Raw genomic sequence first — 57671 nt, 5'->3', positions numbered from 1 at the left:
AAAAAAGATCGAACAGGAAACGGTCATTACCTATATGATGTACGAGACCTCTGGAGATCCTGCCGCCATTTCTTCAGCGGTCGCTATCAACGTAAACTCGGACTGGATTGTGGACAACATCAATCAAATCAGCATGCTGAACGAGCATGAAGGCGAGGCCGCCTACATTTACAGCGATTCGAGCGGTTTCCTGGAAACGGGAGGCACGGACGCCGCCTTGCGGCAATCCGTGCTGGAGGATTACCTGAACGAACGGCGGGACCATAGCGCCGACTCGGGCTCCTGGGAGAAAAAAGTGAATCTCACATCTCATGTCGTCAGCTATATGAGAATTCCCGATCTTGGCCTGACCATCTTCAAGGTGCAGCCGTCCGAATCCGTTTATAGGTATTTACACGCGTTTCAATTATACCTGCTCGTCATCGTAGCGGTGTTCATTTTGCTTGCGTTGTTTTTTTCCATGAAAGTATCGGGTATTGTGTACAATCCGATCCGCAGACTGGTGAGCCAGGCCGCCGGCGGCCAAGGAAAAGGCATGGAGAAGGACGAGATCGCGTTCCTCAGCGACGTGTACAAGGATTCCTTCGACAGGCTGCAAAAGTACGACAGCCAGAAGCTCGATTACAATTTTGTCCTCCGGGATTACTTTATCAAATCCGTTCTGACTGGCGATGTTTCGCGAGAGCGTTTTGGCGGCCAGTGCCAGGAATACCGCCTGGATTTTCAATATGATGCTCCTTACTATGTGTTCGTCGCTGTGATCGACGATTTTATTGATTTGCAGACTCGCTATTCCTCAAGGGACATCAATTTGTTCAAATACGCCGCCATCAATATTTTTGAGGAAACGATGCAGGAGTACGGCGGAGCGGTCGGCGTCAGCCTGAACGATAACGACGTCGTGATGCTGTTACAGGCCGGAGGAGACGAAGAGGCGCTTCACGAGCAGGAGATGGAAACGATCATCGGGCGGTTTCAGGAAGCTGTCCGCCGGTACTACCCTGTTTCGCTTACAGTGTCCGTCAGCAAAAGAGTGAGCGGGGCGATGAATTTGCCCGCGGCATTCCGGCATACTTACAATTTGTCGGCATACCGCTTTCTGTTTGGCAAGGGCAGCCGGATCACGTCGGCAAGGGTGCTCAGGAACAAAGCCAATCCCCGGCAATCGCATTCGCCGAAGCTGGAGGCAATCTTGCTGGATAATCTTCGTCAGGGCAGCATCAAAGGGATGGAGCAAGCGTTCGAACAGCTCCGGGATGAGTTGGCCGCGATGAGCTATGAGCATGCCATCGCCTCAAACATGCATCTGATGACCGCCATTTACAACGAACTATTCGCTTCCGGCCGAATTGCGCCACAGGAGAACGGCTTTGCGGACGTCTGGAAATCGCTGTGGAACTATGAGACGCTGGACGATGTATTCGTGTCGACGCTGGCTTCCCTGAAGCGGACGTTCGCACAATCCGATTCGGAGTCGTCAACGGACAAAAACATTGTTGACGCCGTTATCGAGCTGATCAGGCTGAACTATGACGACAATTCCTTGTGCGCGGATCAAATTGCCGATAGCTTGGGGATGAAAACGCGGCGTTTGGCTCAGACATTCAGACAAGCGATGGGCATGTCCATCGCTGATTACCTGAACGGGGTGCGGATGGAGAAGGCGGCCGAGATGCTGCGAAATTCCAGCATGAGTGTGAATGAAATTCTGGTACGGGCAGGCTACGAAAACGAATCCTATTTTTACCGGATGTTCAAGAACAGGTACGGCATGACCCCCAAGGAATTTGCGCTCCGGACGGGCGACAAGGATCGGAACGCGTGATTTTCCTGCTGGATTCTGCGGGATCGCAGGCGGTGAACCGATTTTGCAATTCGTGTACCGATATTACAGTAGGCAGCGTCCCAATCCCCGTGACATAATCAGGGTGCCTTGTGCCATGATGTTTTTGAACAGGAGGGGTCAAGCATGCATTCGCTCAAGCCAAAGAGTAGTCCTTTTACAGGAGAAGCGATGTGGATTTGGGGGCAGGGAGGGTTTTGGCAAAACGACTTCAATCCCGGATCGCCTTTTCGCACCTGTTATTTCAGAAAGTCTTTCCATGTCCCTGCGGAGGGGGGCAAGCTGACCGTGCATATTTCCGCGGACAGCCGCTACACGTTGTTTATAAACGGCAGCAGGGTGTGCTCCGGACCAGCCAAAGGGGATATCGCCCATCAGTTTTACGATACTGTTGTCCTTGATCCCTGGCTGAAGCCTGGGGAAAACATCATCTCCGTGGTTGTCATTTGCTTTGCGACGGCCCATCCGAATTACAGCGAGTTCGGCGTCCCGCTCAGCATCATGACGGCAACGCCGGCGTTTATTCTCGATGGCAGTCTGACGGATCGTGAAGGAGTCCGCCAATTGGCCGCGCTGCACACGAACGGATCGTGGAGCAGCTTGCCGGACCGGGCCTATTCGCATCATCGCGCGGCGGATGTTCCGGGTATCGTTTCGGGACTCGGCGAAGATCTGGATTACGGGCAATACCCGGAAGGCTGGCAGTGCGACGCCGATGCCCGTACAGGCGACTGGCGGCCTTCCGTGGAGCTCGCTGTTGGCGTGACCGGAAAGTCCTTCACGGACACGCCGTTGCCTTACCGGCTTGTTCCCCGGATGATTCCGCTGCTGAGGGAAGAGAGCAGGCGGTTTGCCTCCGTTTACGAATCCAGTTCCTTGCAACGGGATGAAGCGGAGAGGTGGGTTCTGGACGGCTCAACTATCACCGTTGGCCCGGGACAAACGGTTTCGCTGATTGTGGATGCCGGCGAGCTGACTACGGGATATCCCGTCCTGACGTTCGGGGGCGGCAGCCGGGCGACGGTGATGCTCACTTATTCCGAAGCACTGCACAAGGACGGCCGCAAAAGGGTTGAAAAAGTGCCGCAAGGCGGTACTGTGGAAGGCTTGCATGACAGCTTTAGGTGCGACGGCAAGGACCACAGCTACGAACCGATGCATTGGAGGACGTTCCGGTATATCCAGATCGACATCTCATCCGGCGATGAGGCGTTATTGCTGCGGGATCTCGGCTACCGGTTTGTCGGCTATCCGCTGGAATTGAAGGCGAAGTTTGCTTCGTCGGACGAAAGACACAGCAAGCTGTGGGACATGACCTTCAGAACGCTCCAGCTCTGCTGTCACGATACTTTCGAGGATTGCCCGTACTATGAACAAAATCAGTATGCGGGTGATTCCCAGGTCGTTGCCCTGGTTGCCGGCTACATGACCGGGGACTGGCAGCTGACGCGGCAGGCTGTGCTGATGTTCAACTGGTCGGCAGACTACGAAGGAATTACGAAAAGCCGCTATCCGAACCGGGTACCGCAAATTATTCCTTCATGGTCATTGCTGTGGATTGTCATGGTGTATGAGTATTGGTGGCACACCGGCGATCTTGAGACCGCGGATGCCTGCAAAAAAGTTATGATATCCACGCTGGACTGGTTCCAATCCTATCTGAACGACAGGTATTTGCTAGAAAATCTCGATTACTGGACAGTTGTTGACTGGGTGAAGGAGTGGAACGATCCGCCGGGAGCCCCTCCCGGTTCCCGCAGTGGTGAAACCGGCCTGATTACCGCCCAATACTCCTATAGCCTCAAGCTTGCTGCAAGCCTGCTGGCGGTATTAGGTCATCCGGAGCTGGCGGAGCGCTACAGCCGCTTGCACAGCAAGACAACGGAGGGCATCAATCAACGTTGCTGGGACGAGGGCAAAGGGCTGTACAGGGATTGCCCGCAGCTGGAGACATACAGTGAACTGGGCAACGCCTGGCCGATTCTTGCGGGCTGCGCCACCGCGGAACGCGCCGCGGCAATTTGCGATCAGTTCAACCGGAACGAAGCCCTTGCCAAAGCAACATTGTACGGAAGATACTATGTATTCCGGGCGCTGGAAAGAGGAGAGCGCTACGGCAAGTTTGCAGAGTTGCTGGATTGGTGGTATCTCATGATGGATTCTGACCTGACGACATGGCCGGAAGAGCCGTGGCTCGCCCGAAGCTTCTGTCATGCCTGGTCGTGCAGTCCCGGATATGAGTTTCTCTCCGGCATTCTGGGTGTCAAGCCTGCAGCTCCCGGCTTCAGGGAGATACGGATCGAGCCGCAGGATTGCGGCCTTGCGTGGGCAAAAGGCTCGGTTCCCACTCCGTACGGAGCGGTGGAGGTCGCCTGGGAGATCGTACAAGGCAGGATGCAGGTTGAGGTGAAAGCGCCCGAAGAGGTAAAATACACCGTTGTATTGCCAAAGACTCGGCGTTAATAAAAAGGGATTTCGGGCATTCTTATCACAGGGTTCGGGGTATAAGCGCCAGTTCGGTCGCTAGCGGTATAAAACGCCAAGCGTATGTACCCCGAGTACCTATGGGGCCTCTAAGGGCCGCTAACGAACCTGAAAACCCTTATTCGGCTCAAAATGGGGCCTCGCGGGCTGTAACGAATCTACCGATCGTTATTCACCGAAAATCGGCTCCTTCCCCGCCTTTTTTTCAGCAATAGCGTGTCTCAGGTTCGTTAGCCCTAATCATCAGCATAGGAAGGATGTTCTTCATTCGGATCGCCTCCCACAGGCAACGAGTTATTACCTGCAGGTATTAGACAGTTGTTTCCAAAATGTTTTTGTGCCACTTATATAGAATGGAGTAATTAGGGTTTAAAAATTTGCTTTACGGAGCCTTTGCCGTCTCCTACTTCAATCTCAGCATATGCCCCGTTAATGAAAGTGATTTGTGGCGGAACATGCCCGCAATCTATATCGTAGATTACTGGAACCTGTAATTCCTCATATAATTCGCCGTAAATATCCTCCGCTGTATAATTATCGACAGGTTGATTTGCACCGCTTCTTCCAAAAAGAAGACCCGAGCAATTATCAAACCAGCCTGCTAATTTCATCTGCACCAACGATCGGCGCAAATCGGCAGTCGATAGTTCACAATTCTCTAGGTACCATAAGATAGGTTCATTATTTATGTGATTCTTTTGAAATTGTTGGACATCACCGAACGGTGTGCCTATTAAGTGTCTGATCACATCGATACATCCGCCAAGTAAACGACCATGTATTTTAACATTAGTGTTCTGAATCGCTTTCCAATACGTTTGTTCTGTTAAATGATAGACGCATGGCGAAGGGTCAGAGTGGTTCCATTCCTTTTGATATTTTTCCGATGAATATTGGATGATTGATTCGCCAGCTTTAGTTGACAAGACAGATTGCCACATTGCAGTGGTGCTGTCTGAAAAATCTCCTCGTAAATCAATGAGATTTGTACCATGAGCAGTTGCAATGCCTGTTTTTAATGTTAATGCCAACAATAAAAGACTTACATCTGAATAACCTAAAATCCACTTGCTTTTAAAATATTCAAAATCAAGGTATTCAAGAATTTCGATTAAAAGTTCGCCGCCCCAAGGTGGGATGATTATGCCGATTTGATCATCGCTCATCATTTTATTCAATTCAGCAGCACGTATTTGGGCTGGCGCAGACTTTGCCTTATCTTGAGTCCAAATCGTTTCTCCGCCAATAACATTGAATCCCTTCAGCTCCATACGATTGAAAGAGATTTTCAGCAAATCGTGCAATTCGGCTTTTACCCCTGACGAGGGTGCTGTTACACCTATTGTTGTCCCTTCTTTTAAAAACGGATATCTAATCATTTAGCGTCACCTTCCCAATTCGTATGATTTCATTGTCAAAATTTATGTGATGTTTATTTCAACAACATCTTATGAGGAGAACGGCGCCCTCGATGTCGGTAATTCAACTATCGTTCCCCGTTATTTCACTACCCCTTTATTAACTAACTATGCTTTGCAAAACTGAAGAATCCTCTTTCGATAGTTTTTTGTACAAATTAGTTGCGTCGATGTAAATTTGTGCAAACCCATTCGTAAACCAAACATCATACAAGATCGCTTTTGTTTTCCTTCCATCAGTTGGTTCAAAGTGTAATTTATAATCAGGTGGTCTTTCCTTACTAAATTTTACTTTTTCCCATTCCCCGCTTTTCAGTATGGCTTTGATGTTCAAAATTGACTCATTATCCGTAATTTCTTTGTGATCATCGTACTTATTCTCTGTCCCGACTCTCTTGAGCACAATTAGCTTTTCAGCAATTTTATCTGCAACGTTGCCTTCATCAGACCAGATCTTTAATTTCTCCATAGAATCAGTCTGAAATACCAGGCCGTCCTTATCAAATACGAGAATGACTGGCAGCTTTTCAAAACCAAATTCCTGTTTATAATCAACTACCGTTCCCTCTTCATCAGTCTTCCACCAAATGCCGCCTTTGAATGATATCGGCACGTGTTTTTCAAAATCCAGCTCATCAAATGGTGGCCTCGTGCCTTCCTCGTACATCACTACTGTGTGGAAACCATCCCCACTACTTAAGAATCCCTTCCATCTTTCCTGCTTGGACATGGTGGCTTTAAAAATTTTGTTTGCCTTGTAGGTGTGTCTTTCCCTTTTCGTCTCACTTGCTGGAGTCGGAGACACCACTAGTTTCTGTCCTTTTTTTAAATCCTGAGGATCGATCCGTCCGTTTTCGGAATCAAAAATGGTCGTTTCATCATAGGATACGGTTTGCGAGTGCCTGATGTCCACTCGTTTTCCAGTCGTATTATTTCGGTTCACCCAATCTCCAATATCTAAATGAATTTCACGTTTCTCCATATCCACACCGAGCACAAATGCAATCATTGTATCTTCACTTGATGCGGGCTTAATTTGAGCCTCACCACAACTTGTCAGAAAAAGCATGATAAAAGACATTCCAATAATAATTCTTGAAAGATAGCGAAAACTATGCATTGGTATTCTCTCCCTTCACCAAACAGACGAAAATGGAGATTATTTGTTGCAGTGAACTGCCCGAGAGCTAAGCGCCTTATATGTCATTAGATGTCATGTTTAAATGCTATCATTAATAGCAGTAAATTTAACACTCGCAAAGGAGATGAAGGGAATGAAGCGCCCTGTTGTATTATACATTGCAACATCTTTGGATGGATATATTGCGCGAGAAAATGGCGATATCGATTGGCTCTATGAGGCAGAAGGAGAGGGAGACAGCGGCTATAGCGAATTTTATGAGACGATTGATACTGTATTAATGGGGAACAAAACATACGAGCATACCTTTGAACTAGCTGACCAATTTCCCTATCCAGATAAGAAGTGCTATGTGTTCTCACGCTCCGAACATGAGCCAAGTCCGCATGTGACTTTTGTTACTGGAGATGTGCCGGAATTCTTTGAGGATCTGAAAGAGCAGGAAGGCTCTAAAATCTGGATCGTCGGTGGAGCCGAGATTTTTGACGTACTCTTGAAAAGCAACCTCGTGGACGAGTTTATCATTACGATAACACCAACGATTTTAGGTAATGGGATTCCGCTGTTCAAAAAAGACAATCCGGAATTAAAGCTTTTCCTGGTAGAGACGAAACGCTTTGGGCAGATGGTTCAACTGCATTATACTGTGAAATCCTAACGATTCTAATGATTGAATATTTCAATTGAAGCGTCTTCTGGGTACTGGGCGTGAGTTTGGTATTGCCATTCTCGCGTCCTTTACTTTGTGAAAGAGAAGAGACTGCTCCGCTTGTTACGGCAGAGCAGTCCTGGAAGCAGCGCAAGAGGCTAACCTACTTGTTTTGCTTTTTTGTTTTTTCTTAGGAAAAGAGATACAACCACCGCAATGATCGAAATGATGAAGCCAAGCATGAACGTATCACTGTAACCTGCAACAGATGCCGTTAATTGTTCTGTTGCATCATTAGGATTGGATGACTGGGCCAAATGTCTGCTGGAGAGGGCGGGCTTAATGCAGATGGATCAATATTTTCATAGATTGGTGAATGAAACTATTTTTGATTTTGGAGAAGAGAAAGAAATATAGCATGCACAGAACCTACAAATTGTGTAACCTACGAGTCTCAAGAATTTGCTTGATATGGTGTGAAGCATGTTGAATATCGTGTTTCAGGGCGTCACGGACTGTTGCTCTTCCGTGCTCATGGATAAGAACCCTGTCCAATGAATTTGGAAGGGAAGTACACAAGTATGCGATATATTCTCGCATCATGGTGAATAATTTCATTTCTAATTCAATTGAACGATTTTTATAGCCCATCTTGGAGTTCCAAACATTCCCATTAAATTCATTGAACAAATAGGTTGCTCCTGTGTCCGCTAAAGCGTACCGGTTGATCTGAAAGTAATTCATATCACAGTCTATGATGTGATGGACAATTTCTCTGATTGACCATTTGCCAGGTGCTCTTGTCTTATCCATATCAGAATCACTTAATCCTGTAATTGTCTTCATAAGTTCACTTGGTGCGCTTTTGTATGTTTCAATAAGCTCCTGATCGTCCGCTGATCTTAAAGACATCCCTCTGCCCCCATATAGTCGTTTTTGCCGTATCATTATCAGCATTATTCTCTATGCTTGTTCAACTATCCTGCTTTAATCAAAAAGCAGACTGCCGCGGCGGTCTGCTCGTTTGACCAGTCGTTCGCCTGAACAGATTCTGGCAATGTCGATTAGGTTATGTTCGTTTGATGATATACTTAAAAAACGCAGCCTCATTGGCTGCGATCAATTTTTGTTTGGTGGATAAATGGCACAAACCTTGCTTACAAAACATTCTACTTGTTGTTCATCACAAGCTTATATTTCTCAAAAATCCAAGAGTTAAGCATGTCGTTCACCGCATTTTTGCTAATACGAACAGGTGGCTTTTGCTCTTGCAAACCATCTGCTGCAGGTACTGAAAAGCGAAGCAGCTTTGTGATTTTCTTGATATCGTTCGCTACTTCATCAAAAAACGCATAAGTTAACGGCTGATGTTCCCGAATATCCTCATAAATATAATACTTCCCTTTTTCATCCTCCAAATCAATTTGAAAACCTTTGGGAAAGGAAAGCATTAGATAAGGCAATTCATCTTCTGCCCATTGTTGCTGATTTGGAAAGCTGATACCTTCATTTCTTACAAAAAAACCAGATCTTGCATTATCAAGAGTAAAAGAGATAGAATATACAAAAAATAGGCGGTAACCCTCCGGTTTTTCTTTTGCCGTGAAATACTGATAAAATTTTCTATACGCCTCATACACCTGATTTTGATCATGTCTGGTCTGGGCATAATTAGTAAGATGGAATTGTGCTTGTTTTTGCTCAAAGTGTTTCAAAACACCTTTAAATTCCTCTGGCGTTATGAAGAATTTAAGTTTATAAAATCCGCTGTGTTTCAATCTATCCATTTATCTCACCGCCAACTATAAACTCATTACACATTATCAAAATAACCGAACATCGGTGATTGGCTATCCCCGTAATTTCGACATCTGCGTCTCTCCGGACAACCACGTTCGGAATAAGTTCGGCCAATTCACGTAATTTCATGCGTCAACCTCCTCGAATCGCACACTGTATACCTTTATTGTACGCTACCTTCTTCAGGAAAAGGAAGATTTTTATTACCAGTAACTGCTTGTTAGTAGGACGAAGAAATGATCCGGATTTACAGCAAACGTTAGGATATTGAAGTTTTCTTCAAAATGACAAAGTCATATCTACGCTTGGCCATTGGGCCATCTGTTTTATGTATGCTGTGATGAAATGGAAGATATCAAATTCGCTTCTGCTATGATGTTGCTGATTGACCTATTCAAGTCGGCAGTTCAGGAGGTCCTCCTCCTGTCTGAAGAGAAGTTTCAAGGGCTTTTCGACAAGTTTACAGCCAGTTTGCCCAAGTACATTAAGGGATTATTGGGATTTTCGGTCTGCGAAAGTTGGGTTATTATAACGATTTCGCGCCCCTCTTACACTCTGAAAAAGCTCCTTGCGTATTTTCTGCCGCAAGGAGCTTGCACAAGCCAACATCAATTCGCAGGATACTCCGTGAACCGGTAATTAAACCGCGCATTCGGCGCTGCATTGCCATGCATGTAAAATTCCATCGCATCGCTGCCGCTGCTGATGTTATCCGCCCATTTGAAATCAAACTGCAACGGCTTGGTCAAATCGGCCAAATCGAGCAACTCCCGCCGGTGATGCCGCAGCGGCCCCATCGCGATCGTAAACTTCTCCTGGCTCGTCAAGTAAATAAGCGGTCCTCCCTATTCAAACACGGTATCCCAAATCCGTGAACAAGTGCATCTTGGTCGCCTCGCTTCGAAGCTGCAAGCTGAAATCCATCGTTTTGCCGTAACTGAGCAGTTTGACCGCCAGTTGGTTAATCCCTTCCTTCAGCTTTACAGTTTCTACGCGATTATAAGGCATCCACATGGTCGGCTCTCGGTCATCTGCCACTAACTCGCCGTTCAGCCATAGCTTGAATGGCGTCTCATGGCCGATCAGCAGCTGTACGTTGTCTCGAGCTTCCGGACAGTACAGCTCTTGAACGAGATAGACGCAGCACGGACCCTTGTAGCGGATATGCCGATGCGGGTCAAGCTTGTCTTCGTGAAAATTCACATACGAGCCGGGAAGCGCATCCAACGATTCGAACGATTCGTCCACGTACGGCCTGTCCAGGTTAACGAAGCTGTTGAACATCGCCCGCAAGGTCGTCGGCATTTTCTCCTCGAAGGGATCGTGGTCGAAACGGGTCGTGTCGTAATTGTCCCAAAAAGGACCGATCATCTTCATACGAGCCGCGCCGGATAGGCCAAAGGTTTTGACCGCAGCGGCCCGATTTTGCTGTACGAATGCGGCCCTCAAAATATTGCGCTGCGGCATCACACCAATATCAGGCTTCACCGTAATTTCAGCGCGACACCGTACCTCTCCGCCGGCTGGCACCGCAATCAGCGCTACATCAACAGCCACGATCAAATGATCCGGTCCTTCCACCTTCAGTTGACCCGTTTGCTCAGCTCCTGCGCGATTCGTCAGTGTTATCGTCACGATTGTCGTCTCGCCATAGCCGATGCTGGGCAGCCCCTCATAATCGACCGCGATTTCCAGCCATTCATAAGCGGCCGGGAGCGGCAGCGCGGGGCGAACGTCCTCCGGCGCATCGGTGAACGTTACCGCGATCACATCGTCGCGAGCCATTGCCAGGCCGACATGGCACGTGTCCTTGGCCAGATCGATGATCTTATCGGAGTATCGCTTGATGTCGACCGTTCCAATGACGACGTCCTCGCCGATGCGGCTCTTCCAGAAGTCCGGGATCGCATCGGCTCCGATCATGACTCCAAGTATCGCGCCGGCCGTCGCTGCCGTGCAGTCCGTGTCGTAGCCGCAGTTAACGGCCGTCAACATCGTCCGTGTATAATCCCCCTCGCCGAACAAAAGCGCGAGTATCGTAATTCCGATGTTGATGACAGCATAGGAAGCATCGGCGCTGCCATATTCGTTCACCAGCTCCTGCCGCGCTTCCCGCCAGTCGATTTCCGAGGCGTGCAGCTCCATCACGTAACGGACGCACTTCGCCGTCTCGCTGTCCCTCGGAATATGACGAAGACCGCTCTCGATCAACCGGTGAATATCCCGTTCGAAGAAACCGTTCGCCTCCATCGCGGCTAAAAACTGCTCTCCCCGAATACTCTCTTCCTTATGATCGACGGAACCGTCCATGGCAGCATAGCGGACCGCCGTCTCCGGATGCCCCGGAGCGATGAACCCCCAAATCTCAGAGCGGATCGGGCAGCCCATGGAATGGTGAAAATACGAATTGTTAAAGCTCCCGGAATAGGGGGCTTCAATTCCCAATTCATAGTTGCGGATCGCGATCGAATATTCGTTGGCCAGACACAGGTTATATGCGGCGAACGCGCTTCCGAGATCGCCCGGCGCGATTCGTGTCCCCTTCTTTTCGAGCACCTCCTGCAAATACAAAATCTGCAAATCCAGATCGTCGTTCGGCGGAATTCGATCCGGAAATACGTTATCTTCCGTATAGCTCAGCAGCCCCTTGTTATTTTCCTGAAGCGCTCCGATTGCCCCTCCGATGCATTTGCCTATCCACCCGCCATGCACCTTGTCTAAATAAGTGTCGTAACTCATCTGCAGCTTCGTCATCGGATTCATCTCCCTCCTGTTTCTTTCTTGATTTCCGGCAGCTTTCTCGCATACAAAGCGAGGTCCAACTCAGGCCACTCCGAATAGACGTAGTTGAACCGTTCGTTCGGCGCGGCGTCCCCATGCAAATAAAACTCGCTGGCATCGCCGGCCTCCGCGACGTTCTCTACCCATTTGAACTCGAATCTCACCGGGACTGCAGGGTCGATAAAACCGAGGCAATCGAGGTGGGATCGCTAGCTCCAGTTCATTTCCTCGCACGCGGTAAGACACGGAAGCTTCGACCGTCTCCCAGTCCCATCCTCCTTGGCTTGCCGATAAAGCAGTCGTCAGCACATCCCGAACGGATAACCCTCCCAATTTGGCATAACGCCATCCGTCTTAATAAATAGCATCATCCAATTCGGATCCGTATAGGGCGTGATGTCCCGGACCGTTTTCTTCAATCGTTTCTCCCCCTTCTCTAATTAAATTTTAATTGAATTCATTTAAATTTAACTGGTATATTGAGTACATAAGGGGTGTATTGTGCATTGAGATGGGAACATACAGGGAGGAAAGACGATGAAATATGCGAACAGTATAATCGATCCCTCCGAGCGGATCCTGATCCTTCACAGCTCAAACAACGACGGGTGCGTGCCGCACAGCCACGAATTCATTGAACTGGTTTATATTTCATCCGGGAAGGGCATACAAGTTACGAATGGCAAGTCGATGTTCGTATCAGCGGGGGATCTGCTCCTTCTGAGCACGCCGGACGAGCATTCTCTTCACCCCATGTCCGGAGAGACGGAGCCGTTCCGGTGGGTGAACTGTATTTTTTTGCCGGAATTCATAGACTTCGACTTCTCCGGCTTCTCCCCCGAGAACAAATACGTCGGAACCGAAGGGGCCGAGTTTCCAGCTATCTTCAAGGCGATGATCGCGGAGTATGATCGGAAAGAACTTGGATATTTGGAAGTGATGAGGGGGTACGTTCGAATCGTTCTGATTAAGCTGTCGAGGCTGCTGAGGCAGTCAGGAGAGGAGCAAATGTACCGCTCTCGGAAAATGTTTCAATGCGTCAAAAGCGCTGTCGCTTTCATTCACCGAAACTATTATGCATCGGAACTGAGCCTTCGGACAGTCACTGCCCACCTCTCGGTCAGTTCAAGCTATTTGTGCAAAGCTTTTAAGGAAGCCAAGGGGGTCAGCGTTGGACAATACATTGCCGCTTGCAGGATCGAGCAAAGCTGCAGGCTGCTGACCGATACTTCCGAGAGCATCCAGAACATCGCACATGCGTGCGGCATGCGCGACGCTAAGTTCTATCACGCTTTGTTCAAACGGCTGCAGGGCATGACACCGGGTGAATATCGGGGCAAGTATCGTCATAGCGAACCAGCAGCCGGCTTCCCTGAGCAGCGCTTCAGATCGAATCCGTAAGCTCGGTCTCTCGGCTCTTGAGATTTGCAGCTTCAAAAAACGATAACAACTCGTATAGTGCTCCCATCTCCGCTTAGTCGATGGTGAGGACAATCTTGCCGCGGCCGTGCCTCGTTTCTATCAGCCGGTGCGCATCCGCGGCCATTTCGAGTGGGAACGTCTGCCGGATATGGATGCGCAGCTTGCCCTTGCTGTGCAGATCGACGAGCTCGGCCAAGCGGGCGGCGGAGCGCTGGCTGCGGATGACGCGGAGGCCGAGCTCCTCGGTAAGCTCGTAAGCGACGAACGTGCAAATACGGTTCCTGTCCTGCACCAATTCAACCGAGGCCCGCACCGCTTCTGCTCCGGCCGTATCGAACGCGGCGTCGACGCCGTTCGGTGCTAGCGCCCGCACTCGCTCGACAAGCCCCTCCCCGTACGAAATCGGGACGGCCCCGAGTGAACGCAAGTAGTCGTGGTTACTCTCGCTGGCGGTGCCGATAATCGTTGCGGCCCCCCACTCCTTCGCCAACTGTACCGCAAAGGCACCGAGTGATCCGGCTGCGCCGTGGATCAGCACCGTATCGCCCGGTCCAACGCCGATCGCTTTCATGGCGATATACGCGCCCTGGCCGTTGCCGGTCAGCCCGCCTGCCTCTTCCCAGGTCATGCTGCCGGGCTTGCTAACGATTTGGTCAGCGCCCACGACCACGTATTCAGCGTAACAATTCAACAGCGCGAAGCCGAGCACCTCGCTGCCTACGTGAAAGCCGGTAACGCCTTCGCCAACTTGATCGATAATGCCCGCGAACTCATTGCCCGGAATTTGTGGATGCTGAATGGCCACGCCCTGCGGAGTCCAGCCGCTCCGCAGGCCGCAATCATAATGCTGTACCCCGGCCGTTTTCACCCGGACCCTGACCTGCCCCGGACCGGCCTGCGGATCGGGAAACGACATAACCTCCATGACCTCAGGTCCGCCGACCGAACGAAATGCTGCTGCTTTCATCGTGCAATCCTCCCCTATTTAACATATTTGTAACGTCATTTATCGTAACGTTTTTAATGCGCCGCTCCATGCGATAAGTTGATCTAACATTGCGTTTATTTTATCAACGTGCAGTTCGGCAGGTTTAAATGTTTTGAAGTTTTCAAAATCGGTAAATACCGAAAATGTTGGATGTGCGCGAACGTCCGCTACGAGCAGTTCTCCTAAAATTCCCCGTAAATGTTCGGCTGCGCGGGCTCCGCCCGTTGAACCATAGCTAACGATGCCCGCTGCCTTATTACTCCATTCACCGCGTGCTGAATCCAGTGCATTTTTTAAGACACCCGTAATGCTGTGATTGTATTCTTGGACAATAAATACGAATCCGTCCAGGCTGGAAAGCTTTTCTGCCCAAGCGATTAATCCAGGCTCGTTACCTGTCCCTTCTCCAAAAAAAGGCAAGTGAAAGTCTGCGATATCTACGATTTCATAATTCGCATCTCCACGTCCATCGGCAATTTCTTTAACCCAATTTCCTACTTGCGGACTTACGCGTCCTTGACGCGTACTTCCTAAAATAATACCGATGCTTAATTGATTCATTTGCACTCCTCCCATCGAGCAATGTTCGCTCGTTTCATATATGGTATTTTTTTGCCAAAGCGTATTGCTTTCCTTATATGCTTTATTTTACAATCACTAATAAATAAACAAAAATATATCTTAAACCATAATGGTTATATACTTGGGTATATGGGAAGGAAGACGCGTATGGAGCTGCTGCAGTTGCGGTATTTTCGAACGGTGGCCCGGATGGAGCACATGACGAAGGCGGCACAGGAGTTGTGCATCGCGCAGCCTGCGCTGAGCAAGACGATTTCAAGGCTGGAGGAAGACGTAGGGGTTCCGTTGTTCGACCGGCACGGAGGGCGGATTCGCCTTAATCCGTTCGGCAAGGCATTTCTGGACAAAGTCGAGAAGGCACTCGCCCTGTTGGAAGAAGGAAAGAAAGAAGTGTCTGAGCTGGCGGGACTCGAACAAGGTAGCATTCACCTTGCGACATCGACACTGGACCGATTATCGGATGCGCTGGGTGAATTTCTCGTACTTCATCCGGAAGTCAACTTTCGAATTACACAGGCATCGATGGAAGAAATGACGCATTTGGTGGAGACAGGCGAGGTCGACATGTGCTTTACGCCGCTGCCGATCGATCGGCCCGACATTAGCGCGGTGTCCGTCTTGAAGGAAGATGTTTATTTGGCTGTTCCTCAAGGACACCGGTTTGCCGGGCGAAAGAGCATCCGCTTGAGCGAGCTGGCGGAGGACCCGTTTATCGGGTACAAGGAGGGGTTTCCTTTTCAGCAAATGAACGATTTATTTTTTCAAGAAGCCGGGATAAAGCCTAACTTCGTCTGCCGGGTCGACGAGCCTGCCGCCATTGCAAGTCTTGTCCGAGCCGGGCTAGGCGTTGCGCTTGTAGGAAATTGTGGCGGCCCGAACTCTCCGCTGAGCTTGCTGAATATTGAGTTCCCCGTTTGCCAGCGCAATTTCCAAATCGTTTGGCACGATAAGCGGTACCTATCCCTCGCTGCGCGCAAGTTTCGCGACTTTCTCGTCGGGTACTTTGCCAAATCAGAGGAAGCAGGTTGAAAGGGAATGGGGCTGCGCCCGATATGGAATAGGCAGCCCACATCCTCCTTCGGGATAAATATAGTTTCATTCACTTTCTTGTATTTTCTCTATAATTTCACTTACACAATGTTCTATATCCTTATTTGAGCAATCAAGAGTTTTATCACTATATTTCATGTATAGAGGAACCCTTTCCTCGTAGACGTCCTTAAGACTACTTCCATTCTTTATTACAATGCCTCTGGTTGTTATGTTTGTTAGTCTCCTTTTAATGTCTTCGTACGGGACATGTAAATAAATAATCTGTCCACCCTGTTTAAGGACATCCATAGCTTTTTCTGAATATATAACACTTCCACCTGTAGATATAATGCAATTTTTTAGTTGCAGTTCAGACACAATTTTTTCTTCGACTTCCATAAATTTTTCAATACCATCATTATCAATTATTTCTTGCAATAACCTGCCCTCATGTTGTTGTATAACAATATCTGTATCCACATAATCCATTCCTAAAGCTTTTGCAAGCAGTACACCTAAAGTACTTTTACCAGCTCCAGACATACCTATCAGAACTATATTCATATTCTTCCTCACTTTTGTTATTGGTACTGGTTTATCAAAAATTAACAAAACCACTACATAATATGGCGATAGCGAACAGTGGGTTTATGATAATTACAACGACCGCCATACGTAAAAAAGAGTGAAATTCATGAGCAGTTCTTCATGAAAATTCGCTCTTTTTGCTGTGGCGAAAAATCCGCCGCGGTGCATAATTGCCCCTTTTTCTGCTCAATCCTGATATATGCTCATAAGGCCGTCGAAGTAATCTGTGGCCTTTATGTCGGTGTTTCAACTATCGTTTCCGTTGCTTAGTCGTAATTTAATTATACTGCTAATGCATAATGTCCGCCAGTTGACGGCGTAAGTTGTCCTGCTAGTGCTGGACAATCTGTCCACGTAAAATTAAGGAGAAAGGGAGAATTACGATAATTCTCCCTGAATGACTCGCTTGATCATATGATCGGTAGGATTAACACGTACGTAGGCAGTCTGTTTGCCTGTATTTTTCACCTTGAGCATCATAAAGTTCTGTTCAGGGTACCGATGTGTAAACGCCTCCGTAAAAACATTGTCCCAGTTCGTTTTTCAGGCACAATTCCCGTGAAGGAAACGGTGGCAACGCCATCCGTTTCCTTTACCTTATACCCTGCGCTCGAAAGCTAGGTTCCGCTTTGAAGCTGTTCCAGCTCAGTCTTTAAAAATACGGGCTGCTGGATTTGCAATATTCCCGAATGGTTACCTGCTGGAACGTCGGCGCCGGAATCAATATACAGTACAACCTTATCCACTTTTTCTGGCAGCGGTCCAACCAATATTTCTTTCGTTTCGCCAGACTCCACAATGCGAGAATCCGGCTCCATCAAATTTTGCTCCCCACTCATTGGCACGACACGTACGTAAGAAGCAGTTTCGCCCATATTTTGGACGACCATCTTCATGGCATTTTGTTCCGGATACTGATGGTCAACATTTTCGGTAAAAATATTTTGCCATGTGTTGGCCTCGACATTACGATACGTAACTGTTGCGATTCCATTCGCTTGGATGACTTCGTAAATGCTGCTGCCCTGCCAATCCGAAGGTTCTAACTGAATAAATTCCAGATTGGATATTTCCACAGTTCCGCTATACGTACCTTCAGGCACATCCCAACTGGAACAAATCAGCAAACTGAAATACGTAATTTGCTCGGTCAGCTCCGTAATCGTGACAGTTACTTCTTCACCAGGCTCCAGGATTTCACTTGCGCGTTCCACCAGGTTCGCATTTTCGCCGTTTGAGTTGTACACAGGATTTAAACGGATATAAGAGGTGGAGTCACCGGTATTTTTGAGCGTAATCCGAACTGCATTTTGTGTAGCTGGATCGTGTTCAACAGGAGTTGCAATCGATGCCCAGGAGCTAGGCTTAATCCCGGAATACGAAACCCGCGTAACGTCCTTAACCTGCTGGATCTTGTAATTGCCCGCCCAAACAATCCATGTCGCACCTTCAACAAGTGAAGTGTCATCAGGGGCTTCGACCGAGAACCAGGAACGGGTAATCGTAAACGTACCAAAGTTGGTCGCGCTCCGCAAACCGGGCTCCGCAATCAAATGGACTTTATCCAGCGAGTCCAGCATCCATTTGTTCGCACTTGAAACGGCATATGTGTACGTATGTGTGCCGGGTTCAAGCAGGATCGTCTTATCATTCCCCAATAACAGAGCTGATAAAGTAGAATCACCAAGTCTCGCCACCAGCGTTTTCCCAGCCATGCTCTCATCAGCTTTAATCGTAAAACTTACATACTGAAACTGTGAAAGCTTGCCTGTCACATCTGCTGCAATGCCCGACATCTTATCCATCGACCCCATCTTCGTGTAGCGAACAAAGGTCTGATTGTCCTCTGTCTGATTGATTTCAGTGTAAACAGAATCATCGCCGTGCCAATGTGTAAATGCGAACTCGTCGCCTTCCTGATACACATTGGTGTCATCGGAGAGATCGTCCACCGTTTCCGTGATCATTTCCGTTTTCTTGTCTTCGGGCTTTCCGTTCTGATTAGTAAGAATGATTGTTGCAGCTACCCCCAGGATTACTACGCTTCCAGCAATCCATGAAATAAGTGCTTTTTTCTTTATCATTTACATATCCCCTTCGTGTATATAGATAACAAAGGCAATCCATTCAAAGCATACCCTTATTTCATTTCTTAAAATTGTGTAACCGCATAGAAGGCTGGCTTCGGCAGTTGTTCCTCATCAAACAACAACGGCCAGTTTTTTCTGTTTTTTACGGGCTCATTATCAAGCCAGGATAAATCGTCCGCAATGCCCCACAAGGTTATGCCCGTCACTCTTCCATGTCCTTCGGCTTTAGGTGTAGAATAGTTTCTTGCAATGTTGAAGATCCCGCCGTACATGACCGCCTGAATGTTAGCAATCGTTTCCGGCAGCTCATCATACACTTCATCTGTAGAGCCGTATGGATAAATGGAGATATCCAGCTCTGTAACTTGAACATCTAGTCCAAGCTCTGTAAATGCCTTGATGCTGTTCTCAAATTCATCCATGATGAAATCGCCCAAATAATAATGGCCTTGCATCCCAATGCCGTCAATGGCAATGCCATCTGCCTGCAATTCCTTAATTAATTTCACGGCTGCTTCACGCTTTGCTGGAATATTTAAGCCATAGTCATTATAGAAAAGCGTAATATCCAGCCCTAGCTCCTTTCTAACCCGATCGGCTTCACGGAATGCTTCTTTTATATAGTCAATACCGGTTAGTGCGTACCAATCGCCTGTTAGTGTACCTGTCGCCTCCTTCCCTGTTCGATAGAAGTTGCCCGAATCGACTTGAGCCTGGGTTGGATTATCTGCCAATGCTTCATTCACAACATCCCATGTATAGACGGATTCCCCGTAATGCTCGATAACAGCCGCAATATGTGCACGCATCCGATCAAGCGCCTGTTCCTCCGTCGTTCCTTCCGATAACACCCAGGCAGGCAATGCGCGATACCATACTAAGGTATGACCTCGAACAAGTTTGTCATTTTTTTTGGCATAATCTATGATTTCATCAGAAGCAGCGTATGAGAATCGGCCTTCCTCAGGCTGCAATGCCGACCATTTCATTTCATATTCCATCGATACGCTGTTATAGTGATTCATCAAATCGGAGTACGGCTCAATATAACCCGTTTTAACGGCTGCGCCTATCGGGAAATAATCGGCATAAACGTCTTTGAGCAGCGGCACTTCAACCTGTTCGGGTACCTTCTCCACTTCAGGCGACTGCTCCACTTGTTCTTGATTTGCCGAGCAACCGGCTATGAGTACGGCGACGCCGATAAATGCCTTGGCAACGCCAAGCCTGACATGCCTTAGTCTCATTCTTTAATCCCTCCTACTGTTAGTCCTCCAATGATGTATTTCGTTAAGAACATGTACACGAGCAATAAGGGAATGACCGTTAAGAATAACCCCGTGTAAATGGCGCCGATATCGGTAGCAAAAATATTCGTTTTTAGCAACTGCACGAGCATAGGCATCGTATACTTCTCTTCTGAGCTGATCAGGATAAAGGGCATCAAATAGTTGTTCCACGAGCCCACGAATGAACCGATTCCCAGCGTTGCCAGCGCCGGCAATGAAATCGGCAGAACGATTTGATTAAAGGTGCGAAATTCACTGGAACCGTCCACTCGTGCCGCTTCTAGCAATTCCTTGCTTAGCATAGATGCGTAATACTGTCTTAAGAAAAATACGCTGGCTGCGGATGCGATGGACGGCAAGATGAGTGGTGCATAACTATCCAGCCAGCCAAGCTGCAGCATAAATTGATAAAAGCCGATGATCCCTAATTGACCCGGTATCATGATGACCAGCAGAATCGTCACATACAGCCATTTCTTGCCCTTGAATTGATAAGTGTGGAAGGCAAAAGCCGTCATTGCGGAGACATACAAGTTCAACAATGTAGAGGTCGCCGCAATGTAAAAACTGTTCCATAGCGCTCGGAAAATATCGAGTTCTCTGCTCACCAGCGAGTCATAATTCATGAAAAAGTGCGTCGAGAACCAGAATGAAATGGACTGTTGTATGTCATTCGTCGACCGGGTGGCATTCACTGCCAGCATATAGAATGGAAATAAACAAGTGACGGCAAAAGAAATTAACACAACATACACGAATAATGTACTACCGTATACCGTCCATGATTGTTGAGAGAGTGTCCGCTTAGTACTCATGTGTTTTTGGCTCCCATCATTTTGAACAACGCGAAGCTGCATGCAATGGCAATCAGCATCAGATAGACCGATCCAGCTGCAGATCCGCTGAAATTGTTATCGCCAGTGAATGCGAGCTTATACGTATACACTGCGATCGTCGTGGTCGCATTCAACGGTCCACCATTGTTCAGCAGGAACGGGATATCGAATACTTGCAGGCCTCCAACCAGACTGGTTACTAATGTGTAAAGCAAGATCGGTTTGATCAGAGGAACCGTAATTCGGAAAAACATCTGCCTGCTCGTCGCGCCGTCAAGCATCGCCGATTCATACAAACTGTTGTTGACACTTGTCATACCTGCTGCAAGCATGATCGTTGTCGGCCCAGTCCAAATTAAGAATTGAATAAAGCAAACCAGCAGCCGGGTCGCCCATTCATCTCTCAGGAATTGGAACGACTCCGAGACAAGTCCCAATTCTTTGAAAATGATAGTAAACGTGCCGAACGGGTGAGCAAATAACGTGCCAAACAATAGCGCTACAGATGCGGCCATAATAATATTGGGCATATAAAAAATGACTTTGAAAAATTGCTTGCCCCGGACTTTAATATGCTTGCTCGCAAATATAGCCGCAAATAGCAACGCAAAACCTAGCTGTGGGATAAAATTAATGATCCACATGATCGCGGTGTTATACATGGAGTACCAAAAATACTCGTTCCCCCACAGCCAGGTGTAATTCTGAAAGCCTACAAACTGAAAATCCTGGTTCATACCCTTTACATCAGTAAAACTGAGTCCAATCGTATACATCATCGGATATAGGTGGAACAAGAAATACGCCAGGAAGAATGGTGCGATAAACAAATAGCCATAATGATCATATTTCATCCATCTCCGTTTTGGTTTGACCATAATATCCTCACTCTGTTTGAACATCTGGATAGGATGCTTTTACATAAGACTTAAAACGTTCATATAGATCCGACAGCTTCTCGAACCCTTGATCATGAAGCGCGTAGGATATGGCAAGTTCGCTAAAGATCCCACCGATCGAGTCATCATAAATCGTCACATTCTTCGCGGAGATATTGTTAGCGATTTCAGCAAGCAATTCATAATGATTTTGACCCTGCAAGAAGTCATCTGCGAATTGATCCTTCACAGCCTCAACCGTCAATTTATTGCCCGAAAAATCCCCTGTCTTCGTGGCCCAAGACACCAAATAGTCTTGATCGAACATCAAATATTCCAGCAAATGCTTAATCTCATCCTTCTTAGTGCTTTGGCTTGTTCCTGCGAACCAAGTGCCGCCGTCATAGTACTCAGCCGGTCCTTTAATAACGCCCCAGTCTCCGCTAGAGTCGTATTCACCATTTTTGGCATTCGCCTTTAAGTGGTAATCAAGTCCCCACGCTGCAAGAAAATATCCAAATACCTTGTCACCAGAAATATCCGTATACCAGCCGCCGCCTGCTGAATATTCAATCGTCTCATTACTGTACCCTTTATCTTGCATCGTGCGAATTTGATTCAGATAAACGTCCCATACCGGATCTATTTGCAGTTGCTGATCCTTCACCCAGCCATCTGTACGCAATGCCTTAAATACTTTCTGAGTCGCATTTAAGTTGGACACGATGCGACGGTCCCCATTTTGCTTCAGCTCTTCGGCAACTTCCAGGAATTGATCCCAGTTCGACAGCTTTTGTTGGACAAATTGTGGTGAATCGTCTCCCCACAATTCGTTAGCCATGCTTTTGCGATAGAAAAATGCTCCAGGCGCTGCTTGACTCGAGAGAGCATACAAGTTGCCGTCAGCCGCAGTTCCGATATCAACCGTATAGCCATACAGCTCAGATTTTGCTCTTTCATTCAAACCAAGCTCATTCAGGTTGAGCAGCATGCCACTTTCAACATATTTCTTCACGAACGAAATTTCGAGCGCGACTACATCCGGCAGGTTCTTGCCTGTACGCAGTGCTCCGTCTAGTCTTGTCTGAAATACTTCTAGTGGGTAGACCTTTACATCCACCTTTTTATCTGGATACTTCGCCAAATAATGTTGCGTAATCGCTTTCTCTGTCGTGTCTGAAAATGTCCAAATAACGAGCGGTGCGTTGGGATCAGCTGTTGTCTCTATTTTGCTGACTTCCTCTTTAGTCGTTGTTTCAGCATTGCTGCAAGCAGCAAGGAAAACGATGATGGCCGACAACATGATGCTAATGAACACATTGCGTTTCATAAAATACCCCTCTCTTATTATTAAAGTTTGATGCTAAAACTCTTCTAGCAGCGTTTTTAAAATGACTTGAGCATATATTCGATGCATAAAATCATTCGGGTGATTCACATTGTTCGCAGCTACATCACGAAACGCTTTCTTACGTAGGATTTCAAAGCTGACCGTTGTCACATCCGCAAGCGCAACTTGAACATATTTTTGCTCCAGTTCTTGCAGCACTGAAATATAATTGAATTGATTGACAAGCATCCCTTCCACTTCGGCATTTGGCAGCATCGTAGATACAATTATAAATTCAGTACGTGGATTTTCTGACTGAACTTGCTGAATAATGGACTCGATGTTCGATTGATACGTTAGAGGGTCAATCATTCCTGATACCCCATCATTCATTCCGAATGCAATAATGACAAGATCGGGATCTTCATTTTTTATTTTTCGAATTTGTTCCTCTTCTGCTCCCCATTGACTTGTCATACCACCGACGGAATAATTCGATGCATTAATGAATTGGTTATCAAAGTAATGTTCAAGATAATCTGTAACCATCTCATAGTAAGTCGGAGCAAACGGCGGAATATTACTGTATTGATATCCAGAAGCCGACCAGCCTGCACTGATTGAATCTCCAAGAAGTACGATATTTACTTTTTCTTTTGACTGTAGTTTCTGTAATGTATTGGAAAGCAATTGGGCTTTCGATTCAGGTTTGTTCACAATCGAATCGTTGATGGGATGACGATATGTAACCGCGATTTGATAGTCAGTCAATCCACCCAGACCGTGATGAGCTTCCGTTTTTATCGTCCCTCCACCATTAGCCAGCTTAAAATGCCTGCCCTCATCATACTGATCAAAGTAGTATTCATCATAATTCATAGCCAAGTCCCGATAAATATCTCCATCTTTCATAATGACTAGCTTACCTTGATCTAAAGCATAATCTTTGCCTTCTACATACTTGTTAATGAGTGAAAAATCTCTCACGCTGACTACTTCCTCAATTGGATACAACAATGACAATGGCGGCATATCTCCGTGTTGATCTTTCAAAATCATAACGCTTTCATTGTAAATCACGTCATGATCCCAAATCGGCTGGACGTACTTTAACAGGTCATATTTATCTAAATCATTCTCAGCACTTCTGTTAGCTGCTTGGCCGCTGCATGCAGTCAGCATGGTCAGACTAATGATGAGAACCAGCGAAATTGCATTTTTTAGTTTTCCGTAAGGAATCACAATATCCCGCCTTCATTAATTTGCCGAATTCTTTGGGGATCCACTTTATAAGTACGATTCATCGTTACAAGCCCGTTCTTCTCTTGTTCAACATCCGAGAATTGCGTATAACAATAACCGCACATATACTCTAATTTTTTTACCGCTTTCACAAGTGAACCAAATTGATCATAGAACTGTTCTTGGCTGTCCGCCGCGCTGTAACCCCAGTCATTTTTTTTCATATCACTCTTAAAGCCGCATCCGCCGAATTCGCTCATGATTACGGGTTGATCTTCATACACATAGCCTTTGCTAAACACAGAATGCTGGATTAGCGCCGTACTTTTCCTGGACATTACCATATCCAGATCTTTGTACATCTCATAGAGCTTGTAAGCATCTTGCTCATAGTGATGGATGCTTACAATGTCTGTCTTGGCATGCTCCCAGCCATCATTCGCAATAACCGGCCGCATCGGATCGAATGCTTTCGTTAAATAGTAAAGTCCATCCACAAATGCCTGCATCTCCTTGTTGTGCTTTACGCCTCTAATTCCCCAACTTTCATTGAAGATTAACCACGTGATGATAGATGGATGATTATAATACTGTCTGATAATGTCAATCCACTCTTTTGTAACCCTTTCTTTCATATTGTCATTAAACAAATGCGGGGACGGCATTTCGCACCAAACGAGCAATCCAAGCCGGTCTGCATGATATAAGAAAAGCTCGCTCTCGATCTTTTGATGAATGCGAAGTCCGTTGTAGCCCATCTCTTTGATCATTTCAAGATCCTTAATCATCGCATCTTCATTCGGAGCAGACAACCCAGAATTCTCCCAATATCCCTGATACAAAACAAGTTTCTGGTAAACAGGCATTCCGTTCAAACAGAGCAATCTTCCTTCTTGCTTGAATTCACGGAATCCAAAATAGCTTTCGACTTCATCCACTACAACGTCATCTTGTAAAAGCACAAGCTTCACATCATAAAGCGAGGGTTTCTCCATTCTCCAGAACTCGACCTGATGTTCCTCATAAAGGGAGACGAGGTCAATACCGACATGTCCGCTCTGAGTAATGTGATCCAGCTTAATCTTCTTTTGCAACCGATTGTCCCTTAAAATTTGAATTTCCAGACTCACATTCTTTTGTTTTTTATTTAGGAAATATTCGAAATTTAATACATACTCGCTTACGACCGGCGTGAATTTAATTCTCTCAATATGCACTTCTTCCACAAATTCCATCCATACGCTCTTCCAAATGCCTGTGGTTTGCACATACCAGCAGCTATAGTTGTTTGGCAACCACCTTTGTTTGCCTCTAGGCTGCTCAATATTAAAGCTATCTTCCACCTTGACGACGAGTACGTTATCACCTGCGGTTACGTATTCCGAAATATCAAAGCTGAATCTTGTATATGCACCGTCATGACGACCAACGTAATGGCCATTCATCCAGACCTTGGCTGTATAATCTACGCCATCAAAGTGAAGGATGCATCTTTTTTGAAGCTGCTTTTTATCCAATACGATTACCTTTTGATACCACATATTCTCAAGCTCTTCTTGTTTGCCAATACCGCTCAAGGATGCCTCGATACTATAAGGCACCATAATGGTCTGATCTGCAATAAAGCCATGATAAAGCTTATGTTGTTCCCCTTTACTCTCCTGATCCTCCCTAAAGCCCCAGGCTCCGTCTAAATTTACGTAACTATTTCGCCTTAACTGTGGGCGAGGATAGTTCATCTTGAAGTTATTCATTAGCGAGACAGCTCCTTTTTCTATGCATTGTCATCAATATATTATAGTGATAGAATGAAAACAATAACGAATTTTGATTTTCACAGAATTTACAGGCATTGTACAATATTAATCGAAATTTAAAAAGGAGACTGTCAGGGCTTATTCCTGAAGGTTGACCGAATAGGATTCGAATGGAGAGACTTCGTTTTTCAGGAAGTCGATACAAACGGAAAGAGGTGCAATGATGAGCAAATCTATTTATCTAGATTTAGGTGATGATGATCAGCTTGAAAAAATTGCAGTTGCACTTAGCTCCAAGGTACGCAGAAAAATGATTCGATTATCGACAGAAGGCAGCTATTCGGTAATGGAAATTGCACGAAAACTTGGCCTTTCGATGTCCACCACATCTTTTCACCTTAAATATTTGAAGGATGCCGGTCTGGTTGAGATAATGCCCAGTCCGGCAAGCAGAGGAAATCAAAAGATCGTATTCCAGTCCTTATCAAACATCTCACTGGACCTGCAGCTTTTTTATCCTCATATAACATCGACGCAAACCATCGAAATTCCCATTGGCTGCTATACTAGCTTCTCTGTAGAGCCGACATGCGGGTTAGTGAACTCCAATGGCTTGATCATTGGTTATGATCATCCTGAGGCGTTCTATTCACCTCAACGATTCGATGCTCAATTGCTGTACTTTCGCAAGGGATATGTCGAATATTGCTTTCCAATTCGGGATCCGCAAAAAAGAAGCATCTCATCTGTTTCCATTTCGCTCGAAATTTGCTCCGAATGTCCGATGTCTAATAACAATTGGAAGTCGGATATCACATTTTGGTTAAATGGCGTTCAACTATGCACATACCATAGTCAGGGGGATTATGGAGATCGCAGAGGGAAAAACACGCCTTCTTTTTGGCCGGCCAATGGGACGCAGTATGGGATGCTCAAAACAATTCGAGTAGATATGACTGGTACTTATATTGATGAAACCTTTGTTTCCCCGAACTCAATTAAAGATTTCAAGTTTATATCGCCTGTGGTTGATCTTAAGATAGGTGTATTAGACGACGCTAAATATGTGGGTGGAGTGAACTTGTTTGGCAAAGGATTCGGCGATTACGATCAAGATATCGTTGTGCAGGTTACTTATAATACTACTCAGTAAGAAGTGATTATGGGGTGATTAATGGCTGTTCAATTCTTTAGGTTTGCTTCAATGTTTGGTTATCGGTGTTCTACCAATTTCTCTCCTTCCTAAATCCGGATTCGAGAATGAAGCAAGACTGCGCTCCACTCGTCTCTTTTTAATCTTAAATCGTCAGGATTATAAGCTTCCAACTACCCAGGCCCTTTTTCAGGGGTCTTTTTCATTTTCAGGAGGGTTGTAAGAATGCGAACCATCAAGACATAGCAAAACCTTGACGTCCTGCGCCGCGACGCAGTTCTCCCGGACGATCCTCGATCACGTCGCCAGCACCTCTGCCAACTGTAAGAATGATTCCTAAACTTAATATGCAACTGATTATGTAATATAGGATTCGGTATTGTCAGGAATCTCGGTCTCGATCACCATTCCGCGGTCTTCGTTAGTTATAACCAAACTATACCATGAAAGGAAAGGAAGGGCGTGAGATAATAACAATGTGAAAATAGAGCGGAGGTGTCGAGGAGTTATGAAATATGTGATTCGTAAGCTGCGTCACCCGGACGATTATGCGGCCGTGGCGCCGCTTCTCAATCTAATCTGGCCGGAGCCAACGACAGCCGATCGTCTTCGCGAAGACGAGGACAAAATCCCTCCAGGTCAGTTGCATTACAACGAGGAAGGCAAGCTTGAAGGTTGGGATCGTCCCAAATGGGTCGCAGAGGACGAACACGGTCAAGTCGTCGCCTATGCGATCGCATGGAGAGCACCCTGGACGGATCCCGGAACCTTGATCCATACCCTTGTCGTTCACCCGGAGGCCCGGGGGAACGGAGTCGGCGGAGCTTTATATGCCGTGCTTCTGGAATGGGCGTTGGAAGTCAAAGCCTCTCGTCTAATCGATAACATGAAGGAGTCGGACGAAATGTCGATCGCTTTTGCGGAGCGCCGCGGCTACGCCAAGGAACGACACTCCTTCGAATCCGTTCTGGATCTGGAATCATTCAGATTCGACGAGAAACTAAGCGCGTCCATCGATGAGGCGGAGCGTAATGGCATTCGCTTCGTGACGTTGTCGGAGGAGCCCGGCGAAGAGAACGAAAGAAAACTTTATGAGCTATATAAAGTCACACACCTCGATATCCCGGGCTACTCCGGCGATTACCCTTGGTTCGAGGAATGGAAGAAATGGAGCCTCGAGCTGCCGGGCGTCCGCCCGGAATGGATTCATATCGCCAAAGACGGGGATCGTTACGTCGGTGTTGTCACGCTGCAGCATAACGAACAAACGCAAGCCATGTACCACGAGTACACCGGGGTATTGCCGGAATACCGCGGGCGCCGAATCGCGCTCGCCTTGAAGCTGCTCGGAGTGCAATCCGCGCTTGCGAATGGAGCCCCCTACCTGAGAACGCACAACGACTCGATGAACGGCCCTATGCTACACATCAACCGTGACTTACTCGGATTCCGGGCGGAACCGGGAAACTACAAAATGGTTCGCGAGCTTTAGTCCGCACGTACGACGAAGGCACCCGATAGGGTGCCTTTTACCGTAACGAAAACCCATGGGTCGACTTCAATGTTCATTGAGCCACGAGGGCATCCAACCGCACGTTCAAGTTGTGATCCCGCAGCGCATCTCTCATCAATGACTACGGACTGGATACCTTTGACCGTAAAGCTATCGGGGTCCTTACCTCGCTCTAGCCGTTGCAGAACCGAAGCCAATCAATTTCTTTGATAAGAGGGAGCATAAGCTTCACACACCATAGTATTAGCCTCTTAATCGGTAGTATTTCTCCGCATCATGTGTTGACCAGTCCCAAAATTTCACACCCTGACACGTAATGAAACGATCAAACCACAACTCAAAATTCATTTGTAAGGGTCGAGCCTAAAAAAAACTGTCAAGCTGTCCTTTGACCATTAAGTAATTATTATTGCCTTCGTTATATGCTTTAAGATTGATCACAATGTTATCCTGATAAATGTAAGCAATTTTCAAGTACCCATCATCTGGCTCTTCATAAGTAGCGTTCCATATTTCTTGCCATAGATATAAGTAAGCCTCCCCGCCATATTCAGGATGGTCGAATAAAGAGCAGCCATTACATATTTTGAGGAAATTAAAATAATCTTCCGGGAGTCTATACCCTAGAGAATTCTGAAATTCAATTAAATCTTCTTCTTTTGCAGGTGCGTTGAATCTACATGTGGCGTCTGTTCGATAACCCTCTTGTAACTGTAATTTCAACAATCCTTTGGCTTCATGAAGTCTTTGTTTGAGGGAGGTTATGGTCTTTATGATTAATTCTCCTTGTTTCATTACGTCCTCCTTGTAGAGTAACAAATACTTATTTGAACCGTTCTAACTTATCTCAACTATCTTTAACTAATAACGTGTATACCAAATGATTCCATATCAAATCCTATAAGTCCTTTATTAAAGGGGAACTTTACAAATCCACATCTTCATGCTACATTATTTCTACAAATATCGAAATACAAATCATCTTCAGGAGGCTCAGGCGGCATGAAAGAACCCAAAGATCAGCAGCAGGCAGTCAAAATTTATAAAGCGCTTGGAGAACCTACCCGGTTCAAAATCGCCCTGCTTCTAAAAGAAGAAAGCGACCAATGCTGCTGCGTTCTGGGAGATAAACTGCAAACAGTAGCCATCTCCACTCTGTCCCATCATCTGAAACAAATGGCAGGGGCCGGGTTGTTGACCTCACGTAAAGAGGGAACCTATATATATTACAGCTTGGACGAGGAAGTCGCTGCCAAATATGCTCCATACCTGCTGGAGTAATTTTTTTGATTCTTATTTCGATATTTTTAGAAATATAGTACTTCAAAACATATTGGGAGAGTGAACCTATGGAAAGCACATGGAAAGTATACATTCTAGCCCTGATCAGTTTTTTGGTTGGAACATCCGAATATATTATTTCCGGGATTTTGGACCGGATCGCAGAGACACTGGGGACCAGCGTTGCAGCAGCAGGCCAGCTCATTACGGTCTTTTCCCTTGCCTATGCAGTCGGTACACCTATTCTGATGGCGCTGACAGCCAAAATGGACCGTCGTAAACTTCTTCTGTATTCACTTGGCCTCTTTATTGCGGCCAACCTGCTGACATTTATTTTACCCGGCTTCGGCCTCTTCATCGCCGCGAGAATCATCATGGCTTTAGGTGCTGGTATGGTCGTCGTTACCGCACTTAGCATTGCCGCCAAAATCGCACTGCCCGGCAAGCAAGCCAGCTCAATCGCCACCGTCATCATGGGCTTCACCGCATCGCTCATTATCGGTGTTCCGCTCGGTAGAATGGTAGCCACAGCTTTTGGCTGGAAAGCGGCGTTTCTCGCAATCGCAATTGTTGGTGTACTCGCTATGTTTGTGATTGCAGCGGCAATTCCACGTATGCAAGGTGACAAACCCGTCCCTCTGAACAAACAATTTGCTTTGTTAAAAAATCGTCAGGTATTGGTCGCTTTAGCGATTACTTTTTTCTGGTTGGGCGGTTATTCTCTTGCATATACTTATATCTCCCCTTTTCTGCTTCAGGTATCTCATTTAAATGATTCCATGCTTAGCGCAGCCCTGTTTGTGTTCGGCATTGCCAGCTTGGTTGGTTCTAAAGCCGGCGGCTACAGCGCAGATAAACGAGGCATCATATTCACGCTGGCTTCAGGGATGCTGCTTCATATCATTTCGTTGATTTTGCTTTCCCTTGCCGGACAGTCGGTCATTGCCATATTCGCCACTCTGATCCTCTGGTCTTTTGCAGCTTGGTCATCCGGTCCAACCCAGCAATTTAACCTGGTTTCGCTTTTCCCCGAATCCTCAGGCGTCATGTTGAGTTTGAACCAATCCATGATGCAGCTTTCTATGGCTGTCGGTGCAGGAGTCGGCGGGCTGATCGTTAACCATGTTTCCCTGGCTTCCATTACCTGGTTCGGCGCACTCGGCGTACTCATCGCCGTCATTGCCACGTTTATTTTATCCAGCATGGCATCACGACATTCGGCGGTACAACCGGCGGATTAAGAACTAGCGGAGCTATCGGGGGAAAATGCGAAAGGAGCATGTCCTGGCAGCTCCTTCGTTTTTAAAGAATTTCAAGGACTTTGTAATAGAAAAGCTCTTCGAAACCCGCTTCACGCGAGAATCGAAGAGCATGTTAATGGCCTCGTAAAGCGTGCTCGATTCGCTTATCCGGTAAAAACCAGACCACGGCAACAAGTACGAAAAAGAAGCCGGATATCCAAGGACTTACATATGCGGTCAAGACCGCAAACAAATAAAGCAAGGGAGATAATTTCCCCTTCCAGTTTTTTCCCATTGCCAGTACGAATGCGGAATCACTGGAATGCTGGCTAATAATCGCGCGCTGAAGCAGCCAATACGCGAGTGCCGCAATCATCAGAATAATGCCGTACAGCGCCGTTGGCGTAGCTGCAAAATGGCTTTCCCCCATCCAGGCTGTCGTGAACGGAACAAGGGATAACCAGAAAAGAAGCAACAAGTTAAGCCACATCAACCGCCCGTTCATCTTTTGAACCATGTGGAGCAGATGATGATGATTGTTCCAGTAGATGCCGACATATACGAAACTGAAAATGTAACTAAGAATCTTAGGGCCGAGTTGGGCCAGTGCCTGCCAGTCATGCCCTTCTGGCACTTTAAACTCCAATACCATGATGGTGATGATAATTGCCAGCACACCATCGCTGAAGGCCTCCATACGATTTGCTTTCAGAGTGCTCCACCTTCTCCTCGCTTCGTGTTTTTTAGCCTAATCTGACAAAAGTAGTTTTGCATAAATTTCTTTGGCTTGTCAAGAAAACCTTTATTCATAAGAACAAGCGCCGCGAGACGAAACACCCAACTTTTGTCTTAATAGCCAAAAAACCGCCGCCATCCCTTATGCTAAGGTCTCAGCGGCAATTAGAAGAAACATTGGGCGGCGAACCTCTTCTTGCCAGGCCGGATTCTTGTCCAGCATGTCTTGAGTCGGTTGAAGTTCGGAAAGCTTCTTAATACGAAAACCGGCTTCTATTAGTGTATTCGCATAAGTGGCAATAGTTCGATGGTATTTAATGACGTCATCATCAAGAAATCTTGCATGCCGGGAGCCTTCATTATGGTAGTTGTCAACAGGCCAGTGCAGCTTCTCGCCTTGCGGGCCGTAGTACCAGTCTTGCGCAGCAATTGCAGTAAATATCGGGTGTTCAACAGAGAACACGAAGGTACCCCCAGGTGCGAGACAGTGATACACCTTCCGGAAGATGATGTCGATGTTCTCTATATAGTGGAGTGCAAGAGAGCTTATTGCCACATCGAACTCCCTCTCCGTAAAGCTGATGTCTTCGATCGCAAGACGTCTATACTCGATATGCGGGTCGTCAGTCATAGCACTGGCTTGCGCTAACATTTTCTCCGAAAGATCTATACCCACCACCGATTGCGCATGATGTTCACGCGCATAGCGGCAATGCCAGCCATAGCCGCAGCCTAGATCGAGAACCTTTTTGCCGCGCAATTCAGGAAGCAATGCACGAAAGGCCGTCCATTCCCCAGCAGCATCCAGTCCACCGATTGACCTAGGCATCTGACTGTATTTCTCAAAGAATCCCGAGTCATCATATTTGTTTTGTTTCACAATCTGTACCTCCTAAAAAGTACTTGCTAGAAGTGTTCGCTTCACAACATAAGATCGCTTATAACTTTAACTTAAGCCGAAGCTTGAACCTTTTGCCGCTCGCGTATGTGAAGAAAGACCATCACGCACATGCTGACCGCAATCACACTGAAGCTGGTCCACTGACCGGCTGTCCAATGGAAGGCATAATGCGGTGAATCGCCCCGAAGCCATTCCAAGCTAAACCGCCCGAACGAATACATAATATTGTAGGCCAGGAACAGAAACCCGGTTGTCCATTTCCTATTTTTCAACAGGAGCAGCACGGTGAAAATGATCAGATCCCACTGACTTTCCAATATTTCCGCCGGCCACAACGGCTGGGAGCCATATGTATCATAAGCCGCCGTTCCTTCCCGGTAAACCATGCCGAAACCGAGTCCAGTCGGGGAACCGAATGCATCTCCGTTCAGAAAACAGGCGATTCTGCCGATCGACTGGCCCAAGACGATTGCCGGAGCTAATAGATCAGCCAGCTCCCAGAATGATAAGCGATGCTTCCTTGTATAAACGATCATAGCAATAAAACCGCCAATCAGCGAGCCTTGAATCGAAATCCCGCCATTCCAGATCGCTGGAATTTCCATTAGATGCTTCGAATAATACCCCCACTGAAAAAAGAACACATGCCAGACACGCGCAGATACAATCGCTCCAACAAACAGGTAGGGTACCAAATTCAATATATGCTGCCGATACGTTGTGCCTGCAGCCAAGTAATGAGCCATCCCCAGCGCCAGCAGCGCGGCCAAAGCTGTCACAACCCCATGCGTATAGATAGGGAAATCTCCAATGTGAAATAATATAACGCTCAATCACTTATCCTCCCTCTATTAAACTACAGTTCGTAGTATGATTAATGAAAAAAATAGGGGGTTATGAATCCCCACCCAACATCAATAGCAGCAGCAGCGAAAGGGAAATCAGCAAAGGCCTAAGCAAAGCCACCTTTACCTTTACTGTCTTGTTCGGCTCAAGAACCTGTGCAATACGATAATGCATGGTCGTCGTGGCGAAATGAACGGCAGCTTCATGCTGGCGGCTAGGTCTCAACTTCGACAGCTTCAGAAGTACGCTGGCCAAAGGTAGCTCCGTACGCATGTGACGAATTGCAAAGCGATCGGCGAGAAGCTCCATCCAGGTTTGATAGTAGCGAAAGATTGGGCTCATGATCGGAAAATACCCGAATCCTTCCGTCAACAGCCTCATAAGTAACAACTTCACATTATCGCGATTACGGCAATGATGCCATTCGTGCAGCACGATCGCCCTCACCTCATCGTCACTGAATATGTCGAGAACAGCAGACGAGACAACGATTGTCGGCCGCCGTATGCCAATCGTCAGCGCGACAAACGCTTCATCCCTCACAACAAGGATATCCGTGCGAAGGCTGCGGTATTTATAGGCAAGGCGCTTTGTTAATTTTACATGCTGGCTGGAGCGAAAGTGCTTATGCCATTTCCATGATAAATACGTTTGGGTGAGGATCCGCCAGATCATTCTTATAAGCGTGTACCCGATAACGATACTGACTATGCTGTAATTGACAATAGCACTTTGCAGCCCATCGTCTCTCGTTAAGCTCACGATGTACATGGACATCTGCACGCCGATCAATATAATGAAGACGACCATCAGCGCGTAAATCCATTTCAGCTTGACCGGCGGGTTCATGGTTTCTTCCTCTTTTTGATTTCGCTTAATTTGCGTTCGAGCTTCGCAATCAGCTCTTGATCCACATCTTCAAGCGCGTTGATCATGTGGCTTACGACCAGACTCCCATATTCCTGAATAAGCCCCTGAGACAGCACCTTCATCTGTTCCGAGAGAAACTGCTCCCTCGTCTGCACCGTGCTAAATCGCGCCGCTTGAGTTCTGCCGCTGCCAATCAGTACTTTCGACAGGTGGCCTTTATCCAGCAGCCGGTTCATCACCGTCGTCACCGCATTAATCGAGATCGGATTGTCCTGATTAAGGATCGACTGCACTTCCTTGATACTCATCCCCTCGGAAGACCAGAGAAGGTCCATAATTCTCGCTTCAAGCGGCCCAAAAAAACGATTCAGTCCCTCTTCGCCCACGTTCAGCTTTTTGATCTTCATACCGTCACACCCTTCTACACCACACATTGTAGTATAATGATTTGAGAAATGTCAATATTAGGGGTCTCATAAGGTGATACAAACCCCGTTAGGCTGTTTCCTAAAGGGGCCGCAGCACGAATTCGCGAATGGCCTCATTCACAGATGCTTTTTGCTCCAGTATCAAACAGTGTCCGGCTCCGTAGATCGTGCAAATCGTCGAGTTGGGAAGCGATTCGCTGACGCGTTGTTTCACTTGCTCGGCATCGTAAATTTTCTCCTCGTCGCCCACAAGGAACAGCACCGGGGCCGACAGTTTGTTCCAAGCCTCTTTTTCAATCACTCGAGGAACGACCGGCAGCTGCGAGCGGCCATGCGAATATGCGGCAATGATCATATCCATCACATGCGGCGGAAGCGAATACCCCTTCGAGCAGAACCAATTCCATGCCCGGCGAATTCGGCTTGGCTTCGGGAACAGCATCGCGGGATATACTTTGATGAGCAGTTTTCCAAATGGCGCCGGCAAAAAAGTGGCCACCGGGGCAAGCAGCGCCAACCGCTTAATCCGTTCAGGCCGCGCTACCGCATAATTCGAGCAAAACCAGCCGCCCATCGAGTGGCCTATGAAGTTTGCCTTTGCAAGCCCCAGAGCGTCTAATACTTGATCCATCCAACGGACAGCATCTTCCGGAGTGCGTATCCGTTTAACAGCTTTACTTTTGCCGAAGTCCCCTGGTGCGTCTACGCAATAAATACGAAAGCCGCTTAGCGCTTCGACAGTCGGGTACCACAACGCAGAATTACCCGTCATACCGTGAAACATGAGAATGGGCTCTCCCTCTTCGGGACCGCTCGCGATCAAATGACAGGGACCGAATTCTGTCTGGATCTCCATCGTGTCATACTCAGTAGGCCAATATTCCATGAGCTGTTCATAAGCTTCCATAAAAACACGAGACCCGGTTTCGCTTTTGAAAACGGGTAAATAATCAAGTGCTGCGCTTGTCATATCAATCCCTCCGGACCTGATGGCATAAGTATGGACCTGCAAACAGACTGAAGCAGTTCGAATTGCTTGGCTAGTTCGATTCGTTCCGATCCGGTGATGATACTTTCCAAGAAAATGCCGTCCAAAAAGGAAACAAGCCAATGAACGAAGGTATCAACAGGCTTGGAAGGATGAAATTCGCCCCGTTGGATCCCGTTCTGAACCAAGGCCAACACGCTGCCGTACACCGCCCGATGACGCGCATCAATCAACGAGCGGCGCTTCTCATCCCTGCGGCCTACGATAAAATACTCGTACATACAGGGTGCTAGCCCGCCCTCCACTTCCCTGGAGCGCCTCTCCTGTTCGCTGAAAAAGCGTTCAAACGCTCCCCAAGCGCTTACCGGCTTATCCGGCACGAAACTCGCTGCCATCTCCTCAAATTGACGGTGCAGCAAATCAAGAAAGACATCTTCTTTATTGGAGTAATAAAGATAGACGCCGCCGAAGCTTCTCCCAGAGCACTCGACAATTTCCTTCATGGAAGCTGCTTCATATCCCTTATCTATAAAAACGGTTCGAGCTGCCTTCAATATATCCGTACGAACGGCTTCTTTTTGCTGTTGCGTGATTTTGGGCATAATTCGGTTCCGCTCCTCTCGAAATAAAACGAGATCATTCTCTTTTATTATAACGAGAGCACTCTCGTTTTACAAGCAGTATTGTTCCTCCTTGGGATGAACCCATAATTGAAAAATTTCCATAAACCGACCATCACTTTGAAAAAATTTTCGGTCTAATTCGTTAAAAATTGTTTTCCAAGGATACAGGAAATCCCTATTTGCAATAGAATACATTATCATTGCAATATGCTCCTCTTTTTCTTGTTTTGTCATTTCAACTTCATCCGATACTGTGTACCCGTCATTTTTCAAGTCAATTCGAACCAAAAATTCGTGGTCAATGATAGTTGCCTTTCGCAGGTTTAGCATCCAAACACCCCTTAATACCGATTCGAGTAGTATTTCAGACATATATCATATTCTAAGGGGGTCTTCAAACTTTTTTCAGGGGAAAAATGGGGGTTCGGAGCAGCGCGGCGAAATGCCTCGGAAGATATGCCATCTCGCAATCCATATATTCATCCCCTCGTTCATTATTTCACCATGTCATCGCAGCTTAATTAACCAGGTATACACGAACACAGTGAATGGCCGTGATTTTTGAAATACTGCCTGTGAAGTGCAACAGTTACAACAACAGATTCTAAAAAAGGTGAGTTCTCAATAGGATGAGTATTATTAAGGGAAGGGGAAACCATTATGGTTTATCTATTTCGAAGAGCACTTGTTGTAGTGCTATCGATCTGTTTGCTTTTCACTTCGTTCCATGCGGTATTCGCAGAAGTGAAGAAAGAAATTCCTGCTGATTTAAAATCTTCCTGGGCTTCGAAGGTACTACAGGAGTGGTGGGCGAAGGAATGGATTCATGGCTATCCGGATGAAACATTCCGACCGGACACGAACATTTCGCGAGCGGAATTTATTACGCTGGTAAATCGGGTGCTCAGCTTGTCGGCACAAGCCGATATTTCATTTCGCGACCTTCATCCCGGTCACTGGGCATACGATCAAATCGCTATCGCCTTCCATGCCGGTTATATGAAGGGTTATAAAGATGGAACGGTTCGTCCCGATTCCGCCGTGAGCCGGGAGGAAGTTGCTTTTATGGTTAACACTTTGTTGCAATTGGATTTGGGCAAAAGCAACGTCTCGAAGTTCAAAGATGCAGCGGGTTTTGCTAGCTGGAGCAAAGCCGCGATCGGCGCGCTTGCGGCCGAAGGCATCCTGTCCGGCTACCCTAACGGCATGTTTCGGCCTGAGAATAAGATTACGAGGGCGGAAGCGGTCGTTGTCTTGAACAACGCCATGCAATATGCGGAGAAAGTACGTACGAAAACCTACGATAAGACAGGGGTGTATGGAACCGCGTCCGGCGTACCTTCGATCGTTGGAAGCGTTACCGTAGCCTCATCCGGCATTACGCTTCAAAATATGTTGATTCTTGGTGATCTTATCATTGACGGGACTGATGTCAGCGGGAATGTCACCCTCCAAAATGTGATCGTACGCGGAAAAACACACGTTTACGGTGGCGTAAGCCAGGTAAATGTCGTCGATTCCACACTTGAAAGCTTAGAGGTCTGCATGAAAAACGATTCCGTTCGTATCGTGGCGGAAGGCACCACTGATATTCATCGAACCGCTTTATGTTCAAGTGCTGCTTTGGAAGAGAGGCAATTGACCGGAGGCGGTTTTCATGAGGTGAGCTTGGTGAAGGAAATGTCGAAAGGTTCCGTTGTCGAACTAATAGGTGCCTTCGATTCCGTTATCGTGGATGCGTCCGGGGTTAAGCTGCTGCTTGAGCAAGGCACAATTCAGATGGTTACTTTCGGCAAGGATTCTGGCGGCTCCAATGGAAGCGTCGGCAAAGATACGACGGTTGTGCATCTCGTACTGGATGCCGTTGTTTCGATGTCCGGGCAAGGCATGATTGATACTGCAACGTTAAATTCAGGCGCAGCTGGGTCCAGCTTCGAACGTAGGCCCGGCAAAGTCGACGGCTCACAAGGAAGCAGCATTGTGGTATCTTCCAGTGTCGGAGGAGGGGGCGTTATAGTCATAGTGCCGAGCGTCGATACGACACCGCCAAATTTTTTGCCGACGTACCCTAAATGGGCCACGGAATCTGAGACTACCGTGCAGGTACTTTCAAAGGCGAACAAACAAGGGCGGCTTTATGCCATTGCGGTTCTTCTGAATGAACCCTCGCCAACTGCTGCCCAAGTGAAAGCCGGTAAAAACAGCAACAATAGCAATGCACTTTCGTTCTCGCAAATCCCTTTTGCGGCTGATGCCGAGATTATTCTCCAATTAAACGGCCTGACAGCTGGAACGGACTATGATATCTATGTTGTTGCGGAGGATAACAACGGGAATATCCAGTCACTTCCAACCAAGGGAAGCGTAAAAACAAGCGGAGTCGCTCCCCTCAAGTTCGTCACGACTAGCTTACCGAGCGGGAAGGTAGGCATCGCGTATGCCCTGACGATCGAGAGCTTGGGCGGGATCGGAACGCGGTCCTACGCTCTGACGGGCGGCTCTTTGCCCGTTGGGATGTCGTTTTCTTCCAAGGGGGTTTTCGCAGGGACACCCGTTTCGGCAGGAACTTACTCGCTCACCCTTCGGGTGTCGGACGAAAAATCGGCAAGCGCCGACCAAACCTTCTCGCTCGTGATCGATCCGCCTGAACCGCTTAAGTTCGTCACGACTAGCTTGCCGAGTGGGAAGGTGGGCGTCGCGTATGCCCTGACAATCGAGAGCTCGGGCGGGATCGGAACGCGATCCTACGCTCTGGCCGGCGGCTCTTTGCCGGTAGGAATGGCGTTCACTTCCAAGGGGGTCTTCACAGGGACACCGCTTTCGGCAGGAACTTACTCGCTCACCCTTCGGGTGTCGGACGACCAATCGGCAAGCGCCAATCAAACCTTCTCGCTCGTGATCGATCCGCCTGAACCGCTTAAGTTCATCACGACTAGCTTGCCGAGCGGGAAGGCGGGCGTCGCGTATGCCCTGACGATCGAGAGCTCGGGCGGGATCGGAACGCGATCCTACGCTCTCGCCAGCGGCTCTTTGCCGGTAGGGATGGCGTTCACTTCCAAGGGGGTTTTCACAGGGACACCGGTTTCGGCAGGAACTTACTCGCTAACCCTTCGGGTGTCGGACGAAAAATCGGCAAGCGCCGATCAAACCTTCTCGCTCGTGATCGATCCGCCTGAACCGCTTATGTTCGTCACGACTAGCTTGCCGAGTGGGAAGGCGGGCGTCGCGTACGCCGCCCTGACGATCGAGAGCTCAGGCGGGATCGGAACGCGATCCTACGCTCTGGCCAGCGGCTCTTTGCCGGCAGGGATGTCGTTCACTTCGTCGGGGGTTTTCGCAGGCACGCCAACTATGGCGGGGACTTACTCCTTCATCATTAAGGTGACAGACAGCCAAGGGGTAAGCACGACTCAAAGCTTTTCCTTCGTGGTCAATCCTTAATAAAGTTTACTCTACCAAGACGCATTAGGCTTCAAGCTGAGATTTCAGATAACGTTCTTGTATTCACGACGTCGATCCCCCTTAGATAACTCTTATCTTAAGGGGGATCGATGTGTCCGCCGGTGCTACTTGATGAATTACTTATATAATAACCGTTTGTCAGGCACCATTTGACAATAATTTGCCTTTGCCTGCTATAACCATCGCGCTCTTGTAGAATGCTGCGTACTCTTGTACCGGCAATGTGAACTTGTCCCCGGTCAATATTCCGGAATAACCGCTCAGTACATCGTATAATCCCAGATGGAACCAATCACAGAGCATGGAGTGGAAATTATAGGAAATCATCACACCGCTGACGGCTTCTCGGATAGATTTAACTTCCGTTCTGGTTATTCCGCATGTCTCCAAAGTACGAAGCGTCTTTTCCCTGTCTTCCCCGTCGTGCACGGTATCCAGGAATTCCTCCAATAGGAGCCCCCAAATGTCGACCCGTTTGACGGCAGGTATGGCGTTAACTTCGGCAAATTGCCGCAATTGTTCTTTGTATGCATGCTCTACAAAAAGAACTTCGCCGTCCGTTGTCCGAATCTCCGGCGGAAACTGTCCCAACAATACTTCTTGTATACTCACTGCGTGCAAGACTCCCGCCGGGTAAACAGACGCCGCTCCAAAAGGATAGGTTGTAAACTCGATGCAATCGTCGTGGAAATGAACCAATGGATCCCCTCCTTTTCCAGAACGCGATGAAGCTTATCAAACGTCATAACAGGCGAAAATTGGTGAAAACTTCGGCGCGGCGCATAACCGCCAACAGCCTTATTGGCCGTGTTGAATTTTTGCATAGTGGATAACTCATCGGACGCTGCCCCATTTTTGAAAACCCAACTTTAATAATGATTCTTGTATTTCTTGGTCTACTTTGCTTTTGGAAGTCGCAAATTCCACTTCAGACAATGCACCTGGAAGTTTCTGATTGATAAAGGAATCAAAATCGATTGCCGTTTTGAAAATGCGAAGCTTGCGCAGCAAAGGCAATTGCTCCATTCCCGTCACATGAGTCAGGCCTTTACAATTCGTAATGGATAGCTCCTCCAGTACCTTCATCTCCCGGTCAAATCCGATCTCTTGCAGCTGGATTTGATCCTCGATCACAAGGCTCGTGAGAGCCCGGAAGGCCGTAATATTAGTCAGGTCATGAAAACCGCGGACTCTTGAGATCTCCAGGTCCTCGATTTCATTCTCTTCGATTTCCTGAATATGCTCTCGACCTCCAAGCAAAATGCGGAGGTACTTCAACTTCTTCAGACGGTTAATAAAATGCAACGGTAATTTACTGATTGAATGCAGCGCCAGATAATTCAAACCCTCCAGATAGCCTATAGCATCAAGGTTTTTCACCTTGCCCCCGACATGCAATTGTTCCAAATGAGAGAACTCTTTAAAATATTGCAGGTTGAGGATCTTTTTATCCGAGATAATCGATAACTCTCTTAGAGACCACAGCGAGTCTATTCCCAAAATCTCCGAATTCTCCAGCTCATATATGCCTAGGTTCAAACTGTACAAGTTATCCAGTGTGGCCAATGCTTCGGTGTTATGTGCCTGGGTGAGGCAATTGAGCTGCAGCATTTTGACATGAGGTATCCGCAAGAGCGTATGACCATCGAACGAGAGGGAGTAGTGGCCGTAGAAACGTACTCCGAAATTTTCATCCCAGCGCGCACAAAGCTCATCCACTTCCTCCAAAATGGAGCCATAAAACTCCGGGTGAGAGAACTGGACAATCACTTGGTTGCCGCCGCGCAAGTCCTGCTCGATCTGAGCCCGGTCCAGCTCAGCAGGATTGTTGATCAAAATCTTTCTTTTCCATCTCTTCCCCATTCTTAAACCCTCCTGTTTGTCGTGGATCACAATTCGAAAAAGCAAGACCGTTTCGTTCAGAGTTATACTTACAACATGTTAATCCATCATATTAACAATCGCTTTGTTTTCACATGCTTTAGCTAAATCCATAGGTGTCTTCCCATCCTGATCTGCAGCATGAATGTTAGCACCACGTTTTAATAGCGTCTCAATAGCGGCAACATTTTGTCTACTAATAGCTCTATGCAAGGCCGTTTGTTTATACTGGTTTCTGCATTCAATATTAGCTCCATGATCCAACAGGAATTTAATCCCGACATCATTATTAAAATCCGCAAAGCTATGTAGAGGAGGGAATGGTTTCTTCTCCTGGTTCACATCACAGCCCAACTTTAAAATGTCTTCTAGCAGAGCTTCATCTTTACAACGAAGAGCAATCCCAAAGCCCTTCTTTTTTACCTCTTTTTGATAAATATCCGGAAATTGTGCATAAATACATTTCACAATATCACTAGAGTGTTCAAAAGCAATTTCAAGCGGTGTTTGAGCCAGAGCGCGTTTCCCTACGTTTGCTCCCGCCTCGGCTATTAGTCTAAATGCCTCTAAATTGTTGTGTTTGCTACAAAACTGCAATGAAGTGCCGCTATATTGAAGAACCTTGTCCAAATCGGATTTTCTCGCGTTGGTTACCAGCTCTTTAATCCTTTCCATGTCATTCATATAACACGCAAATACTAATGTATCCTTAATCTTTTCGGCCTTTAACGATTTCTGTAAAACTTCTTTTCTTTCCTCCTCCTTTGGTTCCAAGCCATATCTCTGGTAAATAACTAACTCAAAAACATCCGAATCAAAAAGTTCAGGATTCATATCCTTCACAATGCAATGCTCAACTAATTTACCTGCGTCTACTCGGATACAAAGAATGCCCTTCCCTGACATTAAATCCATAATTTCTTTCATATGCTTATCAAAAAGAGCAATCGTGGTCTCACCGTCATATGAAACTTCATTTTCTATAATTGCAAAGTATCCGCTCGTAAATGAATTGTTAGTGCCTGAAATTAAGTATATATACGTTCTTCCGCTTAGCACAGGTTCATGGATAATCGCATTGATCAAATCTTCAAGGTTGTTCATAGATTTATGCCTCCAGCAATGAGTCCTCTAGCGTTAAATTTTGTTAATCTTACCGTAAAAGGGGATGGTTTTCAATAGTGAGTTTAAGTTATTCAACCTAGGGCTAAGATCAAGTTTCCGTAATGTACAGAAGGCCGTCGAGTAATCGGCGGCCTTTCTGATTTGAAGGGCCACTAACGAACCTGACAATCCTTATCCGGCTCAAAATGGGACCTTGTAAGTTGTAACGAATCTACTGATCGTTATTCACCGAAAACCGGCCGCTTCCCCACCTTTTTTCCAGCAATAGCGTGTCTCCGGTTCGTTACACGCGGAGCAAGTCGATTTTTCGGCCAATAGCGTGTCTCAAGTTCGTTAGCCCTCATCGTCAGCAAAGGGAGGATGAAATGGAGGGCAGCCAGATCACTATCCCCCCTGATGACGCCGTGCAGTAGCATGGGTAGCAACTAACTGCATTTTATGTAGTTAGTTGCTAGGGATAAGCAGACGATTCGCGATCTAAATGCAAAACCTGTATTTAGTTTAGCCGATTTGAATGGGATTCGTGATTTTGCTGCAAACTAAAGGGAGAAAATGCATGTAGTTCCTCGTGATTCCTGAAAGACAGGGAAACTAAATGCAAAAAACCCCTTTAGTCGTCCTATAAGAGGCTGTCGATCTCACTGGTTCTCGCGTAATTCCGTCGTCTTGATGGTTGTGCCGAGTGAGGTTAATCGATACAGACCGAAAACAACTGGATTTGCCTGCACCAATCCTTCACGCACAAGGTCTTTGAGTGACTGATTTACATCGGATGGATCCTCGATTGCTTTCGGAAGCTGACCAGTAATCTGCGCCGGTGCCTGCCATTCAGTGGTTAATGCCAATAATAATGATTGTTGCAGCGGAGTCAAGTTCATGCTTTCTTCCTCCTTGTTTACTTTTTACTGCCTACAATACGGGAACTCTTTTAATAATAATACGATACAAAGCTTTAAAGTTCCAATTGATAATTGCAGTGAACTCCCGTTAGCTCAACGATTTGTACAGAAAATCAGTCACCTAAAAGGACTGGGTTCGCCGCGAAGGCTTATACTGGAGAATTTGAAGGCCCTGGTTATTCCGTTCGTTGGACCTTCACCACTTTCGGTTGATCTGAGAATAGGTTGGTGAAAGTGATCGTGTAGTAGTGATAAGGGGGATTATGTGCCCCCTCGAAAGTCGTCACTTTTAATGTCGCCTCCCAGTAGTACTGTCCTTTTTTGTTTGCGGAGAGTTCAGCGTAGGGTAACGAGGCATCCAAGACCATGTCACAGAACTAGAAAACCGGACTCCCTTTGTGAAAAGAAGAGTCCAGTTTTTTTCATGTTATAACTGTTGCATAGCGTGTTGGCGTCTCTCTGGTTCAGCGAATCGGAATCTTGAGTTCGAGTTGTTCATCGACCTCGGGTGCCTTCATTTCGATCGTGGACAACGTCAGCCGCTTCTGCGCATCGATCGGCGGAAGCTTCATGACGAACGAATACCGCCCCGGCTCCGCCTGGATCAGCTGAGGCATCGTTTCCTTGTATTTGTTGCCGGAATCGTCCTCAATCCATACAGTATGCGCTTGTTCATAAGGATTATTGCCTTCAATATCATAGTAAAGCTTTGTTTCGTCCGCCGTGAACTCGATCCGGGAAGCCGTCAGCTTGCCGGCTTCTCCTTGGGATAACGTGATCGGCAGTTGCTGCTGATTCAGAGGCGCCGTGTGATACACCTGTTCATGCTCTCCTGCCTCGAATGGGTCAGAATACGGCCGAACGATCAAGTATTCCGGAATCCGCCCGATGGGTGCAAATTCGAGACGATGTTCAGTCAGGCGAAGCTTGTCGCCGCTGTTGCTTTGGCTGCTGCTGCTCGCGCCCGTAAACTGAAGGAACACCCCGCGATCGTCAAGCAGCTGGAACAGGTTTTGGTGGAACGGAATTTCCGCTATATCAGCAGGTTCGATCATATCCACTTCTACGGAGGTCGTCGCCGGTGAGAAGGTCACTTTTTTTGCTATTAACGTGGCATCCTCAGATTGTATCCTCGGCGCATCATTATCGCTAAAGGTGTGGACGAAGACACCGTCGGTCAGCTTCTTCACCGGGATCGCAAACGTCCAAGCTCCCTCTATTGTCTGGGGAATGCCATCGACCTTGCGCTCCCAGTCCTTCATCTTGCGGTATTCCAGTTTTAATGTAAACTGATCCGGCAGCAGCTCGGTCGGCTTATAATCAATTAGACCTGCGTACATGCCATCCTTGACCTTGTCGCCCCGCTCTCCCGAGCTGAAATTAATCGACTTACCGTCTGCATACATTTCAGGACGTTCTGGACGAATCTCGCCGTCCCCCTCGATTACGTATCCAACGGATAAACGGATGCCGTCATAGAGCACTTCCGTAATCGTCATGGCAATGCCTTGATCCTCTGCCGTTACGTTGCCACGGGAGGACAGACCGGCTTCCCCCGACTGACGAATTCCGTCGTCGCCTAGCATTTCGAACACGGAGCCAATCACAGGTAGGCTTCGAACCGCTCGAGCCATGTCGGGATTCACTAGACTCACCCCGATCAAGCCACCGAAGGCCACGCACGCAGCGATGGCTGTATAACCGATTTTACGCAATACCCGGCGCTCCGCGGGCAGGGCTGCAAGCGTTTCGTCCACGCGTGTCTTGACAAGCTGAGGCGTTTGCGCCCCCCCTTTTTTGAGGCGGCGGCCAAGTTCTTCATCGATCCATGAATCATTCATACATAACGCTCCTTTCATCCTCAACGCTCAAAAAACAAACCAACTTCTCCCGGGCGCGGTACAAACGCGATTTGACCGTTCCCTCCGGTATGTCCAGCATCAAGGCAATGTCCTTCAACGGCACATCCTCGATATAAAACAGTGTAACGATGACCCGCAGCTCCTCTTCCAAAGATCGGACGGCCTCCCACAGCTCCAAGTCCTGCTGCATTTCATTTTCGTACGACCGTTCCGCTAATTCCGCCATCGGAATTACTTGCTTGTTCATCTTCAGCATCCGTTGACAAACGTTGATTAGAATGCGAATAAGCCATGTTTTGAAATAATCGGGTTCCTTGATCGAACGTATCGCCTGAAACGCCTTCAGAATCGTTTCCTGAATCGCGTCGGCGCACTCCGTGTCGCTTTTCAGAAACGATTTGGCCACCCGGTACATTGAGGGCTCGGACGCTTTGATCAGACGCATGAACGCCTCGCGGTTTCCCTTTTGCGCTCGGATTACGTCATCCGAATGATTCACTATGTTCACCGCCTTCTTGTTATCTATATATTAGATCATGGGGTAAGCGGTTAGGTTCACGGGCGAGAAATTTTTTGTAGTCACGGATTTTTGAGGTCCCAATTGGGGGCTGACAGACAAAAGTATCTGCATGATGAAGCTTCTATGATTGAGGGAGCGTTAGCTCGCGGCGAGAAAAAGAAGGCTGTTCAGATAGCCCTAGAGCTTCTCAAGCTTGGAGTTGATCTATCTTATTATAGTCAAGCCTCCGGGCTGTCTGTAGCGGCAAGAATTTAAGGCCATCCGTGTCGGGATGGCCTTTCTTTGCACAGATATTAAACTAACTGTTCCCGTTCGTATTACCGATCAGCTGATTTACAGCGCTAAACAGAGCTTTTACAGATGAAGTCATAATATCAACATCAATACCGCAGCCCCAATATACGCTTCCGTCTGCAGCCGTGATCCCGATATAAGAGACCGCTTGGGATTTAGAGCCCGTTTCAAGCGCGTGCTCCTTATATACCAAATCGGTATAAGCAATCCCAAGATGGGTTTGCAGCGCATTGCTGATCGAATCGAGCCTTCCGTCTCCGGTACCTGTAATCTCCAGGACTTCATTACCTGTCCGAATCGTAACGATGGTTTGAAAATCATCTTCATCGTCCTTAAAGCGGTATTTGACAAACTCGACAGGCGATTTCAGATTCACATATTCCTTTATGAAAATGTCGTATATTTCATCCGGCATCAGTTCTTTTTGCTGATGATCGGATACGTTTTTAACACAGTATCCGAAGTGCTCGCGCATTTTCGGCGGGAGATCGAGCCCATACTTGAGCTGCAGCACGTAACCAATTCCGCCTTTGCCGGACTGGCTATTAATGCGAATAATATCCCCCTCGTATTGTCTGCCGATATCCTTCGGATCAATGGGCAGATAAGGGACCGACCAATGCGGAGTTTCCTTTTCCTCGCGCCACTTCATTCCTTTGGCAATCGCATCCTGATGCGAGCCGGAGAAAGCGGTGAATACAAGCTCGCCGCCGTAAGGGTGTCTTTCGCCCACTCTCATTTTGGTCAGCCGTTCATAAACGGAAATGATTGCCGGGATATTCTCAAAAGACAGCTTCGGGTCGACCCCGTGCGAGTACATGTTCAGGGCCAGGGTAACAATGTCGACGTTCCCCGTCCGTTCTCCGTTTCCGAACAACGTGCCCTCAACTCTCTGGGCTCCGGCCAGCATCCCCAGCTCGGCATCCGCTACACCCGTTCCTCTGTCATTATGCGGATGAACCGATAAAATAACATGTTCCCGGAAATTCAGGCGCTCGCTCATATATTCGATTTGGCTGGCGTAGACATGAGGCATTGACATGGACACCGTTGCAGGAAGGTTGATGATAACCTGGTTTTCCGCCGTCGGCTGCCATACATCGAGCACCCGGTTGCAAATGTCCAGCGCAAACTCAATCTCTGTACCTGTAAAGCTTTCCGGCGAGTACTGGAACTGAAAGTTCCCTTCCGTTTCCTCTGCGCACTCCTTCAACAACTTCGCGCCGCTCAAAGCGATGTCGATAATTTCTTCCTTCGATTTGCGGAATACCTGTTCCCGCTGGGCCACAGAAGTCGAGTTATACAAATGAACTACGGCTTTTTTCGCGCCTTTCAGCGATTCAAAAGTTTTGCGGATAATGTGCTCTCTCGATTGGGTGAGCACTTGGATCGTTACATCATCGGGGATCAAGTCACGTTCGATCAAGGTGCGCAAAAAGGCAAATTCCGTTTCCGACGCCGCGGGAAATCCGACTTCGATTTCCTTGAATCCGATCTCCACAAGCATTTGGAAGTATTCCAGCTTTTCCTCCAAATTCATTGGAACGATTAACGCCTGATTTCCGTCCCGAAGGTCGACGCTGCACCAAATCGGCGCCTCTGTGATATATTCCTTTCGCGTCCAATTCAAGCTTGTCTCCGGAGGCATAAAATATCCTCTGGTGTATTTTTTTACATTTTCCATGGATGCCCTTCCCTTCATTAATAATTCTATAAAACAAGAAGAAACGGCTGACGCCTCCTTTGCGCGAGGCAAGTTTCTTCCCTCAGAAATATAAGCTGTGTATAAGGCGAAACTTATACTTTCTTATATTTTGAGAAGAAACGGCTGAAGCCGTCCTTGATGCGAAGCAAGTTTCTTCCCCTGAAATTTTATAGAATTTATCGAGCAAAACTTATAAATTCTATAAAATCAAAAAAGCCCTTCATCTCCATAACAGAGACGAAAGACTTTGACATCTTACGCGGTACCACTCCGAATTCACGCCATAGACGGCATGCACTCTGCAGATATGGGTTTGTAAAAATAAACAACCCTCATACCCTCCTGATGATAACGGTCAGGCGCCGGCTCCACCTACTTGGCTTATTCAGCGAGCAACTCCAAGGTGAGTTCAGATTTCCTCACGGCTGTTTCACACCAACCAACAGCTCTCTGTTCGCTTAGAAAATCTTACTATTCCTTTTCAACGTATTGAAATATTAAGAAAAATCTTATACCACCTAAGCCATGGTGTCAAGTGTATTTCTGATAAGGTTCTCCGCGTTGTTTGAAACGGCAAGTTTTGCCGGCCCTGTTTGGGGGCATTTTGGCTAAACTATCGACCGGTCTCGGAACCGGAACGGGGTACGAAAGCGCTGCTAAAAATCAAAATCTCCACCGAGATTTTTGATCAAGCCGGCCTCATGGTCGACGCCAAGGCCCCGAACGTCGATTGACACGACGCCGGGGCCCTTTTATTTCCTCACGGCCAGGGCGAACCGGCCGGCGTGGCAAAGGCATCGAATACAGTCCAATCGATATGTGCATCAGGCTCGACGTACAGGTCCTCCTTCTTGCCCAATTGCGACGGCCCGATGGAGAGGCTGCCCAATCCCATCGGGTATGCCTTTTAATCAAGCTGGTACGAGCAGACTAAATCTTCTGATTTCCATTCGTATTGAAGCTTTAATTCGTTTCCGCTGCGGTCGGCAGCCATAATGAAAGGCTCCGCTTTGGGCTCGTGGAATATAACCCGAATATTGCCCCCTTCCTTCTCGTATTCTCCGTACCACGTTTTGGTAACGTTATCCATCGTTTCATGAACAGATAAAGGGTCCCTGTCGGAAGCAGGATTATCAAAAAATCTCAACTCGGAAAAGCAGCCTGGTGATTGATTACCCTCGGCAAGCTTCCAGTCCCCCTCCAGTTCCAGCACTACAGCCTCCGTTTTTTTTGCATTATTACATCCAACCAGCAGGAAAACCGCAAGGAAAACAGCGATCGTCTTTGCTATTTTATTTTTCATCAAATAACCCTCCATCCTTCACTGCATTTTAATCTCTTTGAACAAGAAGATACTACTAAGTATTACCGAGCATTACGAGCATTAGAACGGCCGTGAAAATCCGCCGCGGCACATACTGTTAGTTACTTAAGTTAAGTTTAACTTATAAAGGCTATAGGTGAAATAGTTGAATGAGACTAGTAAAATGTTCGTATACTTCATATAAACGCTATAAAGTTGAAAAAACCCGCCCGATATTATTTTCGGACGGGCTTGTGCTCTACTTTTAGGCAGTCGGTCCTGCCGTGGTGATCATCCACATTACGCCGTATCTGTCTTCGATGTGTCCATACAAGGCGCCCCAGAATGCCGGCTCCAGCGGGCTCTTCACTTTTCCTCCCTCAGCTAACTTTTCGAAGGCTGCTCGGGCTTCGGCTTCTGTTGCAAACTCAAGGCTCAGATGTATAGCGTTTCCTCGAATTATCGGCTCAAAAACGGAGTCTGACATTAAGAAATGAATTCCTCCAGCCACAAAACTCAAGTTAACAACTTTGTCCTTGAGTTCCTCCTTTGCTCCCGGAATCTGGCCGTGTGTCATTACGGAAAGGATCTCTCCACCGAGCGCATGCGTGTAAAACTCAGCTTGAGCTCTTGCGTCCTCCGACATCATATAAGTTGTATGTTTTGCCATCTTGCAACATCCTTCCATCGCTTGGTTTGGACTGATCAAATCCAGCCTTTATAAAGACAACGAAGGAGAACTGATAAAATCGACAGATTCCAAAAAAATATTTTTAGACATCAATTTTGTCGCGAAGATGATAAATCTGGCTATTTAATAGAATTCATTAGCTCGTCGTAAAAAGGACCATCCAGCCTTAAGTAGACGGTCCCTTCTCTAACCGTTAGCTTTTGCAGAGCCTCATTTCTTGCTCCAAGTATCCTTTAACGGGACGATTCGGTTAAAGACAAGCCGATCATGGGTACTATACTTTTTATCTACGCAAAAGTAGCCATGTCGGAAGAATTGGAATTTCTGTTCTGGAAGGGCATGTTTAACGGAAGGTTCCATTAAAGCGCCCTTTATGGAAACCAAGGAGTCAGGATTTATCTTATCTTTCCAATCCTCACTGTCCTCTTTCGGAATATCTTGATCAAGCAGCAGTTTCTCATACAGATTAACATCGACCTTAACAGCGTGGTCCGAAGATACCCAATGAATCGTCCCCTTCACCTTTCGCCCTGTAAACCCCGTGCCGCTCTTCGTCAGCGGGTCATATGTGCAGTGAAGTTCCGTAATTTCACCGGTTTCCGTGTCCTTGATCACTTCCTCGCACCTGATGAAATACGCCCCTTTCAGCCTCACCTCGCCATTCGGACTCAGCCTGTGAAAACCTTTGAGCGGATGCTCCATAAAATCATCACGTTCGATATAAATTGTTTTGGAAAATGGAACCTCTCTCTTCCCTAGCATCTCGTTTTCGCTGTTGTTTTCAATCGTTAACAGTTCCACGTCATCTTCAGGATAATTAGTAATGACGACTTTTAGAGGATGCAGTACTGTCATTACACTTACCGTTTTTTCTTTTAAATCCTGCCTGAGGCAATGATCTAAGAGCGAAATATCTAACGTGCTTTCCGTTCGAATGCTGCCAACTGTCTCAATGAAGCCGAGAATGCTTTCCGGCGTGAAGCCTCTTCTTCTAAGCCCATGGAGAGTCGGAAGCCTTGGGTCATCCCAACCGTCAACGTAACCGCCCTCTACCATCTGCCTTAAAAAGCGTTTGCTGGTTACAACGCCTGTTAAATTCAGCCGCCCAAACTCCCTTTGCCGCGGAGGCTCAGGAATACCAAGCTCTTTTAAGACCCATTCATATAAGGGGCGGTGGTCCTTAAATTCAATTGAGCATAAGGAATAGGTGACCCCTTCAATCGCATCTTGGATAGGATGGGCAAAATCGTACATCGGATAAATGCACCAGTCATTTCCTGTCCTGTAATGCTCAGCATAGATAATTCGATAAATAACAGGATCGCGCATATTTATATTGGGCGAAGCCATATCAATTTTGGCACGAACAACCTTAGAGGCAGCCGAGAAATCTCCATTTTTCATTTTCTCAAGAAGCATCAAATTTTCCTCGACCGAACGGTCTCTATAAGGGCTGTTTTTGCCTGGCTCCGTCAAAGTCCCTCGATACTCCGTCAATTCGTCCGGTGTTAAATCACAGACGTAGGCCTTCCCCTGCTTGATCAATTTAACTGCGGCGTCATAAATTTCGTCCGAGTAGTCCGAGCCATAGTAGATGTGATTGCCCGGATCGTATCCAAGCCACTTTATGTCCTCAATGATCGCATTAACGTACTCGATGTCCTCCTTAAGAGGATTCGTGTCATCAAAGCGTAAATGAAATGTCCCGTTAAATCTTCGAGCAACTGTATAGTTCGTGTGTATGGCGTAGGCGCTCCCGATATGAAGGTAGCCATTAGGCTCGGGCGGGAAGCGCGTGCACATTTTCCTGCCAAAAGGGTTCTGCTCAATTTCGCCTTTAATCAACTTGAAAATAAAATTTTCGGTTTGTAGGTCCTTCTCGTTAACCATGCCGACTCCTCCTAATGAAACTTGGATATGGGACAAACAAAAAAAATTTCACCTCCAAGACCTTATGTCTTGGGGACGAAATTTTCGTGGTGCCACCCCAGTTTCATTAATATGTCGCCATATTAACCTCTTCAAGTACGGCATTGCAAGCAATGCTTATACTCTAGCTCTATAACGGGAGCTCCCGTCACGTCATCCCCGCCTATGGTTCTGACATGCTGCTCCGAGGCTTGCTTCAGGGAAAAGCTCTTGACTCCTTTTCAGCTGCCGGAGTTCTCTGTGCAAGAACATATTCCTTTACTCTTCTCATCATCGCCTTTGATTATTGCCTTCATAATATCAAATCATTCCCTTTTTTGTAAACCAAGATTCATGAATTCCTCTAACTTACCGAATAATGCCGCGTCTTTCTCATTTGCGCATTATGATTTTGCTTTTCCTTTGATCACCGTCGCGCTCCCCCGTCGACCAGCAGATCGGTACCACTGATATAGGTTGCATCCGAACTGATCCGCTGTTGCTTGCCGAGCGGGATTTCGAGAAAATAACGATCAATAGCATCGTGAGCAAAGCAGGAATTGGACGTTCCACTTTTTATTTGCATTTTCAAGATAAATTCGACTTGTTAAACTACGTCTCCAACCTTATCGTAAGCGAGCTGCAAGCCTTGTACCAGCAGCCTGGGGCGAATCAATCAATCGAATTGTTCCGGGACCATTATTCGCATAATGAACCGCTGCCGAGCTGTATTACGATTGCCGAGCATTTCCTGAAATTCGCCGGCTTCTATCGTAATCGGCTGCAGAACAATCGATTCTATCAAGAGCTGGCGGAAGGGTTGAAGGTCCAGCTCATCGCTTTTTACAATGACGACTTTCTCGCATCCTTCGCGGCGTATGGAACGATCGATATTATGAATCAGTGGCTGGAGCAGCAGATGTCAATGCCTCTTCGCGAAATCACCTTGCGCCTGACCAACATCGGCCTGCACTCCCTGTTTGGGCTGGCTGCGCCGGATGAACGCCAGGCATTGCGCGTTGCCGCTCATGCATAGGCATGATACGAACTGCGCGATTATGGTTTCATGACGCTTCGCTTACATGCAGCCTTGGCTATTAATGCATCAGGCGCCCCGAATATTATCCGGAGCGCCTTTATTACAGCCATCTTCGTTTATCATCTTTAATTTCCCGGATCGTCTCTTTCACTATTTTGTCGGCTTTCTTATTCGGAGGCACCCGCTCACCCACTCTATATTTAGTGATATTGGGCTCCTTGTTGAGTAGCTTTTTGAACAGTTTCATATGAAAAAGCCCCCTATTATCTGGTTAAACCTATCTATTCCCAAATAGAAGGGGGCTTATACAAAGAAAGCCCGAGGGTTTCCCGCGGGCTTCCGTTAAATACTCCGTTTTGTTTTATTAAAGTTCGAGCTTTGAATTAAAGCATTCCGCACAATCTGCTCAGCTTTTTCATTTCGTGGGACACGGGTTCCAACCGGATACTTCGTAATGTTGGATGGTTTATCACTACGTTTGCCGCGGAAAAGTTCTTTCAGGCCGTTCATGATTCCGTGTCACCTCCTTCAAATGTAACGCTGATCTCTTCGTTCGTGTCTATTATACCATACTTGCTTCGTAATTTCATATGATAGTTTTGCAGTTTAATGGATGAAATGATGACCTGGGCGTATACTTCAAGCACTTTTGTAACGGCTTGTTTCTGTTCGTCTTCAAGACGGTAACCTTTCGCAAAGTGGAGAACAATCACGCCGACCGGAACATAAGAATCGATTCCAGATTCCCGAATTGGGAAACCCATGATGCCCTCATATGGCTGATCACTTTTCCGGTCGAACCCATATTCCCTTTCGGCTTCAGGTGTGTTCACATCCTGGATCCATACGACCTCGCCGTCTTGTGCGACTCTGCCGGCAAATTTTTCACCCAATCGAACCACTTTGTTCCTTCTCACACTGTTAGGGATATTATATTGCCCGATGATCCGAAGTTCATTATGCTTGTTAAGGAGCATAATGGACCCTTGTCGGATATAGGGCTGGATGTCTTTCATGGTGGTAACTTCGACTAAAATTCTGTCCATGATGACTTCGAATTGATGACGGTTGTTCATGGGATCGATAACAACATCAGTCAAATTTTCAATCACTCGTCGCATCGATTCGAAACTTTCGTTGGGAAACATGCTTAATTGGCGTAGCTGTTCCATCGCGTCCAGCAGTCGGTTAATGTGGCGATCTTTTTCACGGAGCTGTTCCTTTATGTATTCATCGGCTTGGTAACGAACGAATTGCTCTAAGTCGGCGCTATATTTTTGGGACAACTCAGCCGAGAAAAAGTTGTTCTTTAATACCCCTTTTGTATTCATGAACCAAATCGGAAAAACGGTTGGACTCACAATATTTCGAGTGGCTTTCTCCCATAAAATGATGATCAGAAACCAGCTACCAAAAATCAAGGCGATGATTTCAAAGTTATACGGAAACGAGAAATTCCATTTCGGCCAGAATTTTTGGATGACCTGTTCGATGAAAAAGATGAATAGGAGTACGGCGGCCGGTAAATTGAAAATCTGAAAGATTGCCAGAATAAAATTGGCTGCCCATTTTACCCAAAGCGATAAGTAACTTTCTTGGAGTCGATGCAGAAATGGAATATATCTCGAATCCCCAATCAAATCCTGCAATTCTTCTTCGTTATTTTGCATGGTGGTCAGCTATAAGCTGAATCCCTCCTATTAAAACCGATTTATCATTCTCCGTGATTTTACCCGGTGCTTAACGGAGCGGTCGAATCAAAACCCTAACGCCAATCCACGAATAAGTTGAACAGAATCACAAATTTTCAAGGATTAGAGACTACTACCCCTCTCCAGGACCTAACGACGTGACCTCCAATTTTTGGGATGCTCAGGCTGCCCAGGGTTCGGCTGATTTTTATCAAGAATCCAAATATTCCCTTTCTTTTTGGCCCGGCCCTCCTTCTGAAGCTTGAGCCTACATAAATCTTTCACATACGACGGTTTCAATCCCCATAGGTTCGCGGCTTCCTCCACGTCCATAATGTGATCCAAGGGATTGTAAGTATTATGTGGGATCGTAGTGTTGTTTTCCCAACAAGCGTTACTCATAAGCTCACCTTCACATTGGTTACTCGTTTTGATACGCGCTATCGCTTATGAAAATCTTATCATACGCGTGTTCGCTTGTCAAAGGAGCCTCCGTTTATAAGTTATATATTATAAATTCTGGCGTGTAATATAATCAACGCAAATAGAGGATATCCCCAGCGACTATCGAAGAAAGAAGCACCTGCTATTGGCGATTAATTCGCCGCGGCGCATAACAGCCACCTTTTTATACACGATCCAAGGGCTATTACCAAGCTTTCACGACATGCACAGAAGGCCACCGAAGCAATCGGCGGCCTGATACTCGGTGATTCAACTGTCGTAGTCCGTTAGTTCAATATGCTTAAATTGAAACCTCAAACTCTTTTACATAGACAGCATTGCCCGTAACTTCTATGCCACTCCCATTTGTTACGGTAACTTGCACGCTACCATTCCTTCCGATTTCCTGACCTTGTTCAATCAAAAGATGTAATAAAGAATCCGACTTTATATATCTTGAATAATAAGCTCCCATTACCCCAGAGGCAGTGCCAGTGACTGAGTCTTCAATTGTGCCAGAAAACGGTGATGAAAAATGGCGAGCGTGCATATGTGCATTGGAATCGTATGTTTCTAAACAAAAGGGATGAAGTGACGCTCTAGGCATTTCCTTCAAAATGTTCGGAAACAGCTTGTTGTCTGGTTTCATTCGTTTAAAAGCAGCAAGACTTTTTATTGGAATCAATAATGTCCAAGTGCCTGTGCTTCCATACAATGTTGGAAGTGCTGTCTCAATATCACCTTCTTCAATTCCCATCGAATGAGCCAGTTCTTGAAGAGAGCCTTTAAATTCCTGAAATTGGGGAGTTGCTTGCCTCATTGTTATGTAAAGTCCATCGTTTGAATTAAGACTGATCGGTAAATTCCCTGCTTTGGTTTCGATTGTGAAATCAATTTTGTCACCCAACAACCCTTTCGTTTTCAACGCATATATAGTTGCCATAGTTGCGTGACCACAAAGGTTTATTTCATGACCTGGAGTAAAATATCGTATTTTTAAATCTGCAATATCGGATTTAAGTGGGAAAGCCGTTTCGTTGAATCCTACTTTTTCTGCCACTTCTCGCATTTGCTCTTCAGTAAGATTTTGACCATCTAATACCACCCCTGCAGGATTTCCCATATTAGGAATATTACTAAATGCGTCGTAATGATAAACCTTTATTGTTCTCACAATCCCCACCTCCAACGTAATGCCTCTTATAATACCAATTCTGACTATTAAATAACGGGGAACCATCGAATTAACCTTTCCCTTCACTGGAAAGAGAAGGTCGCTTTGGTATTGCACATTGATTTAGATATTACAAAAACACAATTGGCTACGTTTTCAGGTGTTAAACGGAGATTTACAGAAAAGCAGTGGGGCTCTAATGTAATTATAGATGATTATGCACATCATCCATCTGAAATAAGGGCTACTCTTGAAGCTGTAAGAAGTAAATATCCTCAAAAGAAAGTCGTTGCGATATTTCAGCCCCATACATTTAGCCGCTTGGAAAAACTGATTGATGATTTTGCCCTTTCGTTAAAAACCGCCGATGATGTTTACCTTTGTCAAATATTCGGTTCAGCACGTGAAAGTAATGGAACTATTTCAATAGACGACCTAAGAACCCGAATTCCTAATGCTCGTCTTGTATCTGAGAACATTACATCCGACATGTCTCCTTATAATGATTCGGTTCTTGTGTTTATGGGGGCTGGAGACATACAAAAATACCAGGATGCTCTATTCCAAACATAACAAGTAAAATGGCACCCGGAAAGGTGCCGTTCTATGTTCTAATCAAAGTTTTTTGTATCACCTATTATATAATTACTGAAATGTTGTTCTCTTAGGAAGACCTTTCCTTGGAACTGGGCTACATCTCTAATCCTACCGCTTGCTGAATGAAGGGCTGCATCCACTTCCCTTAAACTTTCTTTGTACGTTCTTCAAGCAGTTTTATCTCTTCATTTGCATCTCTTACGACGTATTTCAAACTTATTGAATATTTCGATGAAATAGAGCCGTCATTCCGGTTGTGTGTGAGCCAGTGCTCCGGGAAAAATGAGCCACCTCTCCGGGGGAGGGAGCCACCCGTACAGCGGTAGCTCCCGAGCGTTTAATTGATA

The 57671-nt window shown here is 46.7% G+C and carries 55 protein-coding genes and 2 other annotated features (1 of these 57 running past the window's edge); of the genes, 12 read left to right on the top strand and 43 right to left on the bottom strand.

What is annotated here, in order from left to right; all coding sequences use genetic code 11:
- Together ACFQ0N_RS34805 and ACFQ0N_RS34800 are read left to right on the top strand one after the other, a co-directional pair.
- Positions 1-1825 carry the 3' portion of a helix-turn-helix domain-containing protein gene (locus tag ACFQ0N_RS34805; RefSeq protein WP_379334720.1) on the top strand. 506 nt of this gene lie to the left of the window's left edge, so the window shows 1825 of its 2331 coding nt (coding positions 507-2331); its start codon lies off the left edge, out of view; its stop codon occupies positions 1823-1825.
- Positions 1826-1969: 144 nt separating this feature from the next.
- Positions 1970-4306 (top strand): family 78 glycoside hydrolase catalytic domain, encoded by a 2337-nt coding sequence (locus ACFQ0N_RS34800; protein ID WP_379334719.1) that lies wholly within the window; start codon positions 1970-1972, stop codon positions 4304-4306.
- Positions 4307-4689: 383 nt separating this feature from the next.
- Here the strand turns inward: ACFQ0N_RS34800 and ACFQ0N_RS34795 are convergent, their stop codons facing one another.
- Both ACFQ0N_RS34795 and ACFQ0N_RS34790 read right to left on the bottom strand, forming a co-directional pair.
- Entirely contained in the window at positions 4690-5706 is a 1017-nt protein-coding gene (locus ACFQ0N_RS34795; protein ID WP_379334718.1) for a S66 family peptidase, read from the bottom strand.
- 139 nt (positions 5707-5845) lie between these two features.
- A complete protein-coding gene (locus ACFQ0N_RS34790) occupies positions 5846-6865 on the bottom strand; it encodes a hypothetical protein (protein ID WP_379334717.1) in 1020 nt (339 codons plus the stop codon).
- Between the two features lie 154 nt (positions 6866-7019).
- Here ACFQ0N_RS34790 and ACFQ0N_RS34785 point away from each other — a divergent pair, with 154 nt between their 5' ends.
- On the top strand, positions 7020-7544 hold the full coding sequence (locus ACFQ0N_RS34785) for a dihydrofolate reductase family protein (RefSeq protein WP_379334716.1): 525 nt from the start codon (positions 7020-7022) through the stop codon (positions 7542-7544).
- A gap of 420 nt (positions 7545-7964) precedes the next feature.
- On the opposite strand, the gene ACFQ0N_RS34780 is transcribed toward ACFQ0N_RS34785, so the two are convergent.
- The 6 genes from ACFQ0N_RS34780 to ACFQ0N_RS34755 form a co-directional block, all read right to left on the bottom strand.
- A complete protein-coding gene (locus tag ACFQ0N_RS34780) occupies positions 7965-8447 on the bottom strand; it encodes a DinB family protein (RefSeq protein WP_379334715.1) in 483 nt (160 codons plus the stop codon).
- A 257-nt stretch (positions 8448-8704) separates the two neighbouring features.
- Complete coding sequence (locus ACFQ0N_RS34775; RefSeq protein ID WP_379334714.1) at positions 8705-9322, bottom strand: hypothetical protein; 618 nt, start codon at positions 9320-9322, stop codon at positions 8705-8707.
- Positions 9315-9464, bottom strand: a complete 150-nt coding sequence (locus tag ACFQ0N_RS34770; protein WP_379334713.1) for a hypothetical protein — start codon at positions 9462-9464, stop codon at positions 9315-9317. The genes ACFQ0N_RS34775 and ACFQ0N_RS34770 overlap by 8 nt, the downstream gene beginning before the upstream one ends.
- 479 nt (positions 9465-9943) lie before the next feature.
- Positions 9944-10162 carry a hypothetical protein gene (locus ACFQ0N_RS34765; RefSeq protein ID WP_379334712.1) on the bottom strand — a complete coding sequence of 73 codons (219 nt, stop codon included), beginning with the start codon at positions 10160-10162 and terminating at the stop codon, positions 9944-9946.
- 22 nt (positions 10163-10184) lie between these two features.
- Complete coding sequence (locus ACFQ0N_RS34760) at positions 10185-12089, bottom strand: ADP-ribosylglycohydrolase family protein (RefSeq protein WP_379334711.1); 1905 nt, start codon at positions 12087-12089, stop codon at positions 10185-10187.
- 5 nt (positions 12090-12094) lie between these two features.
- Positions 12095-12280, bottom strand: coding sequence for a hypothetical protein (locus ACFQ0N_RS34755; protein ID WP_379334710.1), 186 nt, complete (start codon positions 12278-12280; stop codon positions 12095-12097).
- Between the two features lie 373 nt (positions 12281-12653).
- Here ACFQ0N_RS34755 and ACFQ0N_RS34750 point away from each other — a divergent pair, with 373 nt between their 5' ends.
- Positions 12654-13517 carry an AraC family transcriptional regulator gene (locus tag ACFQ0N_RS34750; RefSeq protein ID WP_379334709.1) on the top strand — a complete coding sequence of 288 codons (864 nt, stop codon included), beginning with the start codon at positions 12654-12656 and terminating at the stop codon, positions 13515-13517.
- A 73-nt stretch (positions 13518-13590) separates the two neighbouring features.
- On the opposite strand, the gene ACFQ0N_RS34745 is transcribed toward ACFQ0N_RS34750, so the two are convergent.
- Positions 13591-14505, bottom strand: coding sequence for an NADP-dependent oxidoreductase (locus ACFQ0N_RS34745; protein ID WP_379334708.1), 915 nt, complete (start codon positions 14503-14505; stop codon positions 13591-13593).
- 39 nt (positions 14506-14544) lie between these two features.
- Complete coding sequence (locus ACFQ0N_RS34740; protein ID WP_379334707.1) at positions 14545-15087, bottom strand: NADPH-dependent FMN reductase; 543 nt, start codon at positions 15085-15087, stop codon at positions 14545-14547.
- Between the two features lie 168 nt (positions 15088-15255).
- On the opposite strand from ACFQ0N_RS34740, the gene ACFQ0N_RS34735 reads away from it, so the two are divergent.
- Complete coding sequence (locus tag ACFQ0N_RS34735) at positions 15256-16137, top strand: LysR family transcriptional regulator (RefSeq protein WP_379334706.1); 882 nt, start codon at positions 15256-15258, stop codon at positions 16135-16137.
- A gap of 66 nt (positions 16138-16203) precedes the next feature.
- On the opposite strand, the gene ACFQ0N_RS34730 is transcribed toward ACFQ0N_RS34735, so the two are convergent.
- From ACFQ0N_RS34730 to ACFQ0N_RS34695, 8 genes are all read right to left on the bottom strand, one after another.
- Positions 16204-16704, bottom strand: coding sequence for a shikimate kinase (locus ACFQ0N_RS34730; protein WP_379334705.1), 501 nt, complete (start codon positions 16702-16704; stop codon positions 16204-16206).
- Positions 16705-17345: 641 nt separating this feature from the next.
- The gene (locus ACFQ0N_RS34725; RefSeq protein ID WP_379334704.1) at positions 17346-18812 is read right to left on the bottom strand and encodes a hypothetical protein; all 1467 of its coding nucleotides are present in this window, start codon (positions 18810-18812) and stop codon (positions 17346-17348) included.
- A gap of 68 nt (positions 18813-18880) precedes the next feature.
- Positions 18881-20065, bottom strand: a complete 1185-nt coding sequence (locus tag ACFQ0N_RS34720) for an endo-1,4-beta-xylanase (protein ID WP_379334703.1) — start codon at positions 20063-20065, stop codon at positions 18881-18883.
- On the bottom strand, positions 20062-20922 hold the full coding sequence (locus tag ACFQ0N_RS34715) for a carbohydrate ABC transporter permease (RefSeq protein ID WP_379334702.1): 861 nt from the start codon (positions 20920-20922) through the stop codon (positions 20062-20064). The genes ACFQ0N_RS34720 and ACFQ0N_RS34715 overlap by 4 nt, the downstream gene beginning before the upstream one ends.
- Positions 20919-21821 carry a carbohydrate ABC transporter permease gene (locus tag ACFQ0N_RS34710; protein ID WP_379334701.1) on the bottom strand — a complete coding sequence of 301 codons (903 nt, stop codon included), beginning with the start codon at positions 21819-21821 and terminating at the stop codon, positions 20919-20921. The genes ACFQ0N_RS34715 and ACFQ0N_RS34710 overlap by 4 nt, the downstream gene beginning before the upstream one ends.
- Positions 21822-21828: 7 nt before the next feature.
- Positions 21829-23151: an ABC transporter substrate-binding protein gene (locus ACFQ0N_RS34705; RefSeq protein ID WP_379334700.1), complete on the bottom strand. Its 1323-nt coding sequence runs from the start codon at positions 23149-23151 to the stop codon at positions 21829-21831.
- Positions 23152-23184: 33 nt separating this feature from the next.
- Complete coding sequence (locus tag ACFQ0N_RS34700; RefSeq protein ID WP_379334699.1) at positions 23185-24393, bottom strand: SGNH/GDSL hydrolase family protein; 1209 nt, start codon at positions 24391-24393, stop codon at positions 23185-23187.
- Complete coding sequence (locus tag ACFQ0N_RS34695; protein ID WP_379334698.1) at positions 24390-26147, bottom strand: glycoside hydrolase family 2 protein; 1758 nt, start codon at positions 26145-26147, stop codon at positions 24390-24392. Before ACFQ0N_RS34695 ends, ACFQ0N_RS34700 begins: the two co-directional genes overlap by 4 nt.
- Before the next feature lie 226 nt (positions 26148-26373).
- Here ACFQ0N_RS34695 and ACFQ0N_RS34690 point away from each other — a divergent pair, with 226 nt between their 5' ends.
- Both ACFQ0N_RS34690 and ACFQ0N_RS34685 read left to right on the top strand, forming a co-directional pair.
- Positions 26374-27303 (top strand): ArsR/SmtB family transcription factor, encoded by a 930-nt coding sequence (locus tag ACFQ0N_RS34690; protein WP_379334697.1) that lies wholly within the window; start codon positions 26374-26376, stop codon positions 27301-27303.
- Positions 27304-27811: 508 nt separating this feature from the next.
- Positions 27812-28795 (top strand): GNAT family N-acetyltransferase, encoded by a 984-nt coding sequence (locus tag ACFQ0N_RS34685; protein ID WP_379334696.1) that lies wholly within the window; start codon positions 27812-27814, stop codon positions 28793-28795.
- Between the two features lie 384 nt (positions 28796-29179).
- Here ACFQ0N_RS34685 and ACFQ0N_RS34680 read toward each other — a convergent pair whose 3' ends face one another.
- Positions 29180-29611, bottom strand: a complete 432-nt coding sequence (locus ACFQ0N_RS34680; protein ID WP_379334695.1) for an SMI1/KNR4 family protein — start codon at positions 29609-29611, stop codon at positions 29180-29182.
- Between the two features lie 207 nt (positions 29612-29818).
- Between ACFQ0N_RS34680 and ACFQ0N_RS34675 the strand changes: the two genes are divergently transcribed.
- A complete protein-coding gene (locus ACFQ0N_RS34675) occupies positions 29819-30097 on the top strand; it encodes an ArsR/SmtB family transcription factor (protein ID WP_379334694.1) in 279 nt (92 codons plus the stop codon).
- Positions 30098-30165: 68 nt separating this feature from the next.
- A complete protein-coding gene (locus ACFQ0N_RS34670; protein WP_379334693.1) occupies positions 30166-31338 on the top strand; it encodes an MFS transporter in 1173 nt (390 codons plus the stop codon).
- A gap of 133 nt (positions 31339-31471) precedes the next feature.
- Here the strand turns inward: ACFQ0N_RS34670 and ACFQ0N_RS34665 are convergent, their stop codons facing one another.
- From ACFQ0N_RS34665 to ACFQ0N_RS34630, 8 genes are all read right to left on the bottom strand, one after another.
- Positions 31472-32050 (bottom strand): TMEM175 family protein, encoded by a 579-nt coding sequence (locus ACFQ0N_RS34665; RefSeq protein WP_379334732.1) that lies wholly within the window; start codon positions 32048-32050, stop codon positions 31472-31474.
- Positions 32051-32215: 165 nt separating this feature from the next.
- Complete coding sequence (locus ACFQ0N_RS34660) at positions 32216-32953, bottom strand: class I SAM-dependent methyltransferase (protein WP_379334692.1); 738 nt, start codon at positions 32951-32953, stop codon at positions 32216-32218.
- A 71-nt stretch (positions 32954-33024) separates the two neighbouring features.
- Entirely contained in the window at positions 33025-33807 is a 783-nt protein-coding gene (lgt, locus tag ACFQ0N_RS34655; protein ID WP_379334691.1) for a prolipoprotein diacylglyceryl transferase, read from the bottom strand.
- A 61-nt stretch (positions 33808-33868) separates the two neighbouring features.
- Positions 33869-34669 carry a M56 family metallopeptidase gene (locus ACFQ0N_RS34650; RefSeq protein WP_379334690.1) on the bottom strand — a complete coding sequence of 267 codons (801 nt, stop codon included), beginning with the start codon at positions 34667-34669 and terminating at the stop codon, positions 33869-33871.
- The gene (locus ACFQ0N_RS34645; protein ID WP_379334689.1) at positions 34666-35097 is read right to left on the bottom strand and encodes a BlaI/MecI/CopY family transcriptional regulator; all 432 of its coding nucleotides are present in this window, start codon (positions 35095-35097) and stop codon (positions 34666-34668) included. The genes ACFQ0N_RS34650 and ACFQ0N_RS34645 overlap by 4 nt, the downstream gene beginning before the upstream one ends.
- A gap of 100 nt (positions 35098-35197) precedes the next feature.
- Positions 35198-36088 carry an alpha/beta fold hydrolase gene (locus ACFQ0N_RS34640; RefSeq protein ID WP_379334688.1) on the bottom strand — a complete coding sequence of 297 codons (891 nt, stop codon included), beginning with the start codon at positions 36086-36088 and terminating at the stop codon, positions 35198-35200.
- Entirely contained in the window at positions 36085-36708 is a 624-nt protein-coding gene (locus ACFQ0N_RS34635) for a TetR/AcrR family transcriptional regulator (RefSeq protein WP_379334687.1), read from the bottom strand. The genes ACFQ0N_RS34640 and ACFQ0N_RS34635 overlap by 4 nt, the downstream gene beginning before the upstream one ends.
- A gap of 69 nt (positions 36709-36777) precedes the next feature.
- Positions 36778-37059, bottom strand: a complete 282-nt coding sequence (locus ACFQ0N_RS34630) for a hypothetical protein (RefSeq protein WP_379334686.1) — start codon at positions 37057-37059, stop codon at positions 36778-36780.
- A gap of 330 nt (positions 37060-37389) precedes the next feature.
- Here ACFQ0N_RS34630 and ACFQ0N_RS34625 point away from each other — a divergent pair, with 330 nt between their 5' ends.
- Positions 37390-40170, top strand: coding sequence for a putative Ig domain-containing protein (locus ACFQ0N_RS34625; protein WP_379334685.1), 2781 nt, complete (start codon positions 37390-37392; stop codon positions 40168-40170).
- A 159-nt stretch (positions 40171-40329) separates the two neighbouring features.
- Here ACFQ0N_RS34625 and ACFQ0N_RS34620 read toward each other — a convergent pair whose 3' ends face one another.
- The 11 genes from ACFQ0N_RS34620 to ACFQ0N_RS34570 form a co-directional block, all read right to left on the bottom strand.
- Positions 40330-40803, bottom strand: a complete 474-nt coding sequence (locus ACFQ0N_RS34620) for a hypothetical protein (protein ID WP_379334684.1) — start codon at positions 40801-40803, stop codon at positions 40330-40332.
- A gap of 222 nt (positions 40804-41025) precedes the next feature.
- The gene (locus tag ACFQ0N_RS34615; protein ID WP_379334683.1) at positions 41026-42054 is read right to left on the bottom strand and encodes a hypothetical protein; all 1029 of its coding nucleotides are present in this window, start codon (positions 42052-42054) and stop codon (positions 41026-41028) included.
- 78 nt (positions 42055-42132) lie between these two features.
- Positions 42133-43176 (bottom strand): ankyrin repeat domain-containing protein, encoded by a 1044-nt coding sequence (locus ACFQ0N_RS34610; RefSeq protein ID WP_379334682.1) that lies wholly within the window; start codon positions 43174-43176, stop codon positions 42133-42135.
- Positions 43177-43835: 659 nt separating this feature from the next.
- Positions 43836-44075, bottom strand: coding sequence for a hypothetical protein (locus ACFQ0N_RS34605; RefSeq protein ID WP_379334681.1), 240 nt, complete (start codon positions 44073-44075; stop codon positions 43836-43838).
- Between the two features lie 197 nt (positions 44076-44272).
- On the bottom strand, positions 44273-44464 hold the full coding sequence (locus ACFQ0N_RS34600) for a DUF3888 domain-containing protein (RefSeq protein ID WP_379334680.1): 192 nt from the start codon (positions 44462-44464) through the stop codon (positions 44273-44275).
- Between the two features lie 96 nt (positions 44465-44560).
- Positions 44561-45937: a DUF4179 domain-containing protein gene (locus tag ACFQ0N_RS34595; protein WP_379334679.1), complete on the bottom strand. Its 1377-nt coding sequence runs from the start codon at positions 45935-45937 to the stop codon at positions 44561-44563.
- Positions 45930-46457, bottom strand: coding sequence for a sigma-70 family RNA polymerase sigma factor (locus ACFQ0N_RS34590; protein WP_379334678.1), 528 nt, complete (start codon positions 46455-46457; stop codon positions 45930-45932). The genes ACFQ0N_RS34595 and ACFQ0N_RS34590 overlap by 8 nt, the downstream gene beginning before the upstream one ends.
- A 319-nt stretch (positions 46458-46776) precedes the next feature.
- Positions 46777-48456 carry a 2-isopropylmalate synthase gene (locus tag ACFQ0N_RS34585; protein ID WP_379334677.1) on the bottom strand — a complete coding sequence of 560 codons (1680 nt, stop codon included), beginning with the start codon at positions 48454-48456 and terminating at the stop codon, positions 46777-46779.
- 251 nt (positions 48457-48707) lie between these two features.
- Positions 48708-48971, bottom strand: a binding site (T-box leader).
- A 413-nt stretch (positions 48972-49384) separates the two neighbouring features.
- Entirely contained in the window at positions 49385-49780 is a 396-nt protein-coding gene (locus ACFQ0N_RS34580) for a hypothetical protein (RefSeq protein ID WP_379334676.1), read from the bottom strand.
- Between the two features lie 265 nt (positions 49781-50045).
- Positions 50046-50450: a VOC family protein gene (locus tag ACFQ0N_RS34575; RefSeq protein ID WP_379334675.1), complete on the bottom strand. Its 405-nt coding sequence runs from the start codon at positions 50448-50450 to the stop codon at positions 50046-50048.
- A 231-nt stretch (positions 50451-50681) separates the two neighbouring features.
- The gene (locus tag ACFQ0N_RS34570; RefSeq protein ID WP_379334674.1) at positions 50682-52361 is read right to left on the bottom strand and encodes a glutamine--tRNA ligase/YqeY domain fusion protein; all 1680 of its coding nucleotides are present in this window, start codon (positions 52359-52361) and stop codon (positions 50682-50684) included.
- Positions 52362-52429: 68 nt separating this feature from the next.
- Positions 52430-52683: a binding site (T-box leader), on the bottom strand.
- 195 nt (positions 52684-52878) lie between these two features.
- On the opposite strand from ACFQ0N_RS34570, the gene ACFQ0N_RS34565 reads away from it, so the two are divergent.
- Complete coding sequence (locus ACFQ0N_RS34565; protein WP_379334673.1) at positions 52879-53415, top strand: TetR/AcrR family transcriptional regulator; 537 nt, start codon at positions 52879-52881, stop codon at positions 53413-53415.
- Between the two features lie 103 nt (positions 53416-53518).
- Here ACFQ0N_RS34565 and ACFQ0N_RS34560 read toward each other — a convergent pair whose 3' ends face one another.
- The 5 genes from ACFQ0N_RS34560 to ACFQ0N_RS34540 form a co-directional block, all read right to left on the bottom strand.
- Positions 53519-53665: a hypothetical protein gene (locus ACFQ0N_RS34560; protein WP_379334672.1), complete on the bottom strand. Its 147-nt coding sequence runs from the start codon at positions 53663-53665 to the stop codon at positions 53519-53521.
- Between the two features lie 95 nt (positions 53666-53760).
- Complete coding sequence (locus tag ACFQ0N_RS34555; RefSeq protein WP_379334671.1) at positions 53761-53928, bottom strand: hypothetical protein; 168 nt, start codon at positions 53926-53928, stop codon at positions 53761-53763.
- A complete protein-coding gene (locus ACFQ0N_RS34550; protein WP_379334670.1) occupies positions 53925-55088 on the bottom strand; it encodes a GAF domain-containing protein in 1164 nt (387 codons plus the stop codon). The genes ACFQ0N_RS34555 and ACFQ0N_RS34550 overlap by 4 nt, the downstream gene beginning before the upstream one ends.
- Before the next feature lie 171 nt (positions 55089-55259).
- The gene (locus tag ACFQ0N_RS34545) at positions 55260-55442 is read right to left on the bottom strand and encodes a helix-turn-helix domain-containing protein (protein WP_379334731.1); all 183 of its coding nucleotides are present in this window, start codon (positions 55440-55442) and stop codon (positions 55260-55262) included.
- Between the two features lie 412 nt (positions 55443-55854).
- On the bottom strand, positions 55855-56727 hold the full coding sequence (locus ACFQ0N_RS34540; protein WP_379334669.1) for a PhzF family phenazine biosynthesis protein: 873 nt from the start codon (positions 56725-56727) through the stop codon (positions 55855-55857).
- A 105-nt stretch (positions 56728-56832) separates the two neighbouring features.
- On the opposite strand from ACFQ0N_RS34540, the gene ACFQ0N_RS34535 reads away from it, so the two are divergent.
- Entirely contained in the window at positions 56833-57300 is a 468-nt protein-coding gene (locus ACFQ0N_RS34535) for a glutamate ligase domain-containing protein (protein ID WP_379334668.1), read from the top strand.
- Positions 57301-57671 lie beyond the last annotated feature (371 nt).

Source organism: Paenibacillus sp. GCM10027626 (assembly GCF_042676285.1).
Classification (GTDB): domain Bacteria; phylum Bacillota; class Bacilli; order Paenibacillales; family Paenibacillaceae; genus Paenibacillus_Z.
The sequence above is the reverse complement of the archived record's forward strand: the minus strand, read 5'-3'. Positions and strand labels throughout refer to the sequence as shown.

Coding starts and splice junctions, on each gene's coding strand:
- ACFQ0N_RS34800 (WP_379334719.1), top strand. CDS start 1,970: ATGCATTCGCTCAAGCCAAAGAGTAGTCCTTTTACAGGAGAAGCGATG.
- ACFQ0N_RS34795 (WP_379334718.1), bottom strand. CDS start 5,706: ATGATTAGATATCCGTTTTTAAAAGAAGGGACAACAATAGGTGTAACA.
- ACFQ0N_RS34790 (WP_379334717.1), bottom strand. CDS start 6,865: ATGCATAGTTTTCGCTATCTTTCAAGAATTATTATTGGAATGTCTTTT.
- ACFQ0N_RS34785 (WP_379334716.1), top strand. CDS start 7,020: ATGAAGCGCCCTGTTGTATTATACATTGCAACATCTTTGGATGGATAT.
- ACFQ0N_RS34780 (WP_379334715.1), bottom strand. CDS start 8,447: ATGTCTTTAAGATCAGCGGACGATCAGGAGCTTATTGAAACATACAAA.
- ACFQ0N_RS34775 (WP_379334714.1), bottom strand. CDS start 9,322: ATGGATAGATTGAAACACAGCGGATTTTATAAACTTAAATTCTTCATA.
- ACFQ0N_RS34770 (WP_379334713.1), bottom strand. CDS start 9,464: ATGAAATTACGTGAATTGGCCGAACTTATTCCGAACGTGGTTGTCCGG.
- ACFQ0N_RS34760 (WP_379334711.1), bottom strand. CDS start 12,089: ATGACGAAGCTGCAGATGAGTTACGACACTTATTTAGACAAGGTGCAT.
- ACFQ0N_RS34750 (WP_379334709.1), top strand. CDS start 12,654: ATGAAATATGCGAACAGTATAATCGATCCCTCCGAGCGGATCCTGATC.
- ACFQ0N_RS34745 (WP_379334708.1), bottom strand. CDS start 14,505: ATGAAAGCAGCAGCATTTCGTTCGGTCGGCGGACCTGAGGTCATGGAG.
- ACFQ0N_RS34740 (WP_379334707.1), bottom strand. CDS start 15,087: ATGAATCAATTAAGCATCGGTATTATTTTAGGAAGTACGCGTCAAGGA.
- ACFQ0N_RS34735 (WP_379334706.1), top strand. CDS start 15,256: ATGGAGCTGCTGCAGTTGCGGTATTTTCGAACGGTGGCCCGGATGGAG.
- ACFQ0N_RS34730 (WP_379334705.1), bottom strand. CDS start 16,704: ATGAATATAGTTCTGATAGGTATGTCTGGAGCTGGTAAAAGTACTTTA.
- ACFQ0N_RS34725 (WP_379334704.1), bottom strand. CDS start 18,812: ATGATAAAGAAAAAAGCACTTATTTCATGGATTGCTGGAAGCGTAGTA.
- ACFQ0N_RS34720 (WP_379334703.1), bottom strand. CDS start 20,065: ATGAGACTAAGGCATGTCAGGCTTGGCGTTGCCAAGGCATTTATCGGC.
- ACFQ0N_RS34715 (WP_379334702.1), bottom strand. CDS start 20,922: ATGAGTACTAAGCGGACACTCTCTCAACAATCATGGACGGTATACGGT.
- ACFQ0N_RS34710 (WP_379334701.1), bottom strand. CDS start 21,821: ATGGTCAAACCAAAACGGAGATGGATGAAATATGATCATTATGGCTAT.
- ACFQ0N_RS34705 (WP_379334700.1), bottom strand. CDS start 23,151: ATGAAACGCAATGTGTTCATTAGCATCATGTTGTCGGCCATCATCGTT.
- ACFQ0N_RS34695 (WP_379334698.1), bottom strand. CDS start 26,147: ATGAATAACTTCAAGATGAACTATCCTCGCCCACAGTTAAGGCGAAAT.
- ACFQ0N_RS34690 (WP_379334697.1), top strand. CDS start 26,374: ATGAGCAAATCTATTTATCTAGATTTAGGTGATGATGATCAGCTTGAA.
- ACFQ0N_RS34685 (WP_379334696.1), top strand. CDS start 27,812: ATGAAATATGTGATTCGTAAGCTGCGTCACCCGGACGATTATGCGGCC.
- ACFQ0N_RS34680 (WP_379334695.1), bottom strand. CDS start 29,611: ATGAAACAAGGAGAATTAATCATAAAGACCATAACCTCCCTCAAACAA.
- ACFQ0N_RS34675 (WP_379334694.1), top strand. CDS start 29,819: ATGAAAGAACCCAAAGATCAGCAGCAGGCAGTCAAAATTTATAAAGCG.
- ACFQ0N_RS34670 (WP_379334693.1), top strand. CDS start 30,166: ATGGAAAGCACATGGAAAGTATACATTCTAGCCCTGATCAGTTTTTTG.
- ACFQ0N_RS34650 (WP_379334690.1), bottom strand. CDS start 34,669: ATGAACCCGCCGGTCAAGCTGAAATGGATTTACGCGCTGATGGTCGTC.
- ACFQ0N_RS34645 (WP_379334689.1), bottom strand. CDS start 35,097: ATGAAGATCAAAAAGCTGAACGTGGGCGAAGAGGGACTGAATCGTTTT.
- ACFQ0N_RS34640 (WP_379334688.1), bottom strand. CDS start 36,088: ATGACAAGCGCAGCACTTGATTATTTACCCGTTTTCAAAAGCGAAACC.
- ACFQ0N_RS34635 (WP_379334687.1), bottom strand. CDS start 36,708: ATGCCCAAAATCACGCAACAGCAAAAAGAAGCCGTTCGTACGGATATA.
- ACFQ0N_RS34630 (WP_379334686.1), bottom strand. CDS start 37,059: ATGCTAAACCTGCGAAAGGCAACTATCATTGACCACGAATTTTTGGTT.
- ACFQ0N_RS34625 (WP_379334685.1), top strand. CDS start 37,390: ATGGTTTATCTATTTCGAAGAGCACTTGTTGTAGTGCTATCGATCTGT.
- ACFQ0N_RS34615 (WP_379334683.1), bottom strand. CDS start 42,054: ATGGGGAAGAGATGGAAAAGAAAGATTTTGATCAACAATCCTGCTGAG.
- ACFQ0N_RS34610 (WP_379334682.1), bottom strand. CDS start 43,176: ATGAACAACCTTGAAGATTTGATCAATGCGATTATCCATGAACCTGTG.
- ACFQ0N_RS34605 (WP_379334681.1), bottom strand. CDS start 44,075: ATGAACTTGACTCCGCTGCAACAATCATTATTATTGGCATTAACCACT.
- ACFQ0N_RS34600 (WP_379334680.1), bottom strand. CDS start 44,464: ATGGTCTTGGATGCCTCGTTACCCTACGCTGAACTCTCCGCAAACAAA.
- ACFQ0N_RS34595 (WP_379334679.1), bottom strand. CDS start 45,937: ATGAATGATTCATGGATCGATGAAGAACTTGGCCGCCGCCTCAAAAAA.
- ACFQ0N_RS34585 (WP_379334677.1), bottom strand. CDS start 48,456: ATGGAAAATGTAAAAAAATACACCAGAGGATATTTTATGCCTCCGGAG.
- ACFQ0N_RS34580 (WP_379334676.1), bottom strand. CDS start 49,780: ATGAAAAATAAAATAGCAAAGACGATCGCTGTTTTCCTTGCGGTTTTC.
- ACFQ0N_RS34575 (WP_379334675.1), bottom strand. CDS start 50,450: ATGGCAAAACATACAACTTATATGATGTCGGAGGACGCAAGAGCTCAA.
- ACFQ0N_RS34570 (WP_379334674.1), bottom strand. CDS start 52,361: ATGGTTAACGAGAAGGACCTACAAACCGAAAATTTTATTTTCAAGTTG.
- ACFQ0N_RS34560 (WP_379334672.1), bottom strand. CDS start 53,665: ATGAAACTGTTCAAAAAGCTACTCAACAAGGAGCCCAATATCACTAAA.
- ACFQ0N_RS34555 (WP_379334671.1), bottom strand. CDS start 53,928: ATGAACGGCCTGAAAGAACTTTTCCGCGGCAAACGTAGTGATAAACCA.
- ACFQ0N_RS34550 (WP_379334670.1), bottom strand. CDS start 55,088: ATGCAAAATAACGAAGAAGAATTGCAGGATTTGATTGGGGATTCGAGA.
- ACFQ0N_RS34545 (WP_379334731.1), bottom strand. CDS start 55,442: ATGGACGTGGAGGAAGCCGCGAACCTATGGGGATTGAAACCGTCGTAT.